General features: G+C 67.8%; 56 protein-coding genes (2 of these 56 only partly in view). 27 read left to right on the top strand and 29 right to left on the bottom strand.

All coding sequences use genetic code 11. The features are described 5' to 3' along the window. Nucleotides 1–1,761, top strand: partial view of a flagellar biosynthesis protein FlhA gene (flhA, locus tag AC1DZY_RS10065; RefSeq protein WP_476819968.1) — the 3' portion only. It extends 363 nt beyond the left edge of the window; the window shows 1,761 of its 2,124 coding nt (coding positions 364–2,124); the start codon falls outside the window, past its left edge; it ends in the stop codon at nt 1,759–1,761. Between the two features lie 13 nt (nt 1,762–1,774). Here flhA and AC1DZY_RS10060 read toward each other — a convergent pair whose 3' ends face one another. Together AC1DZY_RS10060 and AC1DZY_RS10055 are read right to left on the bottom strand one after the other, a co-directional pair. Beyond that, nucleotides 1,775–2,068 (bottom strand): helix-turn-helix domain-containing protein, encoded by a 294-nt coding sequence (locus AC1DZY_RS10060; RefSeq protein ID WP_476819967.1) that lies wholly within the window; start codon nt 2,066–2,068, stop codon nt 1,775–1,777. After that, entirely contained in the window at nt 2,065–2,382 is a 318-nt protein-coding gene (locus AC1DZY_RS10055) for a type II toxin-antitoxin system RelE/ParE family toxin (protein WP_476819966.1), read from the bottom strand. Before AC1DZY_RS10055 ends, AC1DZY_RS10060 begins: the two co-directional genes overlap by 4 nt. A gap of 135 nt (nt 2,383–2,517) precedes the next feature. Between AC1DZY_RS10055 and AC1DZY_RS10050 the strand changes: the two genes are divergently transcribed. Next, on the top strand, nt 2,518–3,405 hold the full coding sequence (locus AC1DZY_RS10050) for a DMT family transporter (protein WP_476819965.1): 888 nt from the start codon (nt 2,518–2,520) through the stop codon (nt 3,403–3,405). Here the strand turns inward: AC1DZY_RS10050 and AC1DZY_RS10045 are convergent. The 3 genes from AC1DZY_RS10045 to AC1DZY_RS10035 all read right to left on the bottom strand — a co-directional run bounded on the left by AC1DZY_RS10045 (nt 3,395) and on the right by AC1DZY_RS10035 (nt 5,447). After that, nucleotides 3,395–4,474 carry a lysylphosphatidylglycerol synthase transmembrane domain-containing protein gene (locus AC1DZY_RS10045; protein WP_476819964.1) on the bottom strand — a complete coding sequence of 360 codons (1,080 nt, stop codon included), beginning with the start codon at nt 4,472–4,474 and terminating at the stop codon, nt 3,395–3,397. The genes AC1DZY_RS10050 and AC1DZY_RS10045 overlap by 11 nt on opposite strands. Before the next feature lie 159 nt (nt 4,475–4,633). Then, entirely contained in the window at nt 4,634–5,014 is a 381-nt protein-coding gene (gene copM, locus AC1DZY_RS10040) for a CopM family metallochaperone (RefSeq protein ID WP_476819963.1), read from the bottom strand. 55 nt (nt 5,015–5,069) lie between these two features. After that, a complete protein-coding gene (locus tag AC1DZY_RS10035) occupies nt 5,070–5,447 on the bottom strand; it encodes a hypothetical protein (protein ID WP_476819962.1) in 378 nt (125 codons plus the stop codon). Between the two features lie 133 nt (nt 5,448–5,580). Between AC1DZY_RS10035 and AC1DZY_RS10030 the strand changes: the two genes are divergently transcribed. Further along, complete coding sequence (locus AC1DZY_RS10030) at nt 5,581–6,207, top strand: GNAT family N-acetyltransferase (protein ID WP_476819961.1); 627 nt, start codon at nt 5,581–5,583, stop codon at nt 6,205–6,207. Between the two features lie 7 nt (nt 6,208–6,214). Here AC1DZY_RS10030 and AC1DZY_RS10025 read toward each other — a convergent pair whose 3' ends face one another. Both AC1DZY_RS10025 and fliJ read right to left on the bottom strand, forming a co-directional pair. Further along, nucleotides 6,215–6,529 carry a hypothetical protein gene (locus AC1DZY_RS10025; protein WP_476819960.1) on the bottom strand — a complete coding sequence of 105 codons (315 nt, stop codon included), beginning with the start codon at nt 6,527–6,529 and terminating at the stop codon, nt 6,215–6,217. A gap of 86 nt (nt 6,530–6,615) precedes the next feature. Beyond that, nucleotides 6,616–7,026 carry a flagellar export protein FliJ gene (gene fliJ / locus AC1DZY_RS10020; protein ID WP_476819959.1) on the bottom strand — a complete coding sequence of 137 codons (411 nt, stop codon included), beginning with the start codon at nt 7,024–7,026 and terminating at the stop codon, nt 6,616–6,618. A gap of 241 nt (nt 7,027–7,267) precedes the next feature. Between fliJ and AC1DZY_RS10015 the strand changes: the two genes are divergently transcribed. Together AC1DZY_RS10015 and AC1DZY_RS10010 are read left to right on the top strand one after the other, a co-directional pair. Then, nucleotides 7,268–8,476, top strand: coding sequence for an MFS transporter (locus tag AC1DZY_RS10015; protein WP_476819958.1), 1,209 nt, complete (start codon nt 7,268–7,270; stop codon nt 8,474–8,476). 127 nt (nt 8,477–8,603) lie between these two features. Further along, on the top strand, nt 8,604–9,191 hold the full coding sequence (locus AC1DZY_RS10010; RefSeq protein ID WP_476819957.1) for a TlpA disulfide reductase family protein: 588 nt from the start codon (nt 8,604–8,606) through the stop codon (nt 9,189–9,191). Between the two features lie 7 nt (nt 9,192–9,198). On the opposite strand, the gene fliI is transcribed toward AC1DZY_RS10010, so the two are convergent. After that, nucleotides 9,199–10,539, bottom strand: coding sequence for a flagellar protein export ATPase FliI (gene fliI / locus AC1DZY_RS10005; RefSeq protein ID WP_476819956.1), 1,341 nt, complete (start codon nt 10,537–10,539; stop codon nt 9,199–9,201). A gap of 343 nt (nt 10,540–10,882) precedes the next feature. Between fliI and ctrA the strand changes: the two genes are divergently transcribed. Next, on the top strand, nt 10,883–11,584 hold the full coding sequence (ctrA, locus tag AC1DZY_RS10000; protein ID WP_054209758.1) for a response regulator transcription factor CtrA: 702 nt from the start codon (nt 10,883–10,885) through the stop codon (nt 11,582–11,584). 186 nt (nt 11,585–11,770) lie between these two features. On the opposite strand, the gene AC1DZY_RS09995 is transcribed toward ctrA, so the two are convergent. The 6 genes from AC1DZY_RS09995 to chpT all read right to left on the bottom strand — a co-directional run bounded on the left by AC1DZY_RS09995 (nt 11,771) and on the right by chpT (nt 18,176). Further along, nucleotides 11,771–12,661 carry a CheR family methyltransferase gene (locus AC1DZY_RS09995; protein ID WP_476819955.1) on the bottom strand — a complete coding sequence of 297 codons (891 nt, stop codon included), beginning with the start codon at nt 12,659–12,661 and terminating at the stop codon, nt 11,771–11,773. Beyond that, nucleotides 12,658–13,773 carry a chemotaxis-specific protein-glutamate methyltransferase CheB gene (gene cheB, locus AC1DZY_RS09990; protein ID WP_476819954.1) on the bottom strand — a complete coding sequence of 372 codons (1,116 nt, stop codon included), beginning with the start codon at nt 13,771–13,773 and terminating at the stop codon, nt 12,658–12,660. The genes AC1DZY_RS09995 and cheB overlap by 4 nt, the downstream gene beginning before the upstream one ends. A gap of 100 nt (nt 13,774–13,873) precedes the next feature. Then, nucleotides 13,874–14,239 carry a response regulator gene (locus AC1DZY_RS09985; protein WP_043237911.1) on the bottom strand — a complete coding sequence of 122 codons (366 nt, stop codon included), beginning with the start codon at nt 14,237–14,239 and terminating at the stop codon, nt 13,874–13,876. A 32-nt stretch (nt 14,240–14,271) separates the two neighbouring features. Next, the gene (locus tag AC1DZY_RS09980; RefSeq protein ID WP_476819953.1) at nt 14,272–14,784 is read right to left on the bottom strand and encodes a chemotaxis protein CheW; all 513 of its coding nucleotides are present in this window, start codon (nt 14,782–14,784) and stop codon (nt 14,272–14,274) included. Then, the gene (locus AC1DZY_RS09975; protein WP_476819952.1) at nt 14,781–17,423 is read right to left on the bottom strand and encodes a hybrid sensor histidine kinase/response regulator; all 2,643 of its coding nucleotides are present in this window, start codon (nt 17,421–17,423) and stop codon (nt 14,781–14,783) included. Before AC1DZY_RS09975 ends, AC1DZY_RS09980 begins: the two co-directional genes overlap by 4 nt. A 111-nt stretch (nt 17,424–17,534) precedes the next feature. Beyond that, nucleotides 17,535–18,176 carry a histidine phosphotransferase ChpT gene (chpT, locus tag AC1DZY_RS09970; protein ID WP_476819951.1) on the bottom strand — a complete coding sequence of 214 codons (642 nt, stop codon included), beginning with the start codon at nt 18,174–18,176 and terminating at the stop codon, nt 17,535–17,537. A 140-nt stretch (nt 18,177–18,316) separates the two neighbouring features. Between chpT and AC1DZY_RS09965 the strand changes: the two genes are divergently transcribed. Next, entirely contained in the window at nt 18,317–19,150 is an 834-nt protein-coding gene (locus tag AC1DZY_RS09965) for a 3'(2'),5'-bisphosphate nucleotidase CysQ family protein (RefSeq protein ID WP_476819950.1), read from the top strand. Between the two features lie 6 nt (nt 19,151–19,156). Here AC1DZY_RS09965 and AC1DZY_RS09960 read toward each other — a convergent pair whose 3' ends face one another. Further along, nucleotides 19,157–19,699: a YHS domain-containing (seleno)protein gene (locus AC1DZY_RS09960; RefSeq protein ID WP_476819949.1), complete on the bottom strand. Its 543-nt coding sequence runs from the start codon at nt 19,697–19,699 to the stop codon at nt 19,157–19,159. Between the two features lie 268 nt (nt 19,700–19,967). Here AC1DZY_RS09960 and AC1DZY_RS09955 point away from each other — a divergent pair, with 268 nt between their 5' ends. The 4 genes from AC1DZY_RS09955 (at nt 19,968) to AC1DZY_RS09940 (ending at nt 23,812) form a co-directional block, all read left to right on the top strand. Then, nucleotides 19,968–20,561, top strand: a complete 594-nt coding sequence (locus AC1DZY_RS09955) for a DUF1134 domain-containing protein (RefSeq protein ID WP_476819948.1) — start codon at nt 19,968–19,970, stop codon at nt 20,559–20,561. Nucleotides 20,562–20,652: 91 nt separating this feature from the next. Further along, a complete protein-coding gene (locus tag AC1DZY_RS09950) occupies nt 20,653–21,903 on the top strand; it encodes a hypothetical protein (protein WP_476819947.1) in 1,251 nt (416 codons plus the stop codon). Between the two features lie 104 nt (nt 21,904–22,007). Further along, entirely contained in the window at nt 22,008–22,952 is a 945-nt protein-coding gene (locus AC1DZY_RS09945) for a sugar kinase (protein ID WP_476819946.1), read from the top strand. After that, nucleotides 22,952–23,812, top strand: a complete 861-nt coding sequence (locus AC1DZY_RS09940; protein ID WP_476819945.1) for a TIGR01459 family HAD-type hydrolase — start codon at nt 22,952–22,954, stop codon at nt 23,810–23,812. The genes AC1DZY_RS09945 and AC1DZY_RS09940 overlap by 1 nt, the downstream gene beginning before the upstream one ends. A 3-nt stretch (nt 23,813–23,815) precedes the next feature. Here the strand turns inward: AC1DZY_RS09940 and AC1DZY_RS09935 are convergent, their stop codons facing one another. Both AC1DZY_RS09935 and ribA read right to left on the bottom strand, forming a co-directional pair. Continuing rightward, nucleotides 23,816–26,170, bottom strand: a complete 2,355-nt coding sequence (locus tag AC1DZY_RS09935) for a hypothetical protein (RefSeq protein ID WP_476819944.1) — start codon at nt 26,168–26,170, stop codon at nt 23,816–23,818. 46 nt (nt 26,171–26,216) lie between these two features. Continuing rightward, entirely contained in the window at nt 26,217–27,344 is a 1,128-nt protein-coding gene (gene ribA, locus AC1DZY_RS09930; RefSeq protein WP_476819943.1) for a GTP cyclohydrolase II RibA, read from the bottom strand. Between the two features lie 259 nt (nt 27,345–27,603). Between ribA and AC1DZY_RS09925 the strand changes: the two genes are divergently transcribed. Continuing rightward, entirely contained in the window at nt 27,604–28,185 is a 582-nt protein-coding gene (locus tag AC1DZY_RS09925; protein WP_476819942.1) for a cytochrome b, read from the top strand. Between the two features lie 7 nt (nt 28,186–28,192). Here the strand turns inward: AC1DZY_RS09925 and AC1DZY_RS09920 are convergent, their stop codons facing one another. From AC1DZY_RS09920 to AC1DZY_RS09900, 5 genes are read right to left on the bottom strand one after another with little or no spacing between them, the layout of a single operon-like run. Then, nucleotides 28,193–29,032: a class I SAM-dependent methyltransferase gene (locus AC1DZY_RS09920; RefSeq protein WP_476819941.1), complete on the bottom strand. Its 840-nt coding sequence runs from the start codon at nt 29,030–29,032 to the stop codon at nt 28,193–28,195. Further along, the gene (locus AC1DZY_RS09915) at nt 29,033–30,082 is read right to left on the bottom strand and encodes a glycosyltransferase family 4 protein (protein WP_476819940.1); all 1,050 of its coding nucleotides are present in this window, start codon (nt 30,080–30,082) and stop codon (nt 29,033–29,035) included. It abuts the gene before it with no gap. Continuing rightward, nucleotides 30,079–30,480: a 6-pyruvoyl trahydropterin synthase family protein gene (locus AC1DZY_RS09910; RefSeq protein ID WP_476819939.1), complete on the bottom strand. Its 402-nt coding sequence runs from the start codon at nt 30,478–30,480 to the stop codon at nt 30,079–30,081. The genes AC1DZY_RS09915 and AC1DZY_RS09910 overlap by 4 nt, the downstream gene beginning before the upstream one ends. Before the next feature lie 28 nt (nt 30,481–30,508). Continuing rightward, complete coding sequence (locus tag AC1DZY_RS09905) at nt 30,509–30,967, bottom strand: bleomycin resistance protein (protein WP_476819938.1); 459 nt, start codon at nt 30,965–30,967, stop codon at nt 30,509–30,511. Then, nucleotides 30,964–31,983, bottom strand: a complete 1,020-nt coding sequence (locus AC1DZY_RS09900; RefSeq protein WP_476819937.1) for a zinc-dependent alcohol dehydrogenase — start codon at nt 31,981–31,983, stop codon at nt 30,964–30,966. Before AC1DZY_RS09900 ends, AC1DZY_RS09905 begins: the two co-directional genes overlap by 4 nt. A gap of 94 nt (nt 31,984–32,077) precedes the next feature. On the opposite strand from AC1DZY_RS09900, the gene mdoH reads away from it, so the two are divergent. The 6 genes from mdoH (at nt 32,078) to AC1DZY_RS09870 (ending at nt 38,652) form a co-directional block, all read left to right on the top strand. Beyond that, complete coding sequence (gene mdoH, locus AC1DZY_RS09895) at nt 32,078–33,898, top strand: glucans biosynthesis glucosyltransferase MdoH (RefSeq protein ID WP_476819936.1); 1,821 nt, start codon at nt 32,078–32,080, stop codon at nt 33,896–33,898. Beyond that, nucleotides 33,895–34,653: an FkbM family methyltransferase gene (locus AC1DZY_RS09890; RefSeq protein ID WP_476819935.1), complete on the top strand. Its 759-nt coding sequence runs from the start codon at nt 33,895–33,897 to the stop codon at nt 34,651–34,653. Before mdoH ends, AC1DZY_RS09890 begins: the two co-directional genes overlap by 4 nt. An 8-nt stretch (nt 34,654–34,661) precedes the next feature. Next, nucleotides 34,662–35,651, top strand: coding sequence for a hypothetical protein (locus tag AC1DZY_RS09885; protein ID WP_476819934.1), 990 nt, complete (start codon nt 34,662–34,664; stop codon nt 35,649–35,651). Between the two features lie 107 nt (nt 35,652–35,758). Further along, nucleotides 35,759–36,568 carry a 2-oxo-tetronate isomerase gene (otnI, locus tag AC1DZY_RS09880; protein ID WP_476819933.1) on the top strand — a complete coding sequence of 270 codons (810 nt, stop codon included), beginning with the start codon at nt 35,759–35,761 and terminating at the stop codon, nt 36,566–36,568. Continuing rightward, nucleotides 36,568–37,566, top strand: coding sequence for a glucokinase (locus AC1DZY_RS09875; RefSeq protein WP_476819932.1), 999 nt, complete (start codon nt 36,568–36,570; stop codon nt 37,564–37,566). The genes otnI and AC1DZY_RS09875 overlap by 1 nt, the downstream gene beginning before the upstream one ends. A gap of 36 nt (nt 37,567–37,602) precedes the next feature. Continuing rightward, a complete protein-coding gene (locus tag AC1DZY_RS09870) occupies nt 37,603–38,652 on the top strand; it encodes an acyltransferase family protein (RefSeq protein ID WP_476819931.1) in 1,050 nt (349 codons plus the stop codon). 2 nt (nt 38,653–38,654) lie between these two features. Here AC1DZY_RS09870 and AC1DZY_RS09865 read toward each other — a convergent pair whose 3' ends face one another. After that, complete coding sequence (locus AC1DZY_RS09865; protein WP_476819930.1) at nt 38,655–39,011, bottom strand: hypothetical protein; 357 nt, start codon at nt 39,009–39,011, stop codon at nt 38,655–38,657. Between the two features lie 139 nt (nt 39,012–39,150). Here AC1DZY_RS09865 and AC1DZY_RS09860 point away from each other — a divergent pair, with 139 nt between their 5' ends. Then, on the top strand, nt 39,151–40,956 hold the full coding sequence (locus AC1DZY_RS09860; RefSeq protein ID WP_476819929.1) for an ABC-F family ATP-binding cassette domain-containing protein: 1,806 nt from the start codon (nt 39,151–39,153) through the stop codon (nt 40,954–40,956). A gap of 142 nt (nt 40,957–41,098) precedes the next feature. After that, complete coding sequence (locus AC1DZY_RS09855; RefSeq protein ID WP_476819928.1) at nt 41,099–41,845, top strand: SDR family oxidoreductase; 747 nt, start codon at nt 41,099–41,101, stop codon at nt 41,843–41,845. A gap of 159 nt (nt 41,846–42,004) precedes the next feature. On the opposite strand, the gene AC1DZY_RS09850 is transcribed toward AC1DZY_RS09855, so the two are convergent. Together AC1DZY_RS09850 and AC1DZY_RS09845 are read right to left on the bottom strand one after the other, a co-directional pair. Beyond that, complete coding sequence (locus AC1DZY_RS09850) at nt 42,005–42,898, bottom strand: metallophosphoesterase family protein (RefSeq protein ID WP_476819927.1); 894 nt, start codon at nt 42,896–42,898, stop codon at nt 42,005–42,007. Between the two features lie 78 nt (nt 42,899–42,976). After that, entirely contained in the window at nt 42,977–43,174 is a 198-nt protein-coding gene (locus AC1DZY_RS09845; protein ID WP_476819926.1) for a hypothetical protein, read from the bottom strand. 452 nt (nt 43,175–43,626) lie between these two features. Between AC1DZY_RS09845 and AC1DZY_RS09840 the strand changes: the two genes are divergently transcribed. The 3 genes from AC1DZY_RS09840 to AC1DZY_RS09830 all read left to right on the top strand — a co-directional run bounded on the left by AC1DZY_RS09840 (nt 43,627) and on the right by AC1DZY_RS09830 (nt 45,377). Next, nucleotides 43,627–44,028 carry an NUDIX domain-containing protein gene (locus tag AC1DZY_RS09840; protein ID WP_476820034.1) on the top strand — a complete coding sequence of 134 codons (402 nt, stop codon included), beginning with the start codon at nt 43,627–43,629 and terminating at the stop codon, nt 44,026–44,028. Nucleotides 44,029–44,056: 28 nt separating this feature from the next. Continuing rightward, nucleotides 44,057–44,695, top strand: a complete 639-nt coding sequence (locus tag AC1DZY_RS09835) for a VOC family protein (RefSeq protein ID WP_476819925.1) — start codon at nt 44,057–44,059, stop codon at nt 44,693–44,695. 181 nt (nt 44,696–44,876) lie between these two features. Next, complete coding sequence (locus AC1DZY_RS09830; RefSeq protein WP_476819924.1) at nt 44,877–45,377, top strand: GNAT family N-acetyltransferase; 501 nt, start codon at nt 44,877–44,879, stop codon at nt 45,375–45,377. Nucleotides 45,378–45,432: 55 nt separating this feature from the next. Here AC1DZY_RS09830 and AC1DZY_RS09825 read toward each other — a convergent pair whose 3' ends face one another. Genes AC1DZY_RS09825 through AC1DZY_RS09810 form a run of 4 tightly spaced genes read right to left on the bottom strand, consistent with a single transcriptional unit; the run spans nt 45,433 to nt 52,314 of the window. Then, nucleotides 45,433–47,529: a hypothetical protein gene (locus AC1DZY_RS09825; RefSeq protein WP_476819923.1), complete on the bottom strand. Its 2,097-nt coding sequence runs from the start codon at nt 47,527–47,529 to the stop codon at nt 45,433–45,435. A gap of 4 nt (nt 47,530–47,533) precedes the next feature. Further along, complete coding sequence (locus AC1DZY_RS09820) at nt 47,534–50,344, bottom strand: DUF4159 domain-containing protein (protein WP_476819922.1); 2,811 nt, start codon at nt 50,342–50,344, stop codon at nt 47,534–47,536. 16 nt (nt 50,345–50,360) lie between these two features. Further along, nucleotides 50,361–51,281: a DUF58 domain-containing protein gene (locus AC1DZY_RS09815; protein WP_476819921.1), complete on the bottom strand. Its 921-nt coding sequence runs from the start codon at nt 51,279–51,281 to the stop codon at nt 50,361–50,363. Nucleotides 51,282–51,294: 13 nt separating this feature from the next. Further along, nucleotides 51,295–52,314 carry an AAA family ATPase gene (locus tag AC1DZY_RS09810; RefSeq protein ID WP_476819920.1) on the bottom strand — a complete coding sequence of 340 codons (1,020 nt, stop codon included), beginning with the start codon at nt 52,312–52,314 and terminating at the stop codon, nt 51,295–51,297. Between the two features lie 253 nt (nt 52,315–52,567). Between AC1DZY_RS09810 and AC1DZY_RS09805 the strand changes: the two genes are divergently transcribed. The 4 genes in view from AC1DZY_RS09805 to AC1DZY_RS09790 are tightly spaced (at most 44 nt apart) and all read left to right on the top strand, a layout consistent with a single transcriptional unit that may run on beyond the window. After that, nucleotides 52,568–53,158 carry a DUF1285 domain-containing protein gene (locus tag AC1DZY_RS09805; RefSeq protein ID WP_476819919.1) on the top strand — a complete coding sequence of 197 codons (591 nt, stop codon included), beginning with the start codon at nt 52,568–52,570 and terminating at the stop codon, nt 53,156–53,158. Continuing rightward, the gene (locus tag AC1DZY_RS09800) at nt 53,155–53,823 is read left to right on the top strand and encodes a CoA pyrophosphatase (protein ID WP_476819918.1); all 669 of its coding nucleotides are present in this window, start codon (nt 53,155–53,157) and stop codon (nt 53,821–53,823) included. Before AC1DZY_RS09805 ends, AC1DZY_RS09800 begins: the two co-directional genes overlap by 4 nt. Nucleotides 53,824–53,861: 38 nt before the next feature. Continuing rightward, nucleotides 53,862–54,119, top strand: a complete 258-nt coding sequence (locus tag AC1DZY_RS09795; RefSeq protein WP_476819917.1) for a DUF6111 family protein — start codon at nt 53,862–53,864, stop codon at nt 54,117–54,119. 44 nt (nt 54,120–54,163) lie between these two features. After that, nucleotides 54,164–54,727, top strand: the start of a protein-coding gene (locus AC1DZY_RS09790; protein WP_476819916.1) for a CCA tRNA nucleotidyltransferase. 636 nt of this gene lie beyond the right edge of the window; the window shows 564 of its 1,200 coding nt (coding positions 1–564); it begins with the start codon at nt 54,164–54,166; the stop codon falls past the right edge of the window.

Genomic DNA, 54,727 nt, shown 5'->3' with positions numbered 1-54,727 from the left:
AATTTCGTGATGGGCGGCAATTTCGTGATCGGGGTGGTGGTCTTCACCATCCTGCTCATCGTCAATTTCGTCGTCATCACCAAAGGTTCTGGCCGCATCGCCGAGGTCGCGGCGCGCTTTGCGCTCGACGCGATGCCCGGCAAGCAGATGGCGATCGACGCCGATCTTTCGGCGGGACTGATCGACCAGGACGTCGCCAAGACCCGCCGCAAGGCGCTGGAGGACGAGGCCAACTTCTTCGGCTCGATGGACGGCGCGTCCAAATTCGTCCGCGGCGACGCGATCGCGGGCCTGCTCATCACCTTCATCAACGTGCTCGGCGGCATCATTATCGGCGTCGCCCAGCAGGGCATGGGCTTTGGCGACGCGGCGCGCGCCTATACCCAGCTCACCGTCGGCGACGGCCTCGTCAGCCAGATCCCCGCGCTGATCGTCTCGACGGCGGCCGGCCTGCTCGTTTCCAAGTCGGGCGTGCGCGGCGCGGCCGACAAGGCGCTCGGCAAGCAGCTCTCGGGCTATCCGAAGGCGCTGGGCATGTCGGCGGCGGTGATGCTGCTGATTGCGATCCTGCCTGGCATCCCGATGCTGCCGTTCCTGACGCTCGCGGGCGGTTCGGCGTTTCTCGCGCGCCATTTCGGCAAGCTCGCCAAGCTCAAGGAAGCCGCCGACGCGGTTGCACCGGGCCAGCCGGATTCGCCGCTGTCGGCCGACGGCACGCCCAAGGAAGAGACGCTCAACGATCTGCTCAAGCTCGACGAGCTCAAGATCGAGATCGGCTACGGGCTCCTGCCGCTGGTCAACGCCGCAGCCGGGCAGGACCGCCTCACCGACCAGGTCCGGGCGCTGCGCCGCCAGCTCGCCGCCGAACTCGGCTTCGTCATGCCGGCGGTCAGGATCGTCGACAACGTCCAGCTCGAGGCGAACCACTACTACATCAAGATCAAGGAGATCGATGCCGGCCATGGTCTGGTCTATGCCGGCCAGTACATGGCAATGGACCCGATGGGCGGCAGCGTGAACCTGCCCGGCCACAATGTGCTGGAGCCGACCTTCGGCCTGCCCGCGACCTGGATCGACGCTGCCCTGCAGGACGAGGCGCAATTGCGCGGCTATACCGTGGTCGACGCCGCGACGGTGATCTCGACGCATCTGACCGAGGTGCTGAAGTCGCACATGCCAGAGCTGCTCTCGCATGCCGAGGTCCAGAAGCTGCTGCGCGAGCTGCAGAAGGACCATGCCGATCTGGTCAAGGAGATCGTGCCGAGCCAGATCTCGACGACCGGCATTCAGCGCGTGCTCCAGCTGCTGCTCTCGGAGCGCATCTCGATCCGCGACCTCGCCACCATCATCGAGGCCATCGCCGAGGTTGCCGGTATCCTGAAGAGCCCGCGCGACATCGCCGAGCATGTCCGGATGCGGCTCGCCCGCCAGATCTGCGCGCAGTTCTCGAACGCGCAGGGCAATCTGCCGATCATCACGCTCTCGCCGGCCTGGGAGAGCATCTTCGCCGAATCGATCGTGGGCCAAGGCGAGGAGCGCCATCTCGCCATGCAGCCTTCGCGCCTGCAGGAATTCGTGCATCACGTTCGCGACAAGTTCGAAGACGCGGCGCGCATCGGCGAGATGCCGGCGCTCGTCACCTCCGGCCTCGCCCGGCCCTTCGTGCGCCAGATCATCGAGCGCTTCCGCCGCGAGACGCCGGTGCTGTCGCAGGCGGAAATCCACCCGCGCGTGAGGCTCAAGACGGTCGGAAGCGTGTGAAAGCCCTGAGGGCTCAGGCTGTGAGCTTGATCGGCTTCAGCCGGATGTCGAGGCGGTGTCCGGTGGCCATTGCGTAGCGCTCCAGCGTGCGGGTCGAGGGTTTCGTGCGCCCGCTCTCAAGCCGGCTGATGGCGCTTTCGGTCGTGCCCATGCGGCTTGCAAGTTCGGCCTGCGTCAACTTCGCCCGCGAGCGCGCCTCGATCAACGCGGTGACAAGCGTGAATCCAGGACCCAAAGCCTCATAGGCCTCGCGATAGGCCGGGTCGTTGGCCATATCCGTGGCATGCGCCTCGCGGTGCTTGATCATCGTACCTCCCTTGCCCGCTGACGGGCCAATTCCAGTTCCTGCGGCGGCGTTTTCTGGGTCTTCTTGACGAAGATGCGCAGGATCACGACGCGCTGCCCGGTCGCCGTGACGTAGATCGCGCGAGCGATGCCGTCCCTGCCGGTGATACGGAGTTCCCACAGCTTGTCGCCAAGCGGTTTGACCCAGTCGCGAGGCAGGTTGAGCAGGCCGGCGGTCTCGATAAGATCGGCCATTCGTCCCAGACGCGCGCGCATGTCCGGCGGCAAAGCTGCTCGTTCGTCGAAAGCTGCTTGCAGATATTCGACGGACCACATGCTCCTGACTTAGCAAAAAAGCTAAGTCAGGTCAAAATCTCAGAACCGCTGTTTACCTACGGTCCTGCAGGCGGCCCATGTCGGCATGCTGCGCGCGCAGTGGTTGTGCCCGGGCGTTGCCGCTAAGCCCTTACCATGTCGCGCAACGCCGTCTTCTTCGCCCTGATGTGCCTGGTCTGGGGGCTGACCTTCCTGCCGGTCAGGATCGCCGCCGAGCATGCGCCGCCGGTCTTCCTCGCCGCGACGCGCTTCGTCATCGCCGGCCTGCTGATCCTGGCCTGGGCCGGCCGCGACGCCTTCAGGGTTCCCCGTCAGGCTTGGCCGAGGCTGATCTTCACGGCGCTGCTGGTGAACACCGGAAACTATGCGCTGCTGTTCTGGGGCGCGGCGCATGCACCCAGCGGCCTCTCGGCCATCGTCAACATGGCGACGATCCCGGTCTATACGCTGCTGGCGAGCCGGGTCATCGAGGGGACGCCGATCAGCGGGCGGCGCGTGCTGGCGATAGGGCTCGGCGGGCTGGGCCTGGGCTTCCTCTTCGCCGCCCGCGCGATGAACGGCCTGAATGCGGCCAGAGGCGATGCGCTGGAACTGTGGGGGCTGGCGGCTGTCGCGGCGGGCACACTGCTTTACGCCGTCGGCGCGGTGCTGACCCGTCCGATCGCGGCGACGATGCCGACTTTGGCGCTGGCCGGCTGGCAAAGCGCGGTCGGAGCGGTCGGGCTCGTGGCGCTCTCGCTGGCGCTGGAGCCGATCGGATCCGCGGATTTCGTCGCGCTGACGCGATGGCCGGTGCTGCCCGCGCTGGCCATGCTCATCATCGCCGGCTCGCTGATCGGTTTCACGATCTATCTCAGGCTGCTGCGCGACTGGGGCGCGTTCCGGGCCGGGCTCTACGCCTTCGTCAGTCCGGTGATTGCGGTGAGCGCCGGCGTCTTCGTGCTGAACGAGCCGTTCGGCCCGGCCGAGGCCGCTGGCGCGCTCTTGATGTTTGCGGCAGCGGCGATCGCGCTCAGGCGATAGGCGGGTCGGCGCTGCGGGCCTTGGCCTCGGCCTGCTCGATTGCGACCGCCATCTTGTGTTTCTTCAACTGATTGCGCTCGAAGGCGAGCACGACCGGCAGCGAGATCACCAGCGGCAGGATCAGGTAAAACAGCCGCCAGATTAGCAGCGCCGCGAAGACGGCCGGGGCCGGCACGCCCGGCATCACCGCGAGAAACACCGCCTCCATCACGCCGACGCCGCCCGGTACCTGGCTCAGGAGGCCTGCCGAAAACGAGAGCAGGAAAGCTCCGAGCACGATCAGGAAGCCCGGATTGCCCTGGTCGGGCAGGGCGAAATAGATGATGCCGGCCGCGCCCGCGAGCTCCAGCGGCGCCGCCAGATATTGCCGCGCGACGATCGGCAGGCGAGGATAGATCACCTCGAACTTGCCGATCCTCAAAGGCCTGAACTTGAGCCATGCGCCGATCGTGTAAAGCGCGCAGAAACCGAGCATGCCGACGCCGATCAGCCGCGCCGTGCCGTCGCCGATGGCGAATCTGGTCGAGAGCCGCTCCAGCGGCCGGAGAATTTCGGGCTCGATCAGGAGGACAAGGCTCATCAGCAGGATCGTGCCGAAGGCGAAGGTGAAGGAGCAGAGCGCGACCAGCACCGCGACTTCGGCCGCTGTCAGCCCCTTGGCGGTATAGGCGCGGAACCGCACCATGCCGCCGGAAAACACCGAGGCGCCGATGTTGTGCGACAGCGCGTAGGTCACGAAAGAACAGAGCGAGATATAGGACCAGGAAATGCCCTTCTCCTTGTGGAGGTGAAGCAGGGCGATGCGGTCATACCAGGCGAGCGCGGCATAGGCGACGAGCGTGGCGAGGCCCGCATGCAGGAAGGCGTCCGATGGGATCAGCGCGATCTTCTGGCCGATGCCGGAGGCGACGATCCTGACCGATTCCCAAAGCCCGGCCTGTTCGAGCCGCGCGCTCACGGCCTCGTTGGTCAGCGCCTCCGCCTTGAGTTTTTCCCAGAGCAGCTCGACCGACCAGACGACCGCGACGAGCCCGATCAGAGGCCAGAGATAGTCGAGGTATTTTTTCATGAAACCGCGAATTGCGAAGGGGCGGAAGGCTGTTCGTCGAACGCCGCCCGCGCATGCTGGACATGCGCGGGCGGCGGCTCAAGCCTTCTCTGCCAGCGGGAGCAGGGGAGGGCAAGCGGCGGGCGCGCGCCGCCCGCCGCCGCGATGTCGGTGGCTACCCTATTTGCCGTTGGCCTTGAGCCAGTCCTGCATCGCTGCGATCTCCTTTTCCTGATCGGTCACGATGCTGGTGGCGAGCGCCTTCAGCTTCGGGTCCTTGCCATGCGCCAGCATGATCCTGGCCATGTCGATCGCGCCCTGATGGTGCGGGATCATGCCGCGAACGAAGTCGGCGTCGACATCGCCGCTGAAGGCGATGTCCATGTCCTTGTGCATCTTCATGTTGGCGGCCTTGAACGCCGCCGTGGCGGGCGTGTCTTTCGCGGTCGCGGCGGGGGCTGCGCCATGGCCGGCATGGTTCTGCTGGGCGAGCGCCGCGCCGCCGAGCGCGAGCCCTGCCGCCAGCAGGGCGGTGAAACGAAGGGAAGCTGTGGCTGTCATGAGGTTGTCCTGATCGATGCGGCGCTAGCGGCCATTATGGAAAGACAGAGTGACGTCAGACGGCGATGGCGCGTCGCGGTGGTCGTTCTGCTGGTTCGAGGGCGATCTCGTCGCCGCTCTCGCGCAGGAGCAGCGTTGCGGTGCGCCATGGCGTTGGCACGGAGACTGGACCTGGAGCCGGTCCCGCCATCAGCAGGCCGCAGCCGAGGATGCAGCATGACGCGCCATAGCGCTTGCCGGCAGCATTTGTCTGTCCGTCTTCGTGGCAGGGCGTGGTCGCTCCGGACACCGACCCGGCATGGCCATGATGTGGCGCGGTCGCCGCCATCGGCATGGCATCGTGCCGCGCCGAGGCGGCCAGCGTCGCATGCGGCAGGACGGCGACGAACATGATTGTCAGCGCGACGAGGACACGCGCGAGACGCAAATTCACCGGCCAGACGCAGCCTGCGGCCGGCTTTATCCGCCTCGCCATTCGAGAACCGTCATGCTTCATGCCGCCTGCTCTTTCAGCCGCGATCATGTCATGATCGCGGCGAAGCGATTTTACGCCGCCGGAGTCCGTCTTGAAAGCCAGCCTGCCCGAGACCCTTTCCATCAGCCTGAAGGGCATCACCGATCTGCCGCCGGGCAAGATAGCCGCGATCGTGACCTCGCTGGAGATGCTCGACAAGCCGCCGGTCCGGCCTGATCCGCCGGGCATGGCCGGCTTTGCTCTCGATCCGATCGGCCGCGCAGACGTCGCGCGCTATCTCGCGGTTTACCGCCTGCTCGGGGAGCGCTGGATGTGGTTCAGCCGGCTGGTCAAGCCGGTCGCCGAGATCGAGGCGCTGCTGGCAGATACGGCGATCGACTTCTGGGCCGTCAGACATCAAGGACACGATGTCGGCCTGCTCGAACTCGATTTCCGCGTCGCCGGCGAAGGCGAGCTTGCCTTCTTCGGCCTCGACGAGACGGTGATTGGGCAGGGCGCCGGGCGCTGGCTGATGAACCGGGCGCTTGCGCTGGCCTGGGCGAAGCCGATCTCGCGGTTTTGGGTGCACACCTGCACGCTCGACCATCAGGGCGCGCCGGAGTTCTACCAGCGCTCGGGGTTTACGGTGTTCAGACGCAGTGTCGAGATCGACGACGATCCAAGGCTCGCCGGGCAGATGCGGCGCGATTGCGTGCCGCATCATCCGGTGATCGCCTGAGGTCGGGTCAGCGCCGGGTGAGCGCCCAGCCGCCGGCCGCAAAGACGGCGAGCCACGGAAAGACCATCAGGTCGAGCCAGTTGATGCCCTGGCGGACCGTGCCCTGGCCCGCCCACCAAGCGAACAGGACGGCGAAAAGCGCCAGCGTCGCGACGGTCATGGCCCCGGCAAGGCGCGCCACGCGCCAACTCCGCCCGGCGGAAGCGGGCTGCGTCAGAGCCAGTGCCGACGCCACCAGCGCGACGGCTGCATAGGTCGCCGCGCCCAGCGCCAGCGCGGCCAGCAGGAACAGCCCGTCGAACCGGATCGAGATGTCGCTCATCGCGGCATCGTATCAGGCGCGCAAACGCGAAGCAGCAGCGAAGGACTGTCCCTCGCTGCTGCTTCGCGTTTCGTGGTGACCTCGGTTCAGAGGCTGGCGCGCGCGCGCAGGCCGATCGAGTCCATCATCGCCTGGTCGCGGGCCGCTTCCGCCGCGCGCTCGGTGGCGCGCTCGCGGTCGTCGAGGATCTCGACCTTCTTCATGTCCTCGAAGGCTTCCTGCAGCTCGGATTTGGCGTCGTCGAGCTGGCCCTTCAGATTGTCGGCCGACTGGCGCAGGTTATCGCGACGGCCGAGCGCGGCCTTGGCGTAGGTCGGGTAGGCGAAATGGGCCGGGTCGGATATTCCGGCCCGCGTCTCCTCGCTCTGGATCTCGCGATCGAGGTCGGACGCCATCCGGTGGAACTCGGCGATCATCATCTCAATCTGGCTTACCCGGCGACGCTTTTCGTCGACCTGGAAGCGTTTGAGACGCAAAAGGGTCTCTCGCGACTTCATGTCGTGTCCAACTCCTGATTACGCATGGCTGCCTGCCGACCCCTCGACACGCAACCGGAACTCCATCCGCGAGACAAAAAGTACAATGGAGCAAGGAGGTTGACCGTTCCTTACCGAAATGGCCCGCTTTTCGCGCATGGCCGGGATTGCATCCAGCCTGCTGACGCTGCTGACCGGGTTGGGCTAAGCAGCGGGCGATAGCAGGGTGCCTTACGTCCCTCGCGTCGCCGGAAACGTTCGCTTGCACGCTCCCCTGCTCCAGCCCCGACACGGCCCATTGCTTTGCGGTCTCGTTCTCACCCGCATCATCGGCTGGGGCTCGACCTTCTATTCCGTCTCCGTGCTGGCTGCGCCGATCGAGCGCGATCTTGGCCTGACGCCGGAACTGGTCTTCGGCGGCATCACCATCCTGCTCATTACCGGCGCTCTGATGGGGCCGAGCGTCGGTCGCCATCTCGACCTTCACGGCACGCGCCGCGCGATGTGCGTCGGCGCGGTGATCTGCGCGCTCGGGCTCGCGAGCGTCGCGATGGCGCAGGGGCCGGTGAGCTATCTCGCCGGCTGGTTCGTCATCGGCATCGGCCACGCGATGACGCTGGCCAATGTCGGCAACATCACGGTGGCGCAGCTGATGGGCGAACGCGCGCGCCGCACCATCGGGATCATGATGCTGGCGACGGGGCTGGCCTCGACCGTGTTCTGGCCGCTGGCGGCGGCGCTGACGGACGCTTTCGGCTGGCGCGCCTGCTGGCTCGTCTTCGCCGCGATGCAGATCTTCGTCGTGCTGCCGATCCACGCCTGCGTCCCGGCCTGGCGCCACGCCTTGCCTTCAACCACCACCGATGCGGTCGCCGACGATCCGGCCGGCGAGACCGGCCGGATCGTGCCAGCCCAGCGCCGGGCGACGTTCTGGCTCCTGGCGCTGATCTTCTCGGCGAGCGGACTCGTGTCGTGGGGGCTGCCGCTGCATCTCATCGGCCTGTTGCAGAGCTCGGGTCTGAGTCAGGCGGCGGCGGTGGGCCTGGCCACGCTCAGCGGCCCGGCGACGCTGCTGGCGCGCGCTGTCGATGCGGTCGCGGGCGAGCGCTTTCCGGTCGAGAAGGTGGCGCTGGCTGGGCTTGCGCTCGGCCCGCTCGCCTGTCTCGTCATGGCGTTCGCTTCTGGCCCCTTCGCGGTCGCGGCTGCTTTCGTGATCTGCTTCAGCGCCGCGATGGGCGTGATATCGGTGGCGCGGGCGACGCTGCCTCTGGTGCTGTTTGGCCGGCATGGGTTCGGCGCGATGCTCGGCCGGCTGGCGGTGCCGCAGAACATGGCCTTCGCCGCTGCGCCGCTGCTCTTCGCCTTCCTGATGGAGGGGTTTGGCCCGCAGGCGACGCTGCTGATCTCGGCAGGCGTTCAGGCGCTGGCGCTGGCGGCGATGCTGATCCTGGTCGTCCGGTTGAGAGCGTGACGACATCGCGCGAGCTCCCTCTTTCGTGATCGGGGCTTCACGGCCGGCTCCGGGTGCGGCCACATTCTCAAGCCAGATCGGCGGCGGCGGAAAGATTTGCGCCGCTACGAGGATTCGCGGTGCTGGAATGGCGTTGACCGACCCGTCAAGACGCCTGCTGCTGCAGGCCTCGTTAGGTTGCCTGGCTGGGCTCGCCGTCGCACAGGAGCGCCCGCCCGTATTCCGGACGTCGCGCTACCAGTTCACCGAGATCGAGCCGGTCGTGCCCATGACGCCGCTGTCGCTGCCGCGGCTCGGCGGCAAGACGGGGCTCGCCGGGCCGGCGGCGGGCCAGGTCACGCTAGTCTATCTCTGGGCGACCTGGTGTCCGATCTGCCGGATCGAGCTGCCGCTGTTCGAGAGCCAGCTGCCGGCCTTCAAGCGCAACGGCGTCAGCCTCGTCACGATCTGCACCGATCGTCCCGCTCTCAAGAGTGTCGGGGATTATCTTGCCCGCCTCGGCGTCAGGCAGCTTCCAGTGTTCTGGGATCGCGACGGCAAGCGGCTGTCGGCGCCGGCAGCAGACGGTGCCGAGGCGCCCTTCACGCTCGCATCCGGCCTGCCGATCACCTATCTCGTCGATCCACGCGGCGGTGTGCGGGGCTATCTGTTGGGGCAGGCGGACTGGATGTCGCCTGAAGCCGTGGCGATCCTGAGCTATTTCGCCAAGGCGTAGGGCGTCTTCAACCGCTCATGATCGCCGAGAGGTGGGCGTAGCCGTCGGGCAGCGAGGTCGCCTCGTCCTTGGCTTGCTTGAGGAACTCCTCCAGCGCCGGGTTGAGCCTGATCGCCTCGTCCACTTCCGCCGACGCGCCCTGACGATAGGCGCCGAGCCGAATCAGTTCCTCCATATCGGCATAGGTCGCGAGCGTCGCGCGCGCCTTCTGCACGACGGGGTAGAATGCCGGGTCGCAGGCTTTCGGCATGGTCCGGGAGACCGATTTCAGGATATTGATCGCGGGATAGCGGCCGCGCTCGGCAATCGAGCGCTCCATCACGATATGGCCGTCGAGGATGCCGCGCACCGCGTCGGCGACCGGCTCGTCATGGTCGCCGCCATCGACCAGCACAGTGAACAGCCCGGTGATCGCGCCGTCGCCGACGCCGGGCCCGGCGCGTTCGAGGAGGCGCGGCAATTCGGCGAAGACGGTCGGCGTATAGCCCTTGGTCGTCGGCGGCTCGCCGGCGGCGAGCCCGATCTCGCGCATCGCCATGGCGAAGCGCGTCACCGAATCCATCAGGCACATCACCTGCTTGCCCTGGTCGCGGAAATACTCCGCCAGCGTCAGCGTCGTCAGCGCCGCCTGCTTGCGCATCAGGGCGGGCTCGTCCGAGGTCGCGACGACGACGATCGAGCGGGCGAGGCCGGCGGGGCCGAGATCGTCCTGCAGGAACTCCTGGACCTCGCGGCCGCGCTCGCCGACGAGCCCGATGATGTTGACGTCGGCACGGGCATAGCGCGCCAGCATCGAAAGCAGCACCGATTTGCCGACGCCCGAGCCTGCGAAGATGCCCATGCGCTGGCCGAGGCAGCAGGTCAGGAAGGCGTTGAGCGCGCGCACGCCAAGGTCGAGCGGCTTGCCGACGCGCCGGCGCGAATGGGCTGGCGGCGGGTCGTTGCGGAAGGTGCAGAGCGTCTCACCCTCGGGCAAGGGCGGCCCGCCATCGACCGGGCGGCCGAGCGCATCGACGACGCGGCCGAGCCAGGCCGAGGTCGGCCTGATGCCAGGCTGGGCCTTGTCGACATAGGCCGGACAGCCGCGACGCACGCCGTCGAGCCCGCCAAAGGGCATCACCAGCGCCTTCTCCCCGGAAAATCCGATGACCTCGCAAGGCACGCGGGTACCCGGCGCGATCTCGATGCCGATGCGCCCGCCCAGGCTCATTGCGCCGATCGGTCCGGAAATTTCGACGAGCAGACCCCTGACCGCGGTGACGCGACCATAGATTGTAACGCCGTCCAGCCCGCCGACGATGGCGGCGAGGTTCGAAAGTCGGTCGGAACTGCGCCTTGCGGTGGACATAAGTCTTTCCGTCAACCTTTCGTTTACCTGTGTGATTAACACTGTGTTTCGAAGCCGCATCGTGCCGCAGGGGTTAACAGGCCCTGTTTTGCGAGGCGGCTTCCGCGAAAGGCGATTTCGCGGGTGAAGGCTCTTCGATCCGTGTCAAATTCGACTCACCTCGGCAAGGATCGTTCACTTTCTCCCAGGAAGCGCTTGCGCACGGGAATCACGGTTTGTTAACCATTTCCCCGTAGCGTGTCGCGTGGCGTTTCATCGGGCAAGCGCGTCGTCGTCCAGGGCCGTGAGGGTTCGGACGGGAAGTACGGTCTAGCTTGCCTGCGGGCGAAATTGGGGACGTGACATGCGGGTTCTGCTGATCGAAGACGATAGCGCAACCGCTCAAAGCATCGAGCTTATGCTCAAGTCCGAGAGCTTCAACGTCTATACCACCGATCTTGGTGAGGAAGGCGTCGATCTCGGCAAGCTCTATGATTACGACATCATCCTGCTGGATCTGAACCTCCCCGACATGTCGGGCTACGAGGTTCTCCGCAGCTTGCGCGTCGCCAAGGTCAAGACGCCGATCCTGATCCTGTCGGGCCTCGCCGGCATCGAGGACAAGGTCAAGGGCCTCGGCTTCGGCGCCGACGACTACCTGACCAAGCCGTTCCATAAAGACGAGCTGGTCGCCCGCATCCACGCCATCGTCCGCCGCTCGAAGGGCCACGCCCAGTCGGTCATCACCACCGGCGACCTCGTCGTCAACCTCGACACCAAGACGGTCGAGGTCGACGCCGCCCGCGTGCACCTGACCGGCAAGGAATACCAGATGCTGGAGCTGCTCTCGCTCCGCAAGGGCACGACGCTCACCAAGGAAATGTTCCTGAACCACCTCTATGGCGGCATGGACGAGCCCGAACTCAAAATCATCGACGTGTTCATCTGCAAGCTGCGCAAGAAGCTCGCCAATGCGTCCGACGGCAAGAACTACATCGAGACCGTCTGGGGCCGCGGCTACGTGCTGCGCGAGCCCTCCGAAGTCGAGCAGCGCATCCCTGCCTGATGATCCGCCGCAGACCGGCCGCTGTCATGCGGCGGTCACGGTCGCATGAGACAAGAATCGCAACCTGATCGTCGGATGTACACGACAGGTTGACGGGGACCCCGCCGAGAGGCGGGGTTTTTGTTTGGGCGAATGCTGGACGGATTTTGGCGCGCCGGTTGCGGAATCGCGGGCCGTCTTTGGAATTCAGCCCCGGACGCCGCCGAGCGCGGGAATCCGGCTGCGGTCGAAGGGCAGGCCGGCGCTCTGCACCTGCGCCTTGGCCGAGCGGCTTTCGCGGTAGAGGCCGCGATGGGCCTTGTCGGGCACGATCGTCGTGGTGATGCCGATCACCGTCTCGGCCGCGCCGAGCACGAAGACGCCGTCCTGCGCCAGACGTTGCGCCAGCGCGGCCATCACCTTCGCCTTGGTCGGCACGTCGAAATAGATCAGCACGTTGCGGCAGAAGATCACGTCGAACTGGCCGATGCCGGCATTGGGTTCGAGCAAATTGTGCTGCCTGAGATCGACCATGGCGCGGATGCGCTCGGAGATCTGCCATTTGTCGCCGTCCTGCCGGAAATGGCGCAGCAGCATCTGGATCGGCAGGCCGCGTTGGACCTCGAACTGGCTGTAGATGCCTTCGCGCGCCTTATCGAGCACCTCGGTCGAAATGTCAGTGCCGACGATGTCGATCTTCCAGCCGACGAGACGTGTCGCCATGTCGTCGAGGATCATGGCCAGCGAATAGGCTTCCTGGCCGGTCGAGACGGCGGCGCACCAGATGCGCAGGCTGCGCGTCGCGGCGTTGGCGGCGAGCTTTTCGGGCAGGATCACATCGCGGAACAGGTCGAACGGCATGCGATCGCGGAAGAACAGCGTCTCATTCGTCGTCATCGCTTCGACCACGGCGCTTTCGAGCGCGCGATCGACGCCATGACGCAGCTTGTTGACCAGCACCTCGAGGCTCTCGATCTGACGCCGGCGGCAGAGCATGCCGAGCCGGCTTTCCGCCAGATAGCGCTTGTCGGCGCTCAGCGAGAGGCCGGAACGAAGGTGCAGCAGGGCCCGCAGGAAATCGAAATCCGCCTCGGTCATGATTGCTGCCCCACGCGAACGAGGCTGCGGATGGCGGGGCCGATCCCGTCGAGAGGAATCACGGCGCTGGCATGCCTGGCGCGGACGACCGAGCCCGGCATGCCCCAGATCGTGCTCGACAATTCGTCCTGAGCGATCACCGCCGCGCCGGCGCGGCGCAGCGCGCCCGCGCCTTCGGTGCCGTCGCTGCCCATGCCGGTCAGCACGAGGCCGAGCGCGGCGGGGCCGAGATGGCGCGCGCCGTCGTTGAACAGCACATCGACGGCAGGGCGGCAGAAGCGGACAGGCGGCCCATCGCTGATGCTGGCGACGAGATGGCCGAGCTTGCGGTCGATGCCGAGATGGCGGCCGCCGGGGGCTACGTATATCGTGCCGCGGGACAGGCGTTCGCCATCATACGGTTCGCGCGTCGGCAGGCCGATCTGCATGGCGACCTGCTCGGCGAAGGAGGCCGTGAACAGAGGCGGCATGTGCTGCACGATCAGCGTGGTCAGGTCGCGCAAGCCGTCGCCGATGTCCTGGAGCACTTTCACGACCGCGCGCGGTCCGCCGGTGGAGGCGCCGATCATCAGGTAGCGCGGCATCACCGTCACCAGGGGCCGGAGGTTGACCGGGCCGGCGGGGCTGAAATCGAAATCGATGTCAGGCGGCAGGGTTCCGGGCTTGGCCTGGGTCTGCGCGATGTTGCCGACCTTGAGCAGGAATTCGCTGCGGAAATCCAGCGACAAGGTCATGCCGCTGCGGCTGTCGGGTTTGGAGACGACGTCCATCGCGCCCTTGGTCATGCATTCCAGCGCGATCCGGGCGTTTCGCTCCGTGAGTGTGGTTGCGAGCAGGATGCCGGTGTTGGGGCTCTGCTTCAGGATCTGGGGCAAGGCGGCGACGCCGTCGACGCCGGGCATGTCGAGATCGAGCACCATCACGTCGGGCTGGAAGCGGCCGGCATGGGCGACCGCCGTCTCGCCGTCGCCTGCAACCGCCACGACATGGAACTGGCCGCTCTCGCCGAGCCAGCGCGCGAACAGGCCGCGCACGACGACGGAATCGTCGGCGATCACGACCGTTTTGGGCCGATGCATCGCGATGGCCATCGCCGGGAGGGAACTCGTCATGCGTCGCGTATCCGTCAGGCCGGTCGCAGCAGGGTCGTCAGGCGCGGCCGCTTGGGTCCGCGCCCGTTCAGGGCGACAGTGCGGACTGTCGCCCCGCTGCTCACAGCAGGCCGACCTGATGGAACTTGGAGGCGACGATCTCCTTGTCGAACGGCTTCATGATGTATTCGTCGGCGCCGGCATGCATGGCGCGGGCGATATGGGCGATGTCGTTCTCGGTCGTGCAGAAGACGACCTTGGGCCGCTTTCCGCCCGGCATCTGCCGCAGCGTGCGCAGGAAGTCATAGCCGTCCATGATCGGCATGTTCCAGTCGAGCAGCACGGCGTCGGGCATCTCGCCCTTGCAGGCGTCGATGGCGCGCGCGCCGTCCTCGGCTTCCGCGATGCGGAACTGCAGGCCCTCGAGAATGCGGCGCGCGACCTTGCGGATCACAGCGGAGTCGTCGACGACAAGGCAATACTTCATGATCTTTCTCCAGATAACGATTTTGCCGCGGGTCAGGCAGCCACGGGCAGGTCAAGTTTCAAAACGGCATCGACGTCGAGAACGACGAGAAGGCGGTCGTCGAGGCGGTGCACCCCGGCCGCGAGCGCGGCCCAGCTGCGATCCAGATGAACGGGGACGGGCTCGAAGGTCGACTGATCGAGCCGCATCACCTCGCCGACGGCATCGACGATCAACGCATAGGCCTCGCCGCCATCGTCGATGCCGACGGCGGTGAGCTCGCATTTCTCGTTGCCCCGCATGTCGGGATTGGCCGGCCTGCCGAGCCGCTTGCGCAGGCAGATCGCGGTGACGACGCGGCCGCGCAGATTGAGCAGCCCGACGATCTCGCTGGGTGCGCGCGGCACGGCGGTGATGCGGTTGGCGATGAAGACGTCGTGGACCCGCCCGATCGGCAGGCCGAGCATCTGGTCGCCGATGGTGACGGTGACGTAATCGAGCGAATCGCCAAATCCGGTGGTGGCGGAGGCGGTCGGCCGCGAGCTGTCGGTTGTCCTTGTGCTCATGCCGCCTGCCTCATGGTCGATTTGCGTTCGGCCAGTTCGCTCAGCAAGGCGCGGCGATCGAACTTCGCGACGATCTCGTCGAGGCGCGCCTTGGCGGCGCGCATGTGCAGTTCGGGCGTGGCGAGCGCGGTCATGCCGAGGATGCGCAGGTTCTCGCCGTCGTCGCCCGCGCGCAGCATCGCGGCGAAGGCGTAGGCCGCCTCGGGATCGCGGTCGAGATCGACGAGCACGGTGCTCATCTGCCCGTGGCTGGCCAGTTTGCGCGCGCTATCGAAATCGGCCGCGAGCGCAACCTGCTGGCCGGACGCCTTCAGGACCGGGTTCAGCATTTCGCGCAGGAAGTCGGAGGGCTCGACCAGCAGGATCTGCGTGGCGCTCGTCGCCGGCTGTTCGCTGCGGCGGCTGCTGAGCCAGCCCGGATCGCCCTTGGGCAGGTAATAGGCGAGGTCGAGGATGTCGGTTGCGCGGCCGCGGATGACGGCGGAGCCGATGACGCCGCGATCGACCGTCGATTCGAGCTCGACGTCGAGCACCTCGTCGACGATGTCGACGATCGCATCGACCGCGAGACCCATGGTCAGTTCGCCGTCGGAGATGATCACCAGGGACTGCAGTCCCTCGGTCCGGATCGCGGCTTCACCCACCGGAATCACCGGCATCAGCTTGTCGCGATAATGCAGCAGCACGCGGCCACCACTGGTCTGGAACTCAGCCGCGTCGACCTCCTCGAGCCGGGTCACCAGCGACAGCGGCACCGCCTTGAATCCGTCCAGGCCGGCGCGGAAGACCAGCATCGTCGTCTTTTCGCCGACGGAGGAACGGACCGTCGCCGGCGCGTCGGCGCGCGTCGCATCGACCGAGACGTTCGCGCCGACGAGCCGGGCGATGCCGTTGGGATCGACGATCAGCACGACCGCGCCGTCGCCCAGGATGGTGTTTCCGGAGAAGAGCGGGATGTGGCGCAGCTTCGTCGACATCGGTTTGACGACGATTTCCTCGGTGTGGAATACGCTGTCGACAAGGATGCCAAACTGGCGCTCGCCGATCTGCGTCACCACGATGAAGCCGTCGATGGCTTCGGCGATCTCGGACCCCATCAGGCCCGCGAGCACGATGATGGGCAGCAGGCGTCCGCGCAGCCGCAGCACGGGCGCGCCGTTGATCTGCTCGACGCGATGGTCGGCGCCGGCCTTCACCCGCACGAGTTCGCGCACCACGATCTGCGGGATGGCGAAGCGCTGCTCGCCGGCGACCACGATCAGCGCGGAGACGATCGCGAGCGTCAGCGGGATCTTGATGGTGATGCTGGTGCCCTGGCCCGCCGTGCTGGCGACGTCGATGATGCCGCCGATGGCGTCGACATTGACCTTGACGACATCCATGCCGACGCCTCGCCCGGAGACGGCGGTGATGCGGTCGGCCGTCGAGAAGCCCGGATGGAAGATGAAGCGGCTGAGCTGCTGATCGCTCATGCGCTCGACCTCGGCCTCCTGGGCCAGGCCCTGCTGGATGGCCTTGCGCCTGATCCGCGCGAAGTCGAGGCCGCGTCCGTCATCCGAGATCGCGATCGTGACCGAGCCGCCCTCGTGATAGGCCGCCAGTCGGATGGTGCCATGCTCGGGCTTGCCGGCTTCGAGGCGCTCGGCTGAGCTTTCGATGGCATGGTCGGCGCAGTTGCGGACCATGTGGGTCAGCGGATCCTTGATCAGGTCGAGGATCTGGCGGTCCAGTTCGGTCTCGGTACCCTCCATCACCAGATCAATGCGCTTGCCGAGTTCGGCGCCGAGATCGCGCACGATGCGCGGCAGCTTCGACCAGGCGTTGCCGATCGGCTGCATGCGCGTCTTCATCACGCCGTCCTGCAGTTCGGCGGTGATCAGCGAGAGCCGCTGCAATGGCGCCTTCAGGCCGGGATCGTCCTGGTTGCGCGAGATTTCCAGCAACTGGTTGCGGGTCAGGACGAGTTCCGAGACCATCGTCATCAGATGCTCGATGGTGTCGACATTGACGCGCAGGGTCGCGGGGCCGACGCTTCGGCTTTCGCGGGGCGCGCCTTCCTCGGCAGCGGCAGTGGCGGTTTCGGGAACCTCGATGCGGCCGTCGCGGCCTCGTTCGGGTCCAGGCGCGCTGCGGAATACGAGGTCGAGACCGTCTTCGGTCTCGATCGCGCCATGCGGTTCGGGCAAGCCATGGCGGGCGAGATAGGCTGCGACCGGGTCCGCGCCGTCGACCGCGGCGGGTTGCGATCGCGCCAGTTCGGCCTTGGCCTCGTCGGCGAGGGCGCGTAGCTCGGCGATCAGGGTCTCGTCGTTGCCGGCCGGCTCCTCGCCCTTCTCGGCGAGTTCGGACAGGATTTCCTTGACGCGGTCGATCGTCTCGAGGACGGCGGTCACGGCGATGACGCTGACGGTGGCGCCGTCGCGAAACTGCCCCATCACGGATTCGGCAGCGTGGGTCAGGGCTTCGAGCCTCGGCAGGCCGATGAAGCCGCAGGTGCCCTTCACGGTGTGCACGAGGCGGAAGATCGTGCGCAGGATTTCGCGGTTGTTGGGCTCCTGCTCGAAGCGCACGAGTTCCCGATCGACCGTGTCGATGTTCTCGCCGGTCTCGCTCAGGAACTCTTGGAGCAGCTCATCCATGCCGGAGACCATCACTCACGCAACAACGCTTCGGATGATCTAAGCAGCAGAAGGGTTTATGATCGGTTGAGATTAAGCGGAAAGTGCAATGTTTCCGCGCTCGCTGTCGGCTCAGGACGCCTTCTCGGAGAGGATCGTGACGCAGTCGCCCTCGATCGCGAAGGCGATCGCCATGTCGGCGGCACGCGCGATCATGCCGGTATAGAGCGGCTGGACGGCATGGGCGTCGATGGTGCCGGTCTCGGAATTGCCAGCGATCAGATCCTCGACATGGGCGGGAATACGCGCATGCGAGCCCGTCGCGGTGATCACGAACCGTCCCTGCTCGCCTTCGACGGTGGCGCGCGAGACCAGCTTGCCGCCGCGCGGGATCGCGTGGGTCGCCAGCACCAGCAGGTTCAGCAGCAGCTTGACCTGGTTCTTGGGCAGCAGCGCGCGCGGAGCGTCCCAGTCGAGCGAAAGCTTCTCGTCATTGAGGAAGCCGTTGGCGACGTTTCCGGCGTCGCCAAGATCGATCATCGCGCCGGCAGAGCCTGCCGCGCCGAAGGCCAGCCGGGCGAACTGGAGCCGGGCCGAGGCGCTGCGGGCGCTTTTCTTGATCAGATCGAGCGCGAAGTCGCGCATCGAGGGGTCGTCTTCCTCAAGCACCTCCAGCGCGTTGACAATGGCGCCGACCGGGCTGATCACGTCATGGCAGACCCGGCTGCAGAGGAGCGCGGCCAGGTCGAGCGGCTCGAGCGAGATGGCGGTCATGGGGCTTTTATCCTGCGATCGGCGGTGCGGGGCGGGCGCAACTGACGGGCCGCCATTGCCCGAACATATGGTGGCATCTTGGTTTGCATGTGGTTAACCCTCATATTCATGGCGGCGAAATCGAAGGTTTCCGTTCTGAAATGATCCGCCTCGACGATCCCCGGCTGCAAAACTGCAACGCCCTGGCGCGATGCCTGGCCGAAGCGGCTCGTCTCAGTTCGACCGTGCTGCTGACGATGCGCGCGGCGCGTGACGTCAAGCTGAAGGCCGACGGCTCGCCGGTCTGCTCGGCCGATCTCGCGGCGGATCGCACCGCCAAGACCGCGCTGGCGCGGCTGCTGCCGGACTTCCCCGTGATCAGCGAGGAGAGCGCCGAGGCCGTCGCGCCCGAACGCGTCTTCATCCTGCTCGATCCGCTCGACGGCACACGCGAATTTCTCGCCGGCGGCGACAGCTATTGCGTCGCCATCGCCATCGTCAGGGACGGCCGGCCGCTCGCCGGAGCGATCGCAGCCCCGCAGATCGGGCGACTCTGGTTTGCCGGAGAGGACGCCTTTGCGCAGAATTTGGCGAGCGATGGCGCCGCGATCGGAGAGCCCGCGCGCATCGGCGTGCGCACAGCGCCGAGCGAAGGACCGGTGACGCTGGTCAGCCGCTTCCATGGCGACGCGGTCAGCGAAAGCGTCGCCGCGACGATGGGCTCAAGCGCCAGAATGCCGGTGTCGTCGGCCGTGAAGTTCGGACTGATCGCGTCCGGCGAGGCCGACCTGCATGTTCGCGTTGGGCAGACCATGGAATGGGACATCGCGGCTGGAGACGCGATCCTCAATGCCGCTGGCGGCACCGTGCTGACGCTGGACGGCTCCGTGCCGCTCTATGGCTGCAGCGAGCGGCATTTCCGTAACCCGCCCTTCGTGGCGGCCGGCAGCGAGGCGATGGCGCGCCGGGCGATCGCGGCCGCCGTGGCGGCCTGAGCACGATCAGCGGGCGATGGTCTGGTAGACCTCCTGCCACTGCGCTTCGGCGGAAGCGAGCAGGCTCGTATCCTTGACGAAGGTCGCGCGGTTCTGCTGCGTGCGAAACAGGAACAGGCGCGAGCCGACCACGGCGAACTGGCGCGGGTCGGTCTCGACGGCGTGGCCGTCGGCGACGCGTGTCGCGTCGAAGCCGGCGAAGGCCGGCTCATAGGCCTCCGGCGCATCGCGGAAGGCCTCGCGATTGGCCGCGGAGGCGAAACGCCAGACCGAGCCGCGATGGACCAGTTCGTAGTTGGGCTGGCCCGGCACGGCGCGCGCCTGCGCCTGATAGGCGACTGGGTCAAAGCCGTGCAAAGCCAGTCCAGAACGCAGATCGCGCTGCATGATTTCGCCGAGGCGCGGCAGCTCCGGCAGGCCGGGCGGCAGGCCGGGATTGGCGCCCATAGGCGTCTTGGCGCCGAGCGCGGGCGGGATCGCCAGGGTCAACGCCAGAACCACGGCTCCAGCCGCGATCGAGACCCAGCGCCGCCATGTTACGGCCTTCATCGCAGCAAATCCTCGAAAGTGGCTGTTGGAGCGTCCCGGCAAGCCGGAATCTTCACGGCTTGGATACACTTGCGTCGTATCTATCCGGTTACCGAAATGGTGCGTATTTGCGCGGCGTCATGATTTTTGAGTTCGGAGCGTCGCGGTCTCGCACGCTCCTTGGTCTCCCCTCCAGAAGGAGGATCGCCACGGGCCGGCCGGCGAGCGCGCCGCCCGGAGCCAGGCCGAGCCGACTTCATGAACTGGCGCCCAGCCCGGAGATGATCCCATGATCCAGACACGCCGAAACTTCGTGACCGGTGGCCTTGCGCTCACTGGCGCAGCGCTTGCCGGATATCCTGTTCCCGCCGCGAGCCAGCAGCAGAACTACGAGCAGAACCGTTCCTTCAGCCAGAACGAACTCGTCGGCTCCGGCCATCAGTTCTTCGGCAACGTTTCGCGCGGTCTCGCGCTGACGGTCGAGGAGGCGGTGCGGCGCTGGGGCGAGCCCAATGGCTATGTCCTGGGGCAGGAGGCGTCCGGCGCCTTCGTCGGCGGCCTGCGCTACGGCGAGGGCACGCTGTTCACGCGCAATGCCGGGGACCGCAAAGTGTTTTGGCAGGGTCCGTCGGTCGGCTTCGACTTCGGCGGCGAGGGCGCGCGCACGATGATGCTCGTCTATAATCTGCCGGCGGTCGATGCGCTCTATCAGCGCTATGTCGGTGTCGACGGCTCCGCCTATTTCATCGGCGGCTTCGGCTTCACCGCGATGGCGGCCGAGGGCGTCACGCTGGTGCCGATCCGCACCGGCGTCGGCTGGCGTCTCGGCGTCAATCTCGGCTATCTCAAGTTCACGCCGCAGGCGACCTGGAACCCCTTCTGAGCGATCAGGGCCGGTGGGCTCTCGCCAGAAAGCCGCCAGCATGGCAGACTATTTCATTGTCTGATCGTATCCGCAGGCGGAGTGGCAAGCCTTGATCGAAGCCGTCATGCTTGTCACGCTGGGCTTCCTGTCGGCGACCTTGCTCGCTTTGGCGGCCGTGCCTGCGTTGGCGCGTCGCGCCGACAGACTGGCGCGTAGGCGAGCTGAGGCTGCCTTTCCCCTGTCGCTCGCCGAAATCGCCGCCGATCGCGATCATTTGCGGGCCGAACTGGCGCTGCGGGCGCGTGGCCTCGAGCAGCAGGCGGAGCGCGGCTTCGCCGTCAAGGCCGGCGCGATGCAGGAGATCGGCCGCCGCGACATGGCGATCGGCCAGCTCGAGCGGACGGTCAACGCCCGCGAAGGCCGCATTGCCGAACTTGAGGGCCAACTGGCCGCGACGCAAAGCGAACTCAGCGCGACGAGCGCGCGTCTCGCCGGGGAAATCGCGGCCCATGCCGCGAGCCAGGAGACGCTGGACAAACGCGTAGCCGACCTTGCCGCCGTCGAGCACAGCCTCGCCGAGACACGCAGCGCATTGACCGGCACGAGCGGCGACCTTGCCGCGCGCAGCGGCGAACTGGCGCAGGAGCGCGCCACGCTCGGCCGTGTCGAAGCGCTGCTGGCCGGGCGCGAGGCCGAACTTGCGGTATTGCGGACCGAGAGCGACGCCCTGCGCGTCCTCCAGGTCGAGGGCCGCACGCAGATCCTGGTGCTGGAAGGCAAGCGCGACGAGCTCTCGATCAGATTAGCCGCAACCGAGGCAACTCTGAAGGCGACGACCGCGGATCGCGATGCCGAGCGGCTGCGTGGCGATGCACTCGATGCCCGCGCTTCACAGGCGGAGTCCGGCCTTGCGGCGGCGAATGCGGCAAGCGTGATCGCCTCAGCCGAAGCGGCGCGGATCGACGGCGTTCTCGGGCAGGAAATCCTGTTGCGTCAGGCCGCCGCCGAGGCGCAGGCGGCAGCCGAGGCCGCGCTCGCCGAGGCCGCGCTCGCCGAGGTCACGGAAGCCGGACAGCGCGACGGGGTGAAACGGACCGGGGAGATCGCGGCCATGCAGGAGGATCTGCGCGAGCGCGAGCAGCGTCTGGAGACGCTCCATGCCGAGATCGTGACGCTGCAGGGCGCGCTGTCGCAGGCGCGGACCGACCGTCTCAGGCTGAAACGCGAACTCGCAAAAGCAGGCAAGGGCGCGCTCGCGCCAGTGGTGCAGGACAATGGCCATGCCGCGCTGCGGCAGGAGATCATGAAGGTCGCCGAACGGCTGATGACCATGCCGCCGAAGCAGGAAGCGGCGGAATAGCGCCGTTTCCCGCGAAAACCGGTTTCCTCTTTCGGGTATGATGTTCTAGGAAGGCGCGCCTGCGCCATGGCGCGCCCGATCGCCCGTCTGAGATGGTTTTCGCCGTGACCGAGCCTGCCCTCGACATCCTCTGCATCGGCGAGCCGCTGGGCGAGTTCAACGCGACGCGGGCCGACACCGGCGCCTTCCAGTTCGGCCATGGCGGCGACACCTCCAACTGCGCCATCGCTGCGGCCCGTCAGGGCGCCAGGACAGGCTTTGCCGGCGCGCTCGGCGACGACATGGCCGGCCGCTCGATCCGCGAGCTCTGGGCGCGCGAAGGCGTCGATGCAGGCTTCGTCTCCACGCATGCGAGCGCGCCGACCGGGCTTTACTTCGTCGACCACGGCCCTGCTGGCCATGTCTTCTCCTATCTGCGCGCCGGATCGGCTGCGAGCCTCTACGGGCCGCGTGACCTGCCGCGCGCGGCGCTTGCCTCGGCCCGCATCATCCAGGCCTCGGGCATCAGCCAGGCGATCTCGGCCAGCGCCTGCGACGCGGTGTTCGAGGCCTTCGCGCTCGCCCGCGCGGCCGGCGTGCTGACCGCCTACGACACGAATCTCAGGCTCAAGCTCTGGCCGCTGACACGGGCGCGCGCCATCATCCACGCCGCCTGCACTATCGCCGACATCGTCTTGCCCGGCCTCGACGACGCGACGCATCTCACCGGACTGAGCGCGCCCGACGCCATCGTCGATTTCTATCTGGGCCTCGGCGCCAAGGTCGTGGCGCTGACGCTTAGCCATGAGGGTTCGCTGGTGGCGACGCCCGAGCGACGCGAGCGGCTGGTGCCGATCAAAGTCGAGGCGATCGACGCCACCGGCGCGGGCGACTGCTATGACGGCGCGTTCCTGTCGGAATATCTGCGCACCGGCGATGCTTTTGCCGCCGGCGCCTACGCCAATGTCGCCGCCGCGCTCTCGACGCAAGGCTATGGCGCGGTCGCGCCGCTGCCGCGCCGCGTCGATGTCGAGGCGCGCATGGCGCTGGAAGCTGAGAAAGCACATTGATGGCCGTGCCGATCCTGAACGAGGCGGGCGCCTTGCTTGCCCGCTACGACGTGCTGATCAGCGATGTCTGGGGCGTGGTGCATGACGGCGTCTGGGCGCTGCCGCCGGCCTGCGCGGCGCTGACGCGTTTTCGCGAGGCGGGTGGGGCGGTGGTCCTGCTCTCGAATGCGCCCAGCCCCTCGGAGCAGGTCGCGGACCTGCTCGACCGCAAGCGTGTGCCGCGCGACTGCTGGGACAGGCTGATCACATCGGGCGACGTCACCAAGGCGCTGATCGCCGCCAGCCGCCATCGCAAGGTCTTCCATATTGGTTGGCAAAGCGACCGCGCCGTGTTTGCCGGCGCGGATATCGAGCTGGTGGGCGAGGACGAGGCCGATCTCGTCGTCGCGACCGAGCTCAATGACTACCGCACCGAGACGCCGCAGCAGTATCGCCCGCTGCTGGAGCGCTTCGCGGCGCGCGGCCTGCCCTTCATCTGCGGCAATCCCGATCTCGTTGTCCATGTCGGAGAAGATCTTTTACCCTGCGCCGGGGCGCTGGCGACCATCTATGAGGACCTCGGCGGCAGCGTCGCTTGGGCGGGCAAGCCGCATCGCCCGGCCTATGATCTGGCGCTCGCGGCGGCGCTGGAAGCGCGCGGCGGGCGCGCTGTCGATCCGGCGAAGGTTCTGGTGATCGGCGATGCGGTGCGCACCGATCTCGCCGGCGCGCTGATGATGGGCTTCGACAGTCTGTTCATCGCCGGCGGCATCCACCGCGACGCGACGATGCGGGGGGTGGAGATCGATCCGGCTGGGCTAGCGCGGGTGCTGGTGGGGCAGAGCGCGCAGCCGGTCGCGGCGATGGGGGCGTTGGCCTGAAGGTCAGCTCCGCCCCGCCCGCACCCGCCTCCCAATATCCGCAAACAACCCCTCGAACGGTTTGAACACGAACCGCACCGTCGTGCGCCCCGGCGGCACGGCCACAGCCCTAAACAGCACATTGGCGCGCAGAAGTTCGGCTGGCTTGCCGTCGATCTCGACCTGCCACCAATGGTGCCAGACATCGTTGAGCACGACGAATCCGCCACGCGGCGCGTCGATCTTCAGCGTCACTTCGGTCGTGCCGTAATCGGCGATGATGACGGAACCGGCTTGCGCCGGGCCGGTCGGCACGGGCGGCGGATCACGGTCGAGTAGCACGGTCTGACGCGGGTCGAAGCCTTTCGGCCATTGCCCGGTCGTCAGGATCGCGTCGAAATCGGCTTTCTCTGCCTTGGTCACCAGCAGCACGCGCGGCAGGGCGCGCGGATTTTCGTAGACATAGGCGTCCGTGGTGCGGGCGATCTGCGTGAGGTCGCCGGGCTTCAGGCTTTTGTCGATCTGCTCGGCGGGCACGCCGGTCGCGATGAAGCGCAGACCGAGCATGTCGGCGAGCAGCGAACGGTAGCCCGGCATCAGCGCGGAGAACTTGCGCTGGTCGGGGAGGGCGACATGGTCCTCCGCACCCGTCGCCCTGCTGTAGAGGCCGAGCCTGAGCGGGTTGTAGCCCAGCGTGTTGTCGAGTTCGTGGACGAGGCTGGCATTGGGCCAGTGGAAATCGATGCCGGCAAGCTCGATGCGGTCGCGCCGATCGGGTGCGGCTGTGCGGGCTGTCTCGCGCTTGAGCAGGGCGATCGTCTCGTTTTTGCTGTCGGCGCGCAGCACGTCGTACATCTGCGAGGGCAGGGCGGTGGACTCGCTTGGCCCGTTGTTGACCGAGAGATCGATAGTCAGGACGGCGCCGAGCACGATCGCGGCCGCCAGCTTCGAGCCTTGCAGGCTCAAGCCCCGCGCCGCCGCCAAGGCCCCAAGAGTCAGCCCGGCGCAGAGCAGGGCCGTCAGCAGCGGCACGGCTGCGACGTTCAGGCGGCCGACCGTCCAGGCCAGCCAGAGCGCCAGCGCGAGCGCGCCCGCGAAGATCGCGATCTCCAGCGCCAGCTGCCAAGGCTTTGCGCGCGGGGCGGCGCAGGTCATGACGAGATGGGTGAGATAGCCGCCCAGTAGCGCCAGCAATGCGCCCAGGACGAACAGCGCGTCCGCCGGCCTGCGGTAGAAGCTGATGCCCGGCAGTTCGAAGAGCAGGCGAAAGCCCGGCGTGTAGCGCCCGAGCGCGAAGATCAGCACGAGCAGTGCAGCCACGCTCAGCGCGACGATCTCACGCCGCAGCAATGCACCGCGCACGATGCCCACAGTCAGGATCAGCCCCATCGGCAGCAGGCCGAGATAGAGCTGGCTCATATTGCGGGCGAGATAGAGTTCGAGCGGGCCGAAGCGTGCCTCCCAGGCCGGGCTCGGCGCGCCCCAGAAATTGTCGAGCGGACCTGCCGCGCCAAACAGGTTGGCGAAGAGCCCGGTCAGCAGGGCGGCGGGATGCAGCGAGCCCTTGCCCGCGCCGATCAGGTCGATCTCGGGACGGTTGGATTCCCCGGCGAAGAAGGCTGTCAGCAGGATCGGCAGCGTGGCGACGAGGACGGCTCCGACGCCGCCTGCGATCAGCGGCAGCAGGCTGCCCTTGAGAGCGCGCAATGGCCGTTGCGCCATCACGACGGCGGCGATGACGAGGCCCGCCAGAACATAGACGCCCAGCAGCGCGACCTGATCGCGGCCAAGAACCATGAAGCCTGCGAAAACGCCGGCCGCGAAGCCGTAGAGCAGTGAGCCGCGCTCCAGCGCCCGCGCGACCAGGACCAGCGTGATCGCGAAATAGCCGAGGCTCAACACCTGCCCGACATGCTGGATGCGCCATGCGGCCGAAGCCCCAAAAGCGAAGGCGAGCGCTGCGACAGTCGCGCCTGCCGGGTGCCAGTCGCGGTCTCGGAACAGCACGACGATGGCAAGCGCGCCGGCCAGCAGCGTACCCAGCACCGCGCCGTCGCCCCAGCGGAAATCCGGCGCGGGGTTCAGCGCCGCCAGCAGTGCGAAGGAGGGTGAAAAGATCAGCGATTGCGGATCGGCGACCTGCGGCGAGCCGGAGAAGACGTAAGGCGTCCAGAACGGCGAGAGGCCCTTGTGCCAGCTGCTGGCGAGGAACTGGAGCTGCGGCTGGAAATGCGCCTTGGCGTCCCAGGGAATGGTGACCGCGCCCGAAAGCCACGGCCACGACAGCGCGGCCCAGGCCAGGATCACGATGCAGACCACGCCGGCCAGTGGCCAGCGTGTCGGCTTGGAGCCGTAATCGGGGCGAGCTGGCTTCGACATCAGGCGGCTGTGCCCGAAGTCCGCGCGTCATTCAATGCCGCGCCGCTCAGTCCTTGGGCGCGGCCCGCGCCATCAGCGCGTCCATGTCGATGAAATGGCCGGCGCGGTCGCGCTTCGAGGCGAGATAGCGGACATTATGGATATTGGGCCGGCCGAGGACGCGCTGCGTCGCCGCGACCTCGAGCCCGGCCGCCTTGATGGCGCCGACCTTGAGCGGGTTGTTGGTCAGCGCGGTCACCTTGCTGACGCCGAGCTGTTTCAGCATCGTGGCGGCGAAATCGAAATGGCGCTGGTCGAGGTCGAAGCCGAGCACCTCGTCGGCGTCATAGGTGTCCCAGCCCTGGCTCTGAAGCTTGTAGGCGCGCATCTTGTTGGAGATGCCGTTTCCGCGGCCTTCCTGATCGAGATAAAGCAAGATGCCGCCCTCGTTCTCGGCCATCCATTGCACGGTTTCGCGCAGCTGGTCGCCGCAATCACATTTCAGCGAGCCGAACAGGTCGCCGGTTAGGCAGGCCGAATGCAGCCGCACCGGAACCGCCTCGCTCAGGTCCGGGCTGCCGACGATGATCGCGACCTGATCGCGCAGACCCTCGCCGCCACGGAAGACGACGAATTCGGTCTCCGGCGCGCCCTCCAGCGGAACCGGCGCACGGCCGACGATCGTCAGCGATGCGGCCTGCGCGGCGCGATAGGCGTTGACGGCCTCGATCGTGGCCTCGATCAGCGGCTCGCCCGCGACGGCCTGCGCCGACACCGGCACCAGCACGACCGCAGGCAGCACGAGCGCGAGCCGCGCCAGCTCAAGCGCGGCATTGTCCAGCGCGGCGGCGGGCGCGATCGGCGCGTCGACCTTGCTGTCGGTTTTGAGCGCGAGCGTCTCGACGCGGGCGAGATCGATGCTCGGCATCGCGAAGATGCCGGTCTCCGACCGGCCTTTCGCGCCAAGACGGCGCAGGCGGGCCGCGCTGAGCACGAGATGGGCATTGCCTTGCGCCAGTTCGTCGAGCCGCTGCACAAGGTCGGCATCCGCGAGTTCGGCGGACAAGGCGAGCGCGAGAGACGCGCCATCGCGAAGCAGCACGGGGCGGCCGGCGCGGAATTCCGAGATTGCCCTATCGACCGCAACCAGACTGGTTTCGTCGGAGCGTCCGAAGAGCGTACGCGACTTAGGCATTGCAGTGTCCGTCAGATTGCGCCGGCACCCGGCAGAGGAGGTACTACGTCTACAGCCGCGATACGGATCGTCTCATATGGGCGTCTCGTCAAACGTGCGGGTGGCATTCCGTGTTCCCGCCGCCGTCACGTTCTCGTCAGCGGATGGTCGGCACGTCCAATCTGCTCGAAGCGCGTATAGGGATGCGAGATTGAACATGAGATGAATATCAGGAAACTGCCGCCTAAGCAGGCATTCCGCAAGGGGAGGGGAAGCATCCATGCGCGCCGACGAACCTGCGAAAAGCCCAGCCGTGCCGGCTGCGTACAGCGCTGTGGCCCGCCATCTGCACTGGCTGACCGCTGGCGCGGTTTTCATCATGATCCCGCTCGGCTTCGCGATGACCTATCGCGGCAACACCCTGAACATTTGGGACGGGCTGACCAATGCGCTGTTCAGCTCGCACAAGCTGATCGGTTTCCTGCTGCTGTGGCTGGTCGCCGGGCGGCTCGCATACAGGCTCGTCCATGGCGCTCCGCCTGACGAGCCGACGCTGCTTTGGTGGCAGAAGGCGGCCTCGCATCTGGTACACTGGCTGCTCTACGGCCTGCTGCTGATCGTGCCCATGCTCGGCTGGATCGGCGTCTCGCTCTATCCGTCGCTGGACGTCTTCGGGCTGTTCAACCTGCCTGCGCTAGCCAAGCCGGATCAGGCGCTGGCGGAAGCGGTCCTGAACGTCCATGGCAACCTCGCGATCGTGATCGCGCTTCTGGTCGGCGCGCATATCGGCGCGGCGCTGTTCCACCACCTGTTCCTGAAGGATGGCGTGCTGAGGCGGATGCTGCCCGGCCTCAGGAAATAGCGCGGCATCAGACGGGCCGCGCCCAGAGATCGTTGTGGCCGACGAGGCCGGAGACCGACGCCGCCCGCTGTTCCAGCCAGTCGGCCACGGTCGCGGCGTCAAGATGCCCGGTTTCCAGCACGGCGTCGGCAATGCCGTGCAGCAGCGCGTCGGCGAGGTCGCGCTGATCGGCCTCGATCGTCCAGGCGCTGTCGGCGGTCGAAACGGCGAAACCTGATTTGCGGAAGGCTTCCGCCATGATCCCGGTCGCCTCGGGGCCGGCCGCCGGGCCAAAGCCCTTGTCGGTCTTCTGGTGGTGGGCGAAGGCCGCCAGCATGCGAGCGTCTGCCGGGTGCGGCGGCTGCCATTTCTCGCGGCCGTCATAGGTCAGAACGGTGTAGAGCGGCAGACGCTGGCTCGCGAGCGCCGCGACGAAGCGCTCTATCCAGCGTTTCGAGGTCAGGTCGAACAGGGCCGCAGCCGTCACCAGATCGGGCTGCCAGCCGAGCACCCATTCGAGATCCTTGTTGAGGTCGGCCTGGCGGAAATCGACTGTGATCGACTTGCCTGCCTTGGCGAGGACGAGTTCCTCGCCCTGCTCGCGCGCCTCGTCCGCCCAATCGCGCAGGCGCTCGCGGGCTGTGTCGAGCAGGCGCTGGTCATAGTCGACCAGCGTCCAGTGCTGGCGTGCGGGCAGCGCCGCGAAGGCCCCGCGCAGGTTCGAGCCCGCGCCGCAGCCGAGATCGACGATGCTCAGGGAGTTCTTCGACGCGAAATGCGCGCCGACGGCCGCCAGCACCTGCTGGTTGCGCGCCGCATGGTCGGCAGGCTCGCGCAGGGCCAGCCAATCGGGGGAGAAACCACCCATCTACATCACCTTCCGGCAAACCTCGGCGACGATCGCCGCCGTCTCGCGCCAGCGCGGCAGCGCGGCCGACGCAGCCCAGGCCGCATCCGCCATCGCCGCCCGGCGGGCGGGTGCATCAATCAGCCCGGCGAGGGCTTTGGCAAGCGCCTCGACATCACCTGGCGCCACCTTCAGCGCAGCCGCATCGGGGGCCGTATCGGCGGCCGCGCCGCCGGTCGTGCACAGTACCGGCAAACCGCGCGCCAGCGCCTCGGTCAGCACCATACCGTAGCCCTCGAACAGGGAGGGCATGACGAACAGGTCGGCCGTGTCGTAGGCGCGCGCCAGCGTGGCATCGTCGACGGCGCCGGCGAGCGTGATCCTGTCCTGCAAGCCGGCGGCGGCGATCTGCGCTTTGAGCGCGTGGGTCGTCCGCGGCGCGCGATCCTGCGCGCCGATGATCGTCAGGCTCCAGTTCCGATCCACAACGCCAGTCAGCGCCGAGACCAGCACGTCATAGCCCTTGCGCGGCACCAGCGAGCCGACTGCGAGCAGGTTTGGGCCTCCACCGCGCGGCCCGCCCTGGGCGCGCGGCGCGGCATCGACGCCGGGTACCGCTACCGTGATCCGGGCATCGGAGACGCCAAAATCGGCGACCAGCAGGCGCTTCGTCGCCGGGCTCGTCACCACGATGGCGGCGGCATGTGCCAGGGCTGCGGTTTCGCTCGCCCTCAGCTCCCGTGCGCGCTCCGGCGCGGTTCCGGTCTCCAGCGAAAGCGGGTGGTGCACGAGCGCCACGACGCGTCCGGCGAGGCTCGCCGCGATGTTTTCGCGAAATGCGCCAAAGGCGAGCCCGTCGATCAGCAGAATGCTGTCGCTGGCTTGCGACAGGAGCAGGCGGCTGGTCTCGTCGAGATCGCCAGCGGTCGGGTTAGGAAACGAGCCGGGCAGAGCGAGATGCCGCGCCGCGACGCCGGTTTCGCGCCATTCCGCCAGCAGCCGGCGATCATAGCCATAACCGCCGGTCGGCAGCTCGAGATCGCCTGGAATGGCGAAAGCGATGCCGCTCACGCCAGCGCGCCCTCATAGGAAGCGCGGGCGAGATCGGTCTCGTGCAGCGTCACCCTGATGCGCGCAAGCCCGGCGCCATCCTCGCCGAGCGCACCGGATTTCGCGGCCGTGGCCATCGCATCGAAGATGTATTTGCAGAGGAATTCGGTCGTCGTCAGCACGCCCTTGAACTGCGGCAGCAGGTCGAGGTTCTGATAGTTCAGGGGCTTCAGCGTCTTGTTCAGCACGTCGAGCGCGGCTCCGATATCGACCACGACATTCTGGCGCGTCATCTGCGCCCTGAAGAAAGCGACATCGACGACGAAGGTCGCGCCATGCATGTTTTGCGCCGGGCCGAAGAAGGGATCGGGCAGGGAATGGCCGATCATGATGCGGTCGCGGACTTCGACGGAAAACATGCAGGGCTTCCTTGGAGCTGGAGACGGTTCAGGCGGCACGCCGGCCGAGCGATTGTGCGAAACGCAGCAGATAGCCATCGGGATCCTGTACGAGAAACTGGCGCTGGCCGACCTCGTGATCGCCGGCGCGATACCAGCGTTCCTCGGGGCCAAAGAAGATCGGCCAGCCGGCCGCATGCAGCGTGTCGATCAAAACGCCGACATCCTCGACGGAAATCTCGAAATTGATGCCGCGGCCAAAGGGGCGGTCGAGCGGCGCGGTGTCCCAGATATTGGCGCGCTCAGCCGGGCCGGCCCCGTGCTGTTCGAGCATGAATTCGACGCCGTCGCGCTCGATGGCGGCAAAGCCCTGCTCGGGGCGATCGTAGACGATCCGGAAACCGAGCAAGTCGCGCCAGAAGCGCAGGCTCGCGCCGATCTCGGTGACGTTGAGTTCCGGGACCAGTTTCGGGCGTGGGGCGGAGCGCAAGGCGGCGGATATGGTCATGGCCGCGACCCATAGCAAATCACCGTGGTAAGACCAGCCGCGCCGGCCGCGAACAAGGCCGGCAGGCGGGCGGGAGCCTCGGCGAATGCGATCTCGTGCGTGATCAGCGCATCCAGCGACGCGTCCGCCAGGAGAGCCATCGCCGCGCGGCTGCGGCGCGCATAGCCCCAGCGCGGGCGGCGCGAGGGTGCGATGCCGCCGACCTGCGAGGAGACCAGTTGCAGGCGTCTGGCATGGAACGCGCCGCCCAGCGGGGCTGGCACCATGCCCTCGCCATACCAACTCAGTTCGACGATGCGGGCCTCGAAGCCGGCGTTCGCGATGGCGGTCGCAAGCCCCGCGCCCGACGCGCTGACATGGAAGACGAGATCGGCGTCCGCAGGCGCATCCTTGGGCAGGGCGAAGCCGAAGCCGAGGCTTTGCGCGAGGTCCGCCCGCTCGGGCGCGATATCGACCAGCGTGACCTCCGCGCCCGGCAGCCTCGCCGCGAGCCAGGCGACCAGCATGCCGAGTACGCCGCCGCCGACCACGACGATGCGGTCGGCCGGGCCGGAGCCGGCGTCCCAATGCGCGTTGAGAGCGGTTTCCATATTGGCCGCCAGCACGGCGCGGCGCGGCGGCACGTCGTCTGGCACAAGCGTCAGCCGATCGCGCGGCGCGATGAAGACATCCTGATGCGGATGCAGGCAGAACACGGTCCGGCCCAGCATGTCGCGCGGGCCGGCCTCGACCATGCCGACGGCGCAGTAGCCGTATTTCACCGGGAAGGGGAACGCGCCCTCCTGAAAGGGGCTGCGCATGCGCTCATGTTCGGAAGCCGGCACGCGGCCCTCGAAGACGAGGCGTTCGGTGCCGCGGCTCAGGCCGCTCCAGAGCGTCCGAATAAGGCAATCGTCAGGGCCGAGCGCGGGCAGCGCGACCTCGTTCAGGGCGCATTCACGCGGCGAAACATACCAAAGCGCGGTCGCCTTCGGCCTTGCGCCGGAATCGATTGCCGGCTTTAGCTCCTGCGCCATCTGATGTCCCGCGCCATATCCCGGCGTTCTCCGTCCCAGCTGCCAGTCTCTTGAAGCTTAAGCCTTGTCGACCGATCGCATGACAGAGACCGCCATGAACCAGCGTCCCGCTCCGACCACGTTCCAGCCGGGCGCGCAAGGGGCCGCACCGGAGACGGCCGGCCTGACGCCCGCCGGCGTGCAGGCGAGCGCGACGCTCTCGGCCCGGCGCTGGCTTGTGCTGGCGCTCAATCTCGTGACGCTGGGCGCGCTTCTGCTCGGGCTCGCGCAGGTACTCGGCGCTGGCGGCTGGACCGTTGCCGACATCGTGATCTTCATCGCCTTCCTGTTCGGCGCGCCCTGGACGGTGCTCGGCTTCTGGAACGCGGTGCTGGGCCTGTGGCTGCTGCATGGCGCGCAGGACGGTCTCGATCAGGTCGCCCCCTTCGCCGCCGATGGCGAGGTCGCGACGCCGGTCTCGATCCGCACCGCCATCCTGATGACGCTGCGCAACGAGGATCCGGCGCGGGCCTTCGCACGGCTGCGCGTGATCAGGCAAAGCCTGGATGCGACGGGCGAGGGCGCCTGGTTCGACTATTTCGTGCTGTCGGACACCAATGATCCGGCCGTCGCCGCCAGCGAGGAAGCGCTCGCGGTGCAATGGGCGGGCGAGCTGGGCGACGCCTCGCGCGTCACCTATCGCCGCCGCACCGACAATGCCGGCTTCAAGGCCGGCAATGTCCGCGAGTTCTGCGAGCGCTGGGGCGATCGCTACGAGGTCATGCTGCCGCTCGACGCCGACAGCGTGATGTCGGGTCAGGCGATCGTGAAGCTGACCCGGATGATGCAGGCGCATCCGAAGCTCGGCATCCTGCAGAGCCTTGTGGTCGGCATGCCGAGCAAGTCCGCCTTTGCGCGCATCTTCCAGTTCGGCATGCGCCACGGCATGCGGCCCTACACCATGGGTTCGGCCTGGTGGATCGGCGAATGCGGGCCGTTCTGGGGCCACAACGCCTGCGTCCGGATCGCGCCCTTCCGCGATGAATGCCATCTGCCGGTGCTGCCGGGCGGGCCGCCTCTGGGCGGCGCGGTGATGAGCCACGATCAGGTCGAGGCGACGCTGATGCGTCGCGCCGGCTACGAGGTTCGCGTGCTGCCCGTCGAGATGGGCAGCTGGGAGGAAAACCCGCCGACCATGCTCGAATTCGCCAAGCGCGACCTGCGCTGGTGCCTCGGCAACCTGCAATATCTCAAGCTGCTCGATCTGCCCGGCCTGAAAGCGATGAGCCGGTTCCAGCTGGTCTGGGCGATCCTGATGTTTTTGGGCCTGCCGGCCTGGACGCTGATGATCGCGCTCCTGCCGCTCAAGGTCGTCGAGGACGCCGGCATCGCCAATTATCCATCGGGGCTGGCGGCGTTCCTCTACGTGCTGTTCTTCTCGATGTATCTCTCGCCCAAGCTCGCGGGCTTCGCCGACATCATGCTGACCAAGGGCGGGACGCAGCGCTATGGCGGCACCGGGCGCTTCATTGCCTCGTCGCTGATCGAGGTCGTCTTCGCCTTCCTGCAGGGCGCGGTCTCGACCTTCCGGACAACGCTGTTCATGATCGGCCTGGCCTTCGGGCGCTCGCGCATCGGCTGGAACGGCCAGTCGCGCGATGCCCATGCGCTCTCCTTCGCTACCGCCTTTGCGGGGCTTTGGCCGCATCTGCTGTTCGGGCTCTACATCTTCGGCACGCTCTTCGTGCTGTCGCCGACGGTGCTGATCTGGTCGCTGCCGCTGACGGCGGGCTATGTCCTGGCGATCCCCTTCGCCATGCTGACGGCGTGGCCAGCGCTCGGCGACTGGTTCGCGCGCCATGGGCTTTGCGGCATCCCCGAGGATTTCGAGGCGCCCGCGGAACTCGTCGCCATCCAGTCCGGGACGCGCGCGTGAAAGCGGTCGCCTATCCCAAGGGTACGGCGAAGGCGGTTTCGCGCTCGCTACGGGTCTATCATGGCGATCTTGCCCGCAAAGCGGCGATGGATCGCCTTTATCGGCAGTTCCTCAAAGCCGGCGACCTCGCCTTCGATATCGGCGCCCATGTCGGGGACAGGATCTCTTCCTTCCGCCGGCTGGGTGCGCGCGTCGTCGCGCTGGAGCCGCAGCCAGGTCCGGCGCGGGCGATTCGGCTGATCCATGGCCGCGACCCGCTGGTGACGCTGGTCGAGGCGGCCTGCGGCGACCGGGAAGGAACGGTCACGCTCGCGATCAACAGCGCAAACCCCACCGTCTCGACCGCGTCGCCGGCCTTCGTCGGCGCGGCACAGGGGGCCGATGGCTGGGAGGGTCAGGTCTGGGACCATGAGGTCGTGGTGCCCTGCACCACGCTCGACGCCTTGATCCTGCGACACGGCCTGCCGGCGCTGGTCAAGATCGACGTCGAGGGCTTCGAGGCCAATGTGCTGGCGGGGCTGACGCGGCTCGTGCCGGCGATCTCGTTCGAGTTCACCACGATCCAGCGCGATGTCGCCGAGGCCTGCCTCGCCTTGCTGGAGACGCTCGGGCCCTATCGCTTCAACATCGCGCTCGGCGAAAGCCAGATGCTGGAACTGTCGGAACCCGCAAGCGCCGAGGCGATGGGTGGCTTCCTGCGAGACTTGCCTCACTCCGCCAATTCCGGCGATGTCTATGCGAGCCTGACGAGTTGATAATGCCGATGCAGATGTTGTTCACCCGCCTTCCTGTCTTCATGCTGTCCTTAGCGCTCGTGCTCCGCGTGTTTCCCGCGCTGGCCGCGCCCGGCGACATCGCCGTCGAGATCAGGAACGAGTCCGAGCAGGTCTCCTGCGCCGAGAAGGACAACGTCACGATCAAGGCGATCTCGCCTGAAGTCAGGCGCTTCCAGATCGAGGCGGCGCATCCGGCCTACAACGCGGGCCTTCTGAGAGATAATTGGGACGCCGACTGGACCGATTGCGATCTGAGCGGCGATCCGGCCTTCGCCGCTCCGACGCCGCCGCGCCGCGTCACCTTCTACGAGAGCATCGAGTACTGGCTTGTCGGCTACACTTTTCCGACTTTCTGGCGCCCTGCCGACACCACCTTCAAGGTCGGCGATCGGGTCGAGAAGGGGCTGCACCTCGTCCAGCTCTGGAAGCTCGGCAAGGACCGCTCGCACGAACTGCTCGTGGTCTACCCGCAGGACGGCTACTGGCGCGCCCGGCCGATGCCGCCGCCGCAGCTGGCGTCGTCGGCTTACGGCTCGTCCTTCCTGTTCGGGCCGATCGAGCGGGAGGGCCGCCCGGTGGTCAACATCAAGGAGATCGAGTTCGACCCGAAGACGACCTCGTTCAAGCTCTCCTTCAAGGATGGTTCGGCGGGCACGCTGACTTTGTCTTCCGTCGACGAGAACCGCATGGTGCTCGACGTCGTGCTCGACAAGGCCGTCACCGGCGGCAAGGGATTTCTGGCGCTGCGCTCGATGTATGTCACCGAGTTCAACAACGACGTCGCCCGCATCGCGCTGAAGGAGCCCGGCGCCAAGGGCTGGCGCGAGGAGCCGCTGATGCCCTTCACCAACGCCAAGGCGAGCGATGTCTGGATGGGCCGCACCACGCATTCGCGGCACAACACCTCCTCGCCCGACATGGTCTTCCGGCATTTTTCGGCCGATCCTAACCCGCCGCCGAAGCCGGAGAAGAAGTAGGCCGAGGGCTGCGGTATCGGAACGCAATCCCGCCCCGCCGCGTTGGCCCATGACGCGAGCGGCGCATCGCGCTAGCCTGCCCGCTCCGATCCAGCCTTGAGGCCGACATGCCGCGCTTTGCCGCCAATCTCTCGATGATGTTCAACGAATGGGCCTTCCTCGACCGCTTCAAGGCGGCGGGCGACGCCGGATTTGCGGCGGTCGAGTTCCTGTTCCCCTACGAACACCCGCCCGAGCAGGTCGGGCTGGCGCTTGCCGGGGCTGAACTGGAGCAGGCGCTGTTCAACCTGCCGCCTGGCGATTGGGAGAAGGGCGAGCGCGGCATGGCCGCGCTGCCCGGCCGCGAGGCCGAGTTCAAGGCCGGCATCGAGACGGCGCTGGCTTATGTCCACGAGACCGGCGTGCAGCGGCTTCACATGATGGCGGGCCATGCCGACCCGAAAAACCCGGCAGCGCAGGCAGCCTATCGCGCTTCGATCGCATATGCCGCCGACCGGCTCGGCGAGTTCGGCCTCGACCTGCTGCTGGAGCCGATCAATGGCCGGGATATGCCGGGCTATTTCCTGAACGATTTCGATCAGGCGGCGGCTTATGTGCGCGAATCCGGGCGCGCGAACGTCAAGCTGCAGTTCGACATGTATCATTGCGAACTGATCCATGGCGACGTCTCCGCCAAGCTCAGGGCGCTCTATCCGCTCGTCGGCCATGTCCAGATCGCCCGCGCCAATGGCCGCCATGAGCCCGACGGGTCAGGACCGGACTATCCCAGCCTGTTCACCGAACTCGACGGCCTCGGCTACGGCGGCTTCGTCGGCTGCGAATACCGGCCCCAGGCCGGCACGCTGGAAGGGCTCGGCTGGTTTTCGGAGTACCGCAAGCCCGATCTTCGCAAGTCCGACCTGCGGGACGAGATGTAATGGCGGGTTTCGCCTATCCGGTCCTAGTCGCCGATATCGGCGGCACGAACTGCCGGCTGTCGCTGGTGCCGGAGGCGGGCGCGGCCCATGAGCCGCTGGCGCGGATCAGCACCGGCCTGCACGCGACGCCGGAAGCGGCGCTGGAGGCCGTGCTCGCGACGCTGTCGGAGCGGCCGCGCTCGGCGATCCTGGCGGTCGCAGGGCCATTGGAGGGCCGCAGCGCACAGCTCACCAACGCCAGCTGGCATTTCGACGGTCCTGTGATCGCCGACGCGCTCGGGCTGAAGCAGGGGCTGCTGGTCAATGACTTCGAGGCCCTGTCGGCCGCGCTCGCCGTGCTCGGCCCCGGCGACGTCACGACACTGATCGCCGGCCAACCCGAGCCGCAGGGCACGCGACTGGTGCTGGGGCCCGGCACGGGGTTCGGGGCGGCCGCGCTGATCATGCGTGGCGAGCGCGGCGTGCTGGTTCCCACCGAAGCCGGCCATATCGGCATCGGCCCGGAGGATCCCGCCGAGGCCAAGATCTGGCCGTTTCTCGCTGCCGGGCTATCGCGCGTCACGGTCGAGGGGCTGCTTAGCGGCGACGGTCTGGTGCGCCTCCATCGCGCGGTGGCGAGCCAGTCGGGCATGCTGGAGGCCGATGTCAGCGCCGCCGACGTGACGACGCTGGCGCTCGACGGCGATCCCGTCGCGCTGATGGCGGTGGTCTGTTTCTGGCGGCTGCTGGCGCGGGTCGCGGGCGATCTCGCGCTCGCCTTCAAGGCGACGGGCGGGGTCTACATCGCCGGCGGCATCGTGCCGCGCCTGCTGCCGCTGGCCGACAAGGCGACGATCCACGCCGTCTTCTGCGGCAAGCCGCCGATGGAGGATCTCGCCGCGCGCTTTGCGCTGCACGTCATCACCGCCCATGACGCGGCCGAGCAGGGGCTGGCTGCGATCGCGGCGCAGCCTGCCCGCTTCGGGCTGGACGACCCTGCCCGGCTGTGGTTTGCGTGAGCAACGCTTAAGTCCATCGCCGAGGCGCTGTCCCGTTTGTCCCAGCTTTACGGCCTTCAGGCCCTGCGCGCGGTCGCGGCCTTCATGGTCGCCGTGCACCATGTCCAGTTCGACGCCACGCTGCTGGCGCAAAAGACAGGCGGCAGCTTCTCGCCGTCGTCGGTGCTGCCCTGGATGGCCGGCGTCGACATCTTCTTCGTCGTCTCCGGCTTCATCATGGTCCACGCCTCCGCCGATCTCTTCGACCGGCGTGGCGGGGCGAGGCTGTTCATGGCGCGCCGTCTGGCGCGGATCGTGCCGCTCTACTGGGCCGTGACGACGCTGTTCCTGATTGTCGGGCTCGTGCTGCCGGGCGCGCTGAATTCGGGCGTGCCCGATCTCGCGCAGATCGCCGGCTCATATCTGTTCTGGCCGGTGGTCTCGACGGTCGGGCTGGTCCAGCCGGTCTATTCGCTGGGCTGGACCCTGAATTACGAGATGCTGTTCTATGCGCTGTTTGGCGCGGGCCTGCTGCTGCCGGGCCGTTGGTCGCTGCCGGCGGTCACGCTCGTGCTGGCTGGGCTGGTCGCGGCCGAGGGGCTGGCTGGGCCGCTGCCGCTGCCCTTCGGGTTCTGGGGTCTGCCGATCGTGCTCGAATTCGCTGTCGGCATGGGGCTGGCGGTGTTGTGGCGACGGGGTTTTCGCCTTGGTCTCGGGTTGCGCCTGCTCGTCGCGCTCGTCGGCCTTGCCATCCTGCTCGTGGCCGCGACGCAAGTCGGGCCACGCGTGCCCTGGAGCATACTCGCCTGGCATGGCTCGGCGGCAACGCTCCTTGTCCTGGCGGCGACGTCGGGCGCAGCCACGGCGACAGAGCCGACCGTCATCGTGCGCGCGCTGGCGCGGCTCGGCGACGCCTCCTATGCGCTCTATCTCGTCCACCCCTTCATGATCCGGGGCTTGCGCGAACTTTTCGCACGGATCGGCCTCGGCTCGCCGATGCTGTTCATCGCGGCCGGGCTTGCGGCCTCGGTCGCGGCGGCGCTGGTGGTCCATCGCGTCTTCGAGCGGCCGGCGACGCTCTGGCTGCGGCGCAGGCTCGACGCCTGAGCTTAAGTCAGCCGCATGCCCTTCAGCGACTGGCCGACGACGCCGCCGTCGCGGCGGCGCTCAGCGCGTCTGGCCTTGATCGCGTCGACGTCCTCTTCCTGCGGAAAATAGCCGCGCTCCATCACCTCGAGCGTGTATTCCTCATAGGTCAGGCCGAGCGTCTCGGCCCGCTCCTGCCGGCGCAAAGCGATCGCGGGCGGCTTGCGCCAGGCGCGGCGATGGGCGGTGCGCCATTCGAAAGCGCGGTTGATTCCGCTTGCGCCGGTCTCGCGCTTGCGGCGCGGCGGCTTCAGCGGCGGGCCGCCATTATGGCCGATGCCGGGCGGCTTTTCGCGGCGGGAGGTCCTGGCTCTGGTCATGGTCGCGCTCGTTGCGATCGGCGTTGGCTGCAGCATGACCGCACCCTGACGCCGCATCAATATGCTCCCGGCGGTGCAAGATGCGTGACAGGCGTTGCCGGCCGGGCTATCCCGCCAGCTTCCCCGACACGGACACCCCATGGCTCCCTTGCTCCATCTGCGCGACGTCGCGCTCACCTTCGGCGGACAGCCGCTGCTGGAATCGGCCGAGATCGCGGTCTCGGCGGGCGAACGCGTGTGCCTCGTCGGGCGCAACGGCTCGGGCAAGTCGACGCTGCTGAAGATTGCAGCCGGCCTCGTCGAGCCCGACAAGGCGGAGCGTTTCGTGCAGCCCGGCTGCACCGTGCGCTACCTGCCGCAGGAGCCCGACTTCACCGGCTACAAGACCTCGCTCGCCTATGTCGAGGCGGGCCTTGGCCCCGGTGACGACGCCTATCGCGCGCAATACCTGATCGACGAGCTCGGCCTGACCGGCCTTGAAGACCCGGCCACGATGTCGGGCGGCGAATCGCGCCGGGCGGCGCTGGCGCGCGTGCTCGCGCCCGAGCCCGATATCCTGCTGCTCGACGAGCCGACCAACCATCTCGACCTGCCCGTGATCGAATGGCTGGAGCAGGAGCTGAAATCGCTGCGCTCGGCCATGGTGCTGATCAGCCATGACCGGCGCTTTCTGACCTCGCTCTCGCGCGCCACGATCTGGCTAGACCGTGGCTTGACCCGGCGCATGGACAAGGGCTTTGGCGAGTTCGAGGCCTGGCGCGACAATGTGCTGGCGCAGGAGGAACTCGACCGCCACAAGCTCGACCGCAAGATCGCGCGCGAGGAGGACTGGCTGCGCTACGGCGTCAGCGCGCGGCGGACCCGCAACCAGCGCCGGCTTGGCGAACTCCATGGCCTGCGCGAGCACCGCCGCACGGCCCGGTTTGCCGTCGGTCAGGTCAAGTTCGAGGCCAGCGAAGCGCAGACCTCCGGCAAGCTCGTGATCGAGGCTGTCGACGTCGCCAAGGCCTTTGGCGACAATGTCGTGGTGAAGTCGCTGTCGCTGCGCGTGGCGCGCGGCGACCGGATCGGCATCGTCGGCCCCAATGGCGCGGGCAAGACGACGCTGATCAACCTGCTGACCGGCGCGCTTTCGCCCGATTCCGGCAAGGTCAAGCTTGGCGTCTCGCTGGAGATGGTCACGCTCGACCAGCGCCGCGAAAGCCTGGATCCGGCGACGCCGCTCGGCGATGCGCTGACCGGCGGCGGCTCCGACCAGGTCATGGTCGGCGACACGCCGCGCCATGTCATCGCCTATATGAAGGACTTCCTGTTCCAGCCGATCCAGCGGCGCACGCCGGTCGGCGCGCTGTCGGGCGGCGAACGTGGCCGGCTGATGCTGGCGCGGGCGCTGGCCAAGCCCTCCAACCTGCTGGTGCTGGACGAGCCGACCAACGATCTCGACCTCGAAACGCTCGACCTGCTGCAGGAACTGCTTGCCGATTATCAGGGCACGGTCCTGCTGGTCAGCCATGATCGCGACTTCATCGACCGCGTGGTTTCCGCCACCCTGATCTCTGATGGGGATGGCGTCTGGACCGAATTCGCCGGCGGCTATTCCGACATGATCGCCCAGCGCGGGCGCGGCGTCGGGGCCAAGACCAGGGTGGTCTCGGGCAAGGGTTCCGCCCCGGTTGCGGCTGAGCCCGCCGCGCCGGCCCTCGTCAACAAGCGCAAGCTCTCCTTCAACGAGAAGCACGCGCTGGAGACGCTGCCCAAGCGCATCGAGGTGCTGCAGGCCGAGGCCGCCAAGCTGACCGCCGCGATGTCGGGCGATCTCTACACGCGCGATCCAAAACTCTTCGCCAAGGCGACCGCGCGGCTGGAAGAGGTGACGCGCGAGATCGGCCAGGCCGAGGAGCGCTGGCTGGCGCTGGAGATGCTGCAGGACGAGATCGGGGCGTAGGTCGCGACATCATGCCCGGGCTTGACCCGGGCGTCTCCGGCAGGAGATTCTCAGGATATTCGCGGAGTTCATCCTTGGGCCGGACCCGGGGCTGCGCCCGAGAATGACGGCCGGCGGCCACAACAAAATCCGGGGAAACACCATGAGACTCAAGGGCAAGACGGCGCTGGTCACCGGCGCGGCGCAGGGGTTCGGGTTCGGCATCGCCGAGACCTTCGTTCGCGAGGGCGCGCGCGTGGCTGTGCTCGACATCAATGGCGACAAGGCCAAGGAAGCGGCCAAGGCGATCGGGCGCAAGGCGTTCGCGGTCGCCTGTGATGTGGCCAGGGCCAAGAGCGTCGACAAGGCTGTCGAGCGCATCATCGCGAAGTTCGGCCGGCTCGACATCGTGGTCAACAATGCCGGCATCAGCCATCGCAACCAGCCCATGCTCGATGTCTCCGAGGAGGAGTTCGACCGGGTCTTCGCCGTCAACGTCAAGTCGATCTATCTGATGGCCAAGGCGACCGTGCCGCATTTCCGCGCTCATGGCGGCGGCGTGATCCTGAATGTCGGCTCGACCGCCGGCATCCGGCCGCGTCCCGGCCTGACCTGGTACAATGGCTCAAAGGGCGCGGTGAACCTGCTTTCGAAATCGATGGCGGTGGAGCTCGCGCCCGACCGCATCCGCGTCAACGCGATCGCGCCCGTCGCCGGCGAAACGCCGCTGCTGGCGACCTTCATGGGCGAGGACACGCCGGAAAAACGCGCCCAGTTCAGGGCCTCGATCCCATGGGGCCGGCTCTCGACGCCGAAGGACATGGCCAACGCGGCGCTGTACCTGTGCTCCGACGAGGCGGAGATGGTGACGGGGAGCGTGCTGGCGGTAGATGGCGGGCGCTGTATTTGAGGGTGCTGTCACTTCACGAAAAAAGCGCGCTGTCATTCCGGACAAGCCGCGTAGCGGCGCCGATCCGGAATCCATCATAGAGCGCGGTCGTGCCTTACGATGGATTCCAGGTCGGCGCTCCGCTTGCCCGGAATGACGGCGCGTTGTTCTGCGAAGCGCTCACGCCGGCTTGGCGTGCAGCGCTATCTCCTGGCGCATGATCACCGTACCGTCAGGCTCGAAGCCGCGCTGCTCGACGCGGATATGGGGAGCCGATGCGTCGCCCTCGATCCTGAAGAGATGCCAGGTCGCCTTTTCGCCATGGCCGCGCGGGCCGATCGAGGCCGAGGGCACGCCGACGATGGGCACGTCGCGGCCGCGACCCGCACGCCAGGCCAGCGAGAAGGTGTGGTTGTGGCCATGCAGCACGAGGTCCGCTCCCGTCCGGGCCAGCATCGCCTCGAAGGCTCTTGCATCGACGAGTTCGCGTGAGCGCCGCGCGCCGCCCTCATAGGGAGGGTGGTGGATCAGGACGACGCGGATCAGGCCGTCCTCGCGCGCGCGGTCGAGCAGCTTTTCGGTCGCGGCGAGCTGCGCCTTGCCGATTCGCCCGGTCGCCATCAGGGGCAGGGTCGGGACGCCGCTGTTGACGCCGATCAATGCGACCTGTCCGCGCCGGCGATACCAGGGATAACCCGCCATGCCGTCGTCACTGGTGCACCACGGGCCGAGATGGCCGGCCAGCGCCTTCAGCGAAGAGCGGGCATAGGCGTCGTGATTGCCCGGCACGAAGCTGACCGTCTCGCGTGCGCCCAGCGTATCGAGAAAGGCCACCGCCGTCCTGAACTCGTCGGGCAGGCCGATATGGGCGACGTCGCCGGTGCAGGCGATGTGATCGGGCTGCTGCTCGCGAATGTCGGCGACGATCAGCGCCAGGATTTCCATGTCATGGGCATGCCTGCGCTTGCGCCGCCAGTTGACATAGCCGGTCGCGCGCTTGCCCAGGAGCTGGTGCAGCGAAAAGCCCGCGAGCGGGCCCAGATGCGGATCGGACAGATGTGCGAGCTTGAACACAGCCTCAGCGCTTGCCCTTGCCGCAGGTCCGCCGTCAAGCACTATGGCGGACGGTGCGACCCTATGGACCGGCCCGACTCAGCGGCCGCCGCGCCCTGTCCCGCCGATGGCGAGCGCATAAAGGCACAGGCAGAGCAGGGCAAAGCCGATGAATGAGACGATGGGCAACCAGAACGGCGCCAGCACGATCGCCCACGACCACGTAACCGATCCAGTCGTCTTGAGCAGGATCAGCGCGCCCGCCAGTAAAGCGAGCGCAACAGCGGCGCGCGGCATGGACTGCCCCCATAGATTCCAGTGGATCTACGCAGGGTAGTATGATGCACTTATAGGTTGTGCAAGCCGGCTAATGCAACGTGGTTATCAGTTGGCGGCGCCGGTCAGTTCCGAAACGACGCGCGAATCGGTCAGCGTGAGAGCGGGCTTCCAGACGTAAGCCGGCTTGGCGGTGAGGCGAGCGATGATGAAAGAGAGTAACATGACAAAAGTCCCCAGCGGTGATGCCGCCTTATCTGCCTCGTTTGAGGCGCGTTTGTGACGTAACGGAACTCGAAATGAGCCTCTGCCATGCGTTATTTGCATAGACAATTAGGAGTTTGTTGGGATTTGGGGATTCCATGAGCGGAATCGCGCCGTCCCATACCCCCGACAGCGCCGAAACCGGACGCAGCCTGCCGCAAAAGGTGTTCGGCTGGCTGCTGCACGTCTATTTCCGGCTCGTGCGCGGCATGACGCTGGGCGTGCGCGCCGCCGTACTCAGTGCGGAGGGCACGGTCTTCTTGGTGCGCCACACCTACGTTCCGGGCTGGCACCTGCCAGGCGGCGGCGTCGAGGTCGGCGAGACGCTTCATGCCGCGCTGGTCAAGGAACTGCGCGAGGAGGCGATGATCCGGCTGACGGGCGAGGCTGTTCTGCACGGCGTGTTCTTCAACCGGGCGATGTCGCGCCGCGACCATGTTGCGGTCTTTGTCGTCAGGGTGTTCGAGGTCGACGGCGTGAAGCAGCCCGATCGCGAGATCGCGGAGGCGGGATGGTTTGCGCTCGACGCGTTGCCGGACGGCACGACGCCGGCGACGCGGCGCAGGCTGGCGGAGATCGCCGGCGAGCGGATCGTGTCGCAGGACTGGTGATGTCGTTGCCGTTGGAACAGCCCGGACCATGCTGACGCTGGACCACCTCACGGTGATTGCGCCGTCGCTGGCGGAGGGCGTTTCGCATGTCAGGGAGTGTCTCGATCTCGATGTCCCGTTCGGTCAGCGTCACAGCTACATGGGCACGCATAACCACCTGCTGCGGCTCGGGAATTCGGTCTATCTGGAGATCGTTGCCGTTGATCCCGATGCGCGGAGTCCGGACCGTCCGCGCTGGTTCGGTCTCGACGATGTCGCCGGCGTCAGGGCAGCGTGGGAGGACGGGCGGCGCTTTCGGGGCTGGGTCGCGAGAGCCGACGACATCGCCTCCGTTCTCGCTGGCCGCGAAGCGATCTTCGGCAGGAAGGTCGCACTTCCCTTCGATAACCCGACCTTCGATTTCGCAATCCCCGACGATGGCTCGCTGCCTCTCGGCGGAGCCGCTCCCTCGATCATCGATAGGCGCGGCAAGCCGCGCTCCATGGCCACGATGGCCGATCTCGGTGCGCGCCTGACAGGCTTCGCCATGGAGCATCCCGACAGCGCATCGGTCTGCAATCTCTACCGCCAGCTGAACGTGGATCGCCCTCCCGTCATCGTGCCGGGCGCCATCCTTCGCTATCGGGCGACGATCGAAACGGCGGCCGGCCCGAAGCTGCTGACCTGAGATTTGCGATGCCATGGACGCACCGTCGCCGTTCTGCTAGAGCCGCGCCACCATGACCAGCGGGCACCCTCTTCTTCTCCTGCGACGACCGGCGCGCTGAACGCGCGCTCCGGCATGGCCGCATACGCGCCGTGCCGCCATCCTTTCGCAGTCTTGCCCGTTCGCCGGTGTTTCGCCCGTCATGACATCCCTGCCCCTGACCATTCGCCATGAACTTCCCGTCGATTCCGCTGCGATCGAGCGCCTGCACGAGCGCGCCTTTGGGCCGGGGCGCTTCGCCCGCACCGCGTTTCGCCTGCGCGAGGGCGTGCCGCCGGACCCTGCGCTGACTTTCGCCGCCCATGTCGGCACCTTTCTTGTCGGGTCGATCAAGGTGACGCCGGTGCTGGCTGGCGGCCACAAGGCGCTGATGCTGGGGCCGCTTACGGTCGATCCCGCCTTCGAGGGGCGCGGCATCGGGGGCGCCCTGATGCACCGTTCGATCGATGCCGCGCGCGATGCGGGACACGATCTGATCATGCTGGTGGGCGATGCGCCCTATTATGCGCGCTTCGGCTTCAGGGTCATTCCACCCGGTCAGCTGGTGCTGCCGGGGCCGGCTGATCCGGCGCGGTTTCTTGCGCTGGAGCTGGTCGAGGGTGTGCTGGCGCAGCGGCATGGGGCGGTGACGCCCTATCGCTGATGGACCGGTCGTTCCGGGTTCTTCGCGTTCGCGAAGCCCCGGAATGACGGTGGGGTCAGACCGCGTCGGGCCGCCGGTTGAACCGGCGTCCGCTCTCGCCGAGCCAACCGGTGACGAGCGCGCCGAAAAGCAGCGCCAGACCGATCAGGCCGATGAAGAGCGGCGAGACAGAGACGCCGCGCACGATGCCGGAATCGCTGATGCGCAGGCCGATCCAGTCGGCACCGGCAAAGCCGGTTCCGGCGCGCACGGGGACGATGCGCGGGACCGTCACAGCCGAACCTGTGTCCTGGCCGATGCGGCGCGAGGAGCCGCCCGTCGCCTCGGCCAGCGCCTGCAGCGCGGCGGGGTTGCTGACGACCTCCATCAGTTCACGCGGGTTTTCCGGGCCGACGCTGGCGAAAGCGGTGAGGTTGTCGGCCGAGATCCGGTGCAGGCCGAATTCCCCGGTCTGGATACGCGCGGTGAACAGTCCGGGCCGTCCGGCTTCCATCGGCACGGTGCGGGACTGGCCGTCGGGGCCGGTGACGACCAGCGGAGCGGGCGTGTCGCCGAGCGTCTGGCGCTCGACCTCGATGACGCCGCCGCGCACCGAGGCGCGCAGCGCCTCTTCCTCCAGCTCCGGCTCCTTCATCAGCCAGTGGCTGAGGCGGCGCAGCAGGTCGAGATATGGCCCGCCATCGCGAAAACCGCGCGCCCAGAGCCAGGCGTGATCGGAGAGGAAGAGCGCGACGCGACCCTTCTGCTCGCGCGCCAGCATCAGCAACGGCCGGTCGCCCGGGCCGGTCATCACGGCTGAACCCGAGCGGGCGCGCGCACCCACCATACGCAGCCATTCGCCCCAGCGCGGCGGCTCGACCTCGGAGCCGGGCAGGTCGCGGGTGACGGGGTGGCGCTTGCCGGGCTCGCTGACGCGGGCGCGATAGGCTTCGTCGATGACGCTGCCGTCGGGCTGCGCCGGCAGGATCTGGCCGAGCGGCGTGCGCGAGAGCGATTGCGAACCAGAATATTCAGGGCCGGCGGCGACGAGCAGCGCGCCGCCCTCGCGGACATAGCGCACGATGTTCTCGAAATAGAGCAGCGGCAGGATCGACTGGTTGGCGTAGCGGTCGAAGATGATCAGGTCGAATTCCTTGATCTTGACCTGGAAGAGTTCGCGMGTCGGGAAGGCGATCAGCGAGAGCTCGTTGATCGGCGTGCCGTCCTGCTTCTCGGGCGGGCGCAGGATGGTGAAATGCACGAGGTCGACATTGGCGTCGGCCTTCAAGAGGTTGCGCCAGGTGCGCTCGCCGGGATGCGGCTCGCCCGAGACCAGCAGCACGCGCAGCTTGTCGCGGACGCCCTCGATCGTGATCACGGCGCGGTTGTTGGCGAGCGTCAGCTCGTTTTCGAGCGGGGCGGCCTCGATTTCGATGACGTTGGGCCCGCCGCGATCGATCCGGACGGGAACGCTGACGGTCTCGCCCGCCGTGACCTCGCGCCGCGCGATGATCTCGCCGTCGCGGCGGATGACCAGCCCGGCCCGGCCCGGCCCGCCACGCTCGACGACGCGCAGCTTGACTGTCTGCTCCTTGCCGACGATGCCGAAGCGCGGCGAATCGACCAGGACGATGCGGCGGTCGATCTCGGCGCTGCGGCCGGTCGTCAGCACATGCAGCGGCGCGCGCAGGCCAAGCGCCTCGGGCGTCGCGGGCGCATCATGGGCAAGTCCGTCGGTGATCATGATCGCGCCGGCGACGCGTTCGGAGGGCACGTCGGCGAGGCTGGCGGCCATCGCCTCGAACAGGCGCGTGCCGTCGCCGGAGCCCTGCGCATCACGGACCTCGACGACGCGCGCCTCGACATTCGTCAGGCCACGCAGTTGACGCTCGACCTCGGCCTGGGCGGCCTGCGTCTGCGCCGCGCGATCGGCGAGGCGGTTGGAGCCGGAGCGATCGACGACGACGGAGACGACGTCCTTGACCGGCTCGCGATCCTCGAAGACGAGCGACGGGTCCGCCAGCGTCAGGGTCAGCACGACCAGCGCGAGCGCGCGCAAGACCGCGCTCCTGCCGGCCAGCACGATCGCCGCGCCGGCCGCGATCGCGGCCAGAACGGCAAGGCCGATCAGCAGCGGCAGCGAAACGAGCGGCGCGAAGGTCAGGCTCCACATCGTTTTACTGTCCCAGACGTTCGAGCAGGGCCGGGACGTGAACCTGGTCGGCCTTGTAGTTGCCGGTGAGGGCATACATCACGAGGTTGACACCGGCCCGGAGCGCCATTTCGCGCTGGCGCGGATCGGAGCCGGAGAGCGGCACCAGCGCCTCGCCGCGCCGGCCGGTGGCCCAGGCCGAGGCGAGGTCGTTGGAGGTGATGACGATCGGCGAGACATTGTCGCCGGCGCGCGCCGGACGGCGGCCATCCTCACCGGCTGGCGGCAGGATCTCGACCCAGGTCGTGCCGGTATCATAGCGCCCGACGAAGCCGTCGAGGATGTAGAAGGTCTTGGTCAGCACATGGTCGCGCGGCAGCGGCTCCAACTCGGGGATGTCGAGCGTCTGCAGCATGCGGCGAAGCTGCTCGCCCTCGGGCGTGGTGCCGCCGCCGGGACGCGCGCTCATCGCGTCGCGGGTGTCGAAAATCACGAGGCCGCCGCCCTTCATATAGGCCTCGACCTTGCGCAGGGTCTCCGGTGCGGGTAGCGGCCGGCCGGCGACGATCGGCCAGTACAGCACCGGGAAGAAGGCGAGTTCGTCGCGCTCGGCGTTGACGCCGACGGCCTCGCCGGGTTCGAGCGCGGTGCGTGCGCCCAGCACGATGTTGAGCCCCGCCAGCCCCGCCTTCGACATGTCGTCGACGGTCCTGTCGCCGGTCACGACATAGGCGAGCCGCGTGACCGCGCCGGCGGCGAAGAGTTCGCGCGGCACGGGCGGCCGCTGGTCCACGGGAGCCGCCGGGGCGGTTTGCGCTTGGACCGGGTCGGGCAGCGCCATTCCACCGAGCGCAAGCGCGAGCAGGATTGCGGCCGGGGCGACGCGGCGCGCGAAGGAGAGCCTGCCGCCGAGCCAGAGCGTCGCCAGCGTGTCGGCGATCAGCAGCAGCAGCGCCACGACCAGCAATTGCGGGCGGATGTCGAGCGCGACCGGCTTGTCGACGGGCAGGATCGGCGCGCCAAGCGCGGCGAGGTCGATCGCGCTCAGGCTGTCCGACGGGTTCAGGGCGTTGACCGCCAGCGAGCCGTCGGCCGGGCCATAGATGCCAGGCGGGTGGACGAGCGTGGCGCGGCCGGCGAAGGTCCGGGCAACGGGCTGTGCAGTGGGCGGTGGGCTGCGGAAGGCGCCGCTGCCGTCGAGCACGCGGGTCGGCGACAGGGTTTCCACGCGCGCATCCTCTCCTTGAGCCTCGGTCGGCCCGGTTCCGGCAAGGCCGACGACCTTGCGCAGCATCTCGACGAAGAGGCCCGACAGCGGCAGGTTCGACCAGGTCGTGTCGGCGGTGACATGCATCATCGCGATCATGCCGTCGCCGCGGCGCTCGCCGGTGACCACGGGCGTGCCGTCCTCCAGCGCAGCCCAGGTCTTGCGGGCGAGATCGGCTTCAGGCTCGGCCAGGATCTGTCTGGAGACGCGGACATCGTCGGTCAGGGCCAGGCCGAAGAACGGGCTTTCTCGGGTGAAGGGCGCGAGCTTGCGGGGCGTGTCCCATGACAGGCCGCCGCCGAGGGTGCGGCCGCCGCGACGCAGACGCACCGGGGTCAGATCGTCGGACGCCGCGGCGAGCCGCGCCCCGGCGAAGCGCAGCAGCACGCCGCCGCGCTGGATGAAGCCGTTGATCTTGCCGACAGTGTCGCCGTCAAGCGCGCCGATATCGGCCAGCACCAGCACGGAGAGGTTTTGCGCCAGCAATTCGCCGATCGGGTCGGTCGAGCCCGGGCGCGGCTCCCTGATCTCGGCGAATGGCTGGAGCGCGCGCGAAACGTAATAGGTGGGCGAGAGCAGCGGCTGGGCCGTGTCGGTGGTCGTGCCCGAGACGATGCCGACGCGGCGGCGCTTGGCCCGGTCGTCGAGCAGGGCGACGGCGGCCGAGGAGCGCTCACCGGCGATCTCGAGCCGCGACACGGCGTTGCGGACCTCGATCGGCAGGGTCAGCCGGGCGGTGGTCTGGAGTTCCGAGCCGTTGAAGACGAAGGGCGCATCGCCGAGCGGCAGGCCTTTCAGGTCGAGCGCACGCACCTGGCCGCTGGCGGCCGCGACCGGGCTCGGCCGCAGCACCTTGACGGTCAGCGCGCCGGCGAGATTTTCCGGATTGGCGAGGCCAAGCTGGTCGGCCGGGCTGGTGTGGATCGAGAGGCGACCGGCGTCGGCAACCTGCTTCAGCCTCGCCAGGAGGCTGCTTTCGTCGGAAACGGCGAGCCCGTCGGCGACCCAGACGATCTCGGCGTCGGGCGACGTCCGCAGAAAGGCCTCGATGCGCGGCAGATGGGCGGCGCGGTCGGGCGCATGCGGCTGCAGCGCGAAGGCCCGCAGGCGATCGAGCGCGGCGCGGGGCTCCGACAGGGCGATTTCACCCGGCGCTTCGGCGAGGCCGACGATGGCCACCGGGCGGCCCTCGCGGGCGGCGGCGGCGACGCGGGATTCGGAGATCGCCAGCCGCTCGGGCCAGTCGGTCGCCGCGCCGAAGCCGTTGTCGACGAGAAGCAGTATCGGGCCGCGCAGGGGGCCGGCCTCGCGCGGCGGATTCCAGACCGGGCCGGCGACCGCGAGGATCGCGAGCGCGGCGACGGCCATGCGCAAAGCCAGCAGCCACCACGGCGTATGCGCGGGCATTTCGCGCTTGGCGATGAGGTCGGCCATGATCTTGAGCGGCGGAAAATCGATGCGCCGGGGCTTTGGCGGCGTCACGCGCAGGATCAGCCAAAGCGCCGGCAGCAGCGCCAGCGCGGTCAGCGCGAGCGGGGCGGAGAAGGCGAAGGGCAAGGAGCTCAGCATGACGCAGTTCCCATCGTCATCGCCCGCCGCCGCTGCTGCGGGAGGCCGCGATCAGGCTGGCGACACGCAGGACGCCCTCGCTGGCGGGCCGGTCGGTCCGGTGCAGCGTCAGAGTCCAGCCGGCCTTGCGGCAGGCTTCCCTGATCGCGTCGCGATGGGCTTCGAGCCGCTGGCGATACTCGGCGCCCCAGGAACCGGCATCGCCAACGCGCAGGCTCAAGCCGTCCTCGAGGTCGAAAAGCTCGGCCTGGCCGGTGAAGGGGAAGGTTTCCTCGATCGGATCGGCGATCAGCAGGACATGGCCGCGCGCGCCCGACGAGGCCATCGTCGCGATGCGCTTGGCCAGCGAGGCCGCCGGAGAGAGCCCGTCGGTGATGATGATCGCGTCGGCGAGGCGGGGCAGGGCGGCGTCTGGAGGCAGGTCGGAGGTCGTGCCCTTGCTATCGACCAGGATTGCTTGCGCCAGCAGCTCGACGATGCGGCGCGACGCCAAGGCGCGGGTCAGGCCGAGATGGCCGACGCGTTCGCCGCCATCGACCAGCGTCTCCGCCAGCGCGAACCCCGCAACCAGCGCCCGGTCGACCTTGGAGGAAAGCGCCAGCGACGAGGCGAAGCCCATCGAGGCCGAACGGTCGATCCAGAGCCAGATCGCGTGGGAAGCCTCCCATTCGCGCTCCCTGACGAAGAGATGGCCGTCGCGGGCCGAGCGGCGCCAGTCGATGCGCGAGGAGGATTCGCCCGTGACCAGCGGCCGGTACTGCCAGAACGTCTCGCCGGGGCCGGCGCGCCTGCGCCCATGGATGCCGTGCACGCTGGCCGAGACCCGGCGCGCCTCCAGAATCAGCCGCGGCAGACGCGCGGCGAGATCGAGCGAGGCGGTGAGAACCGGCCTGGCCGGCTGGCGTTCGGAGGTCCCGAGAACGCGCGTGCGGAGCATGTCCGGTCGCCTCCTATCCCAGCCGTTCCACGAGTTTCGCAATCACGCCCTCGACGGTCTCGCCATCGGCGCGGGCGGCGAAGGTCAGCGCGACGCGGTGCTTCAGCACCGGGATCGCCAGCGCGGCGACATCGTCCACGGACGGGGCAAGCCTGCCCTCGACGAGGGCGCGGGCGCGGCAGGCCAGCGTCAGCGACTGGCTGGCGCGCGGGCCGGGTCCCCAGGAGAGCTTGTCGGTGATGGCAGGGTCGCCGTCGCCCGGGCGGGCCGAGCGGACGAGATCGAGGATCGCATCGACCACGGCCTCGCCGACCGGAAGGCGGCGCACGAGGCGCTGCGTTGACATCAGGGTCTCGGCGCTCATCGCCTGGACCGGCTTGTGCTCGGCTGCGCCGGTGGTCTCCATCAGGATGCGACGCTCGGCCTCGCGATCGGGATAGGCGACGTCGATCTCGAGCAGGAAGCGGTCGAGCTGGGCTTCGGGCAGGGGATAGGTGCCCTCCTGCTCGATCGGGTTCTGGGTCGCCAGCACATGGAAGGGGGCGGGCAGGTCGTAACGCTCGCCACCGACCGTGACGTGGTGCTCCTGCATCGCCTGCAGCAGCGCCGACTGTGTGCGGGGCGACGCGCGGTTGATTTCGTCGGCCATCAGCAACTGGGCGAAGACAGGGCCCTTGATGAAACGGAAATGGCGCTTGCCGTCGGCGCTCTCGTCGAGCACCTCGGAGCCGAGAATGTCGGAGGGCATCAGATCGGGCGTGAACTGGACGCGCCTTGCCGCGAGCCCCAGCACGGTGCCCATCGCTTCGACCAGCTTGGTCTTGGCGAGGCCGGGCACGCCGACCAGCAGGCCGTGGCCGCCCGCGAGCAGGGTGATCAGCGAGAGGTCGACCACCTTCTGCTGGCCGAAGATGACCCGGCCGATCTCGTTTCGCGCCGCGCCGATGGCGCCGAGCGCCGCTTCGGCCGCCTCGACGATGCCGGTGTCGAGATTGATCGGTGCGTTGGCCTCCGCGGTCCGGACTTGCGCCATGATGTCGATCTCCTCCAGCTTCGTCTTCGGGCCCAGGCTCTTGCTCGGGTCGTCACGTCTCGTGTTCCGGTATCCTGCGTCTTCGCCTTCCGAACCTGCACGGCCATAAGCCGTTGAGTGTGGAGCGGCCGTCATGCCGGCTCAAGAGGCCCGATGACGCGGTGCACAGAAGTCGGCTTCACGATTATGTACAGTTCAAGGCGGAGAGCGCGATGCAACCAATATGCCGCATGAGACCCAGGACGGACTTTCGATGACGCCCGCGACCCCGGCGATGGACGCGCTGCTAACCTCGCTGCGTGACGGCAAGGGCCGTGGCCTGCCGCCCGTGGAGCGCTGGAATCCGCCGTTTTGCGGCGATCTCGACATGAGGATCGCCTCGGACGGGACCTGGTTCTATCTGGGGACGCCGATCGGAAGACCCGCTCTGGTCAAGCTTTTCTCCTCCGTGCTGAAGCGCGAAGGCGAGGATTACTTTCTCGTGACCCCGGTCGAGAAGGTTGGCCTCAAGGTCGAGGATGCGCCGTTCCAGGCGGTTGAAATGGCGGTCGACGGTGAAGGCGAGGCTCGCGCGCTCGCGTTCCGGACGCAGGTCGACGATGTCGTCAGCGCGGGGCGCGAGCATCTGATTCGGTTCGAGCGGCAGGAAAAGGACGGGCTCAAGCCCTATGTCCATGTCCGGCGGGACCTCTGGGCCCGAGTAACGCGGGCGCTGACCTATGACCTGCTGGCGCTGGGCGAGGTGCGCGAGGTCGAGGGCGTCGCCATGTTCGGGGTCTTCGCCGGCGGGATGTTCCACCCGGCCGTGCCGGCGAGCGAGATCGAGGATCTGGGCGACGCATGAACGCCAGCGATACCCTGAAGTTCACCGCCCTGACGTTCACCGCCGAGGAATTCGTAGCGCGGGCCGGTCTCCGATTGCGCCGCGATCCGCCCATGCCCGGCGACGTCACCGGCCGTCCGCGCGGCGACCATGACCTGCAGCCGCAGCCCGTCGCGCCGCCCGACGAAAGCGCCGCCGTGCCGGCCGCCGTGCTGATTCCGGTCGTCGCACGGCCCGAGGGGTTGAGCGTGCTTCTGACCCAGCGTTCGGCGGCCCTGCGCAGCCATTCGGCGCAGATCGCCTTTCCGGGTGGGCGGGTCGATGCGGCCGACGGTTCGCCGGTCGTCACGGCGTTGCGCGAAACCGAGGAAGAGATCGGACTGGAGCGTAAGCATGTCCGCGTGCTCGGCTTCCTCGACGCCTATCTGACCGGGACGGGCTACCGGATCACTCCCGTCGTCGGGCTGGTCGAGCCGCCTTTCGCGCTGACGATCAACGCCCATGAGGTCGATGAGGCCTTCGAGGCGCCACTCGATTTCCTGCTCGACCCCGCCAATCACCAGCGCGAGGGACGCGAGTGGAAGGGGCTCTATAGGACCTACTATGCGATGCCGTTCGAGGGTCGCTATATCTGGGGTGCAACCGCCGGCATGATCCGCAATCTCTATGAGCGGCTTGCCGGCTGAAACCATGTGCTGCCTGACCTGACCGGGATATCGCGCCGATGCTGCGTTCGCTGACTGAGGAGTTCCTGCTCTTCGTCCTGCCCTTCTGCGTTTTTGCGGCCTATCTGGTCGTCAGGCGGCGCAATCCGCTCGATGTCGAGCATTGGAGCCCGCATATTTTCCGGCTGTCGGTGGCTGGCCTGGGCCTGGCGATCGTCTCCTTCATCGTCGCCGGCTGGATCGCGCCGCGCAATCGCGGCGCCTACGAGCCGCCGCATATGGAGAACGGGCAACTGGTGCCCGGCCGCTTCAAGTGAATGTCGCCGCGCAGGATCGCCTTGCGGCGTTCCTCGCGAAGCCGATGATCGCTGGAGTTCTCGCGGCGCTGAACGGGGATGGCGAGGAAACGCGCGTCGTCGGCGGGGCCGTGCGCAACCTGCTGCTGGCCGAGCCCGTCGACGATTGCGATCTCGCCACCACCTGCCTGCCGCCCGAGACGATCCGGCGCGGTGGGCTTGCGGGCTTCAAGGCGGTGCCGACCGGCATCGCCCATGGCACGGTGACGCTCGTGCGCGACGAGGAAGGCTTCGAGGTCACGACGCTCCGCCGCGATGTCGAGACCGACGGCCGCCACGCCACGGTCGCCTTTGGCCGCGATTTCGCAGCCGATGCGCTGCGTCGCGATTTTACCGTCAACGCGCTCAGCCTGTCGGGCGACGGCAGGGTGCATGATTATGCCGGCGGTCTGGCCGACCTCGCGGCCCGACGCATCCGCTTCATCGGCGATGCCGGCGCGCGCATCGCCGAGGACTATCTGCGCATCCTGCGCTTCTTCCGCTTTCACGCCCGCTATGGGCAGGGTGCGCCCGACGCCGTCGGGTTCGCTGCCTGCATCGCGGGCCGGGCCGGGCTCGACGGGCTATCG

It is taken from the genome of Allobosea sp. P2_A10 (assembly GCF_056405115.1).
This window is presented reverse-complemented; position numbering and strand designations above follow the sequence as displayed.

Bases quoted from the DNA above. Each gene is read 5' to 3' on its own strand.
- AC1DZY_RS10060 (WP_476819967.1), bottom strand. From the start codon at position 2,068: ATGATCAAGCACCGCGAGGCGCATGCCACGGATATGGCCAACGACCCG.
- AC1DZY_RS10055 (WP_476819966.1), bottom strand. From the start codon at position 2,382: ATGTGGTCCGTCGAATATCTGCAAGCAGCTTTCGACGAACGAGCAGCT.
- AC1DZY_RS10050 (WP_476819965.1), top strand. From the start codon at position 2,518: ATGTCGCGCAACGCCGTCTTCTTCGCCCTGATGTGCCTGGTCTGGGGG.
- AC1DZY_RS10045 (WP_476819964.1), bottom strand. From the start codon at position 4,474: ATGAAAAAATACCTCGACTATCTCTGGCCTCTGATCGGGCTCGTCGCG.
- copM (WP_476819963.1), bottom strand. From the start codon at position 5,014: ATGACAGCCACAGCTTCCCTTCGTTTCACCGCCCTGCTGGCGGCAGGG.
- AC1DZY_RS10025 (WP_476819960.1), bottom strand. From the start codon at position 6,529: ATGAGCGACATCTCGATCCGGTTCGACGGGCTGTTCCTGCTGGCCGCG.
- fliJ (WP_476819959.1), bottom strand. From the start codon at position 7,026: ATGAAGTCGCGAGAGACCCTTTTGCGTCTCAAACGCTTCCAGGTCGAC.
- AC1DZY_RS10010 (WP_476819957.1), top strand. From the start codon at position 8,604: ATGGCGTTGACCGACCCGTCAAGACGCCTGCTGCTGCAGGCCTCGTTA.
- fliI (WP_476819956.1), bottom strand. From the start codon at position 10,539: ATGTCCACCGCAAGGCGCAGTTCCGACCGACTTTCGAACCTCGCCGCC.
- ctrA (WP_054209758.1), top strand. From the start codon at position 10,883: ATGCGGGTTCTGCTGATCGAAGACGATAGCGCAACCGCTCAAAGCATC.
- AC1DZY_RS09995 (WP_476819955.1), bottom strand. From the start codon at position 12,661: ATGACCGAGGCGGATTTCGATTTCCTGCGGGCCCTGCTGCACCTTCGT.
- cheB (WP_476819954.1), bottom strand. From the start codon at position 13,773: ATGACGAGTTCCCTCCCGGCGATGGCCATCGCGATGCATCGGCCCAAA.
- AC1DZY_RS09985 (WP_043237911.1), bottom strand. From the start codon at position 14,239: ATGAAGTATTGCCTTGTCGTCGACGACTCCGCTGTGATCCGCAAGGTC.
- AC1DZY_RS09980 (WP_476819953.1), bottom strand. From the start codon at position 14,784: ATGAGCACAAGGACAACCGACAGCTCGCGGCCGACCGCCTCCGCCACC.
- AC1DZY_RS09975 (WP_476819952.1), bottom strand. From the start codon at position 17,423: ATGGATGAGCTGCTCCAAGAGTTCCTGAGCGAGACCGGCGAGAACATC.
- chpT (WP_476819951.1), bottom strand. From the start codon at position 18,176: ATGACCGCCATCTCGCTCGAGCCGCTCGACCTGGCCGCGCTCCTCTGC.
- AC1DZY_RS09965 (WP_476819950.1), top strand. From the start codon at position 18,317: ATGATCCGCCTCGACGATCCCCGGCTGCAAAACTGCAACGCCCTGGCG.
- AC1DZY_RS09960 (WP_476819949.1), bottom strand. From the start codon at position 19,699: ATGAAGGCCGTAACATGGCGGCGCTGGGTCTCGATCGCGGCTGGAGCC.
- AC1DZY_RS09955 (WP_476819948.1), top strand. From the start codon at position 19,968: ATGATCCAGACACGCCGAAACTTCGTGACCGGTGGCCTTGCGCTCACT.
- AC1DZY_RS09940 (WP_476819945.1), top strand. From the start codon at position 22,952: ATGGCCGTGCCGATCCTGAACGAGGCGGGCGCCTTGCTTGCCCGCTAC.
- AC1DZY_RS09935 (WP_476819944.1), bottom strand. From the start codon at position 26,170: ATGTCGAAGCCAGCTCGCCCCGATTACGGCTCCAAGCCGACACGCTGG.
- ribA (WP_476819943.1), bottom strand. From the start codon at position 27,344: ATGCCTAAGTCGCGTACGCTCTTCGGACGCTCCGACGAAACCAGTCTG.
- AC1DZY_RS09925 (WP_476819942.1), top strand. From the start codon at position 27,604: ATGCGCGCCGACGAACCTGCGAAAAGCCCAGCCGTGCCGGCTGCGTAC.
- AC1DZY_RS09920 (WP_476819941.1), bottom strand. From the start codon at position 29,032: ATGGGTGGTTTCTCCCCCGATTGGCTGGCCCTGCGCGAGCCTGCCGAC.
- AC1DZY_RS09910 (WP_476819939.1), bottom strand. From the start codon at position 30,480: ATGTTTTCCGTCGAAGTCCGCGACCGCATCATGATCGGCCATTCCCTG.
- AC1DZY_RS09905 (WP_476819938.1), bottom strand. From the start codon at position 30,967: ATGACCATATCCGCCGCCTTGCGCTCCGCCCCACGCCCGAAACTGGTC.
- AC1DZY_RS09900 (WP_476819937.1), bottom strand. From the start codon at position 31,983: ATGGCGCAGGAGCTAAAGCCGGCAATCGATTCCGGCGCAAGGCCGAAG.
- mdoH (WP_476819936.1), top strand. From the start codon at position 32,078: ATGAACCAGCGTCCCGCTCCGACCACGTTCCAGCCGGGCGCGCAAGGG.
- AC1DZY_RS09885 (WP_476819934.1), top strand. From the start codon at position 34,662: ATGCAGATGTTGTTCACCCGCCTTCCTGTCTTCATGCTGTCCTTAGCG.
- otnI (WP_476819933.1), top strand. From the start codon at position 35,759: ATGCCGCGCTTTGCCGCCAATCTCTCGATGATGTTCAACGAATGGGCC.
- AC1DZY_RS09875 (WP_476819932.1), top strand. From the start codon at position 36,568: ATGGCGGGTTTCGCCTATCCGGTCCTAGTCGCCGATATCGGCGGCACG.
- AC1DZY_RS09865 (WP_476819930.1), bottom strand. From the start codon at position 39,011: ATGACCAGAGCCAGGACCTCCCGCCGCGAAAAGCCGCCCGGCATCGGC.
- AC1DZY_RS09860 (WP_476819929.1), top strand. From the start codon at position 39,151: ATGGCTCCCTTGCTCCATCTGCGCGACGTCGCGCTCACCTTCGGCGGA.
- AC1DZY_RS09855 (WP_476819928.1), top strand. From the start codon at position 41,099: ATGAGACTCAAGGGCAAGACGGCGCTGGTCACCGGCGCGGCGCAGGGG.
- AC1DZY_RS09845 (WP_476819926.1), bottom strand. From the start codon at position 43,174: ATGCCGCGCGCCGCTGTTGCGCTCGCTTTACTGGCGGGCGCGCTGATC.
- AC1DZY_RS09840 (WP_476820034.1), top strand. From the start codon at position 43,627: ATGACGCTGGGCGTGCGCGCCGCCGTACTCAGTGCGGAGGGCACGGTC.
- AC1DZY_RS09835 (WP_476819925.1), top strand. From the start codon at position 44,057: ATGCTGACGCTGGACCACCTCACGGTGATTGCGCCGTCGCTGGCGGAG.
- AC1DZY_RS09830 (WP_476819924.1), top strand. From the start codon at position 44,877: ATGACATCCCTGCCCCTGACCATTCGCCATGAACTTCCCGTCGATTCC.
- AC1DZY_RS09820 (WP_476819922.1), bottom strand. From the start codon at position 50,344: ATGCTGAGCTCCTTGCCCTTCGCCTTCTCCGCCCCGCTCGCGCTGACC.
- AC1DZY_RS09815 (WP_476819921.1), bottom strand. From the start codon at position 51,281: ATGCTCCGCACGCGCGTTCTCGGGACCTCCGAACGCCAGCCGGCCAGG.
- AC1DZY_RS09810 (WP_476819920.1), bottom strand. From the start codon at position 52,314: ATGGCGCAAGTCCGGACCGCGGAGGCCAACGCACCGATCAATCTCGAC.
- AC1DZY_RS09805 (WP_476819919.1), top strand. From the start codon at position 52,568: ATGACGCCCGCGACCCCGGCGATGGACGCGCTGCTAACCTCGCTGCGT.
- AC1DZY_RS09800 (WP_476819918.1), top strand. From the start codon at position 53,155: ATGAACGCCAGCGATACCCTGAAGTTCACCGCCCTGACGTTCACCGCC.
- AC1DZY_RS09795 (WP_476819917.1), top strand. From the start codon at position 53,862: ATGCTGCGTTCGCTGACTGAGGAGTTCCTGCTCTTCGTCCTGCCCTTC.